This window comes from Microbacterium aurantiacum (assembly GCF_002872075.1).
GTDB lineage: Bacteria > Actinomycetota > Actinomycetes > Actinomycetales > Microbacteriaceae > Microbacterium > Microbacterium aurantiacum_A.
The window spans coordinates 279,534-335,216 of record NZ_PGGU01000005.1 but is presented as its reverse complement, the minus strand read 5'-3'; the positions used below and the strand labels follow the sequence as shown (position 1 = coordinate 335,216).

Here is a 55,683-nt window from a genome sequence, read left to right as displayed (position 1 = left end):
CGGCGCTCCGGATCACGGGAGGGAAACCATGAAGTCGATCCAGAAGCGACTGGGCGCCGGTCTTGGTGCCGCTGTGCTCGCGACGGGCCTGGCGGTCGCCGTACCTGCGACCGCCGACGCGGCAACGTACTCATCGTCCTGCAAGGGAACGTACGTTACGACGAAGAGAGTCACGAACGTCTCGGGAACCGTTCTCGGTCGGGTCGGTGTCTACAGAGACGGCAATTACATGTGCGCTGTGCTGGTGAAGGCAGGACCGGTGTACGGCGTACCCACCTTCACCGAGCTGAAACTGGATTCAGCCCACGACCACGGAGCGGACTCCGGCCGCTTCTCATATCAGACCGACGCCATCCGCGTGTACGCCCCGTACCACCAGATCCACCTGGGCGCGACCGTAGCCGGCAAGAACGGCGCCCTGAACTGGGTTGGCACCGACGTCCGGGGATAACCTGCCCGCTGGCGCGGGCGTCGCTCCCAAGCCGGTCAGGGTCCGCGCACGAGGTGCACCCGCGCAGCGATCGCCGCAAGGGCGCTTGGACTCATCCGTGCTCTCGGGCTCGGCGGGCTTCTCGCACGGCAGCGGAGCAATCTACCCGCCGAGAATACCTGTCAGAGCAGATCTGGCCTGACCAAGTTGGACACTTGTACCGCCTCAACGGTGAAAACCCGTCACCTCGCTACCGCAGCGACCCCAGTTCAAGGGACGGTTTTCGGATAGCGGGGAGTGTTACCCGATTCTTCACGTTTGCGAAAGCGCACATGGAGTGATTACTGAACTGACATAATGTGCATTATCGGGCAACGCTCATTCCTTGGCATAGAGATGCTCGCGGAGCACGCTCATGGCCTCTGACGCCGTGCTCGCGCCGGCGGTCATCTCCCGCCCGGCGACGAAGATCACATCGTCGAGATCGCCGTGGATGGACCACTCAGCCGAGAACACGTCGTTCCCACCGTCGTGCCAGTAGAAACGGCCGAGCTCCGGAACGTCCTGGACGACAAGGCCGTAACCATAGAAGCTCGTGCCCTCCGGGTCTTCGGCCACGTGAGGATGCAGGAGCCGTTCGAGCGAGGTCGAAGACAGGATGTCCCCGCCGGTCACCGCCTGCAGGAACCTGACGAACGTCTCGGCTGTCGTGACCAGGCCGCCGTTGCCGATGAGGTGCCACGACGCGTCATGGCCGCCCCAGCTCGCGTCGAAGATGCTGTCACCGTGTGCTGAACGAAGCGAGAGAGCGTCGTCATACGAGCCCCAGTAGCCGATGCCGTGCAGGCCGGCGGGCGCCAGCACTTCGTCACGGAGGTACTCGCCGTACGATCGGCCGCTGCGGATCTCCAGGATGGCAGCCAGGACCGAGTATCCGACGTTCGAGTAGCCGTAGCGCGCACCTGGGGCGTCGACGAGTGGCGACGCGAATGCTCGCCGGAGAAGTTCGTCGCGAGTGATCTCCTCCGGGTCGTCGCCAACCGCCTCGGTGAACCCGCTGGTGTGCGTGAGGAGCTGCTCGACCGTGATCCCCGCCTTGTCCGCGGGAACCTCGGGAAACACGTCCGCAAGAGTCTCATCGAGACGGACCGCAGACTGATCGACGAGCTTCGAAACCGCCACCGCCGTCACGGTCTTGGTGATCGATCCCATGTCCACGAGTGACTTCTCGGGCGCGATGCCGTCATCCCTGAACGCTCCGAACTCTCGGACGACTGCAGGTCCTCCGTCGTGAGAGAACGCCACGACCACGGGCATCGCGTCCTTCTCGAGGACTTCGAAAGCTGCGGCGAGCCGCTCGTCCATCGTCGACGGCTGCGTCGCGTCGGGTCCGCGTTGACCGGCGCAGCCGATGATCGAAAGCACGACTACGACAGTGGACAGGCTGCACAGCAGTCGACGCATGACTCGACGTCTCCCCTATGCCCCGACGTACTCCGCCAGGTGCTCCCCCGTCAGCGTCGACCTGTCCGCCACCAGTTCGGCCGGCGTTCCCTCGAACACGACGCGTCCGCCGTCGTGCCCGGCGCCCGGCCCGATGTCGATGATCCAGTCGGCGTGCGCCATGACGGCCTGGTGGTGCTCGATGACGATCACCGTCTTTCCGGAGTCGACGAGGTGATCCAGCAGCCCGAGGATCTTCGCCACGTCCGCGAGATGGAGACCCGTCGTCGGCTCGTCGAGCACGTAGACGTCCCCCTTCTCCCCCATCTGGATGGCCAGTTTGATGCGCTGACGCTCCCCGCCGGAGAGCGTCGACAAGGGCTGCCCGAGCGAGAGATAACCGAGCCCGACATCCTCGAGCCGTCCGAGGATCGCTGCGGCGGCGGGGATCTTCGCCTCGCCCTCGGAGAAGAAGCCGCGCGCCTCCGACACCGGTAGATCCAGGACCTGGGTGATGTCGCGACCGGCGAGCTTGTACTCGAGCACGCTCGCCTGGAAGCGCTTGCCGCCGCAGTCCTCACAGGGGGTCTCGATCGTGTCCATGAACCCGAGCTCGGTGATGATGACGCCCGCACCCTTGCAGCTCGGGCAGGCGCCCTCCGAGTTCGCGCTGAACAGAGCCGGCTTCACGCCGTTCGCCTTCGCGAAAGCCTTGCGGATCGGCTCGAGCAGGCCGGTGTACGTGGCGGGATTGCTGCGCCGCGAACCCTTGATCGCACCCTGATCGATCGAGACGACGCCCTCGCGCTTGGAGACGGAGCCGTGGATGAGTGAGCTCTTCCCTGAGCCCGCCACTCCGGTCACGACCGTCAGCACGCCCAGCGGGATGTCGACATCGACGTCCTGGAGATTGTTCGCCGTCGCGCCGCGAACCTCGATCGCACCGTCGCCGGTGCGGACCTCCGTCTTGATCGCCGCGCGGTCGTCGAGATGCTCTCCGGTGAGAGTGCCGCTCGCCTTGAGACCCGCGACATCGCCCTCGTAGCAGATGGTGCCGCCGCGGCTGCCCGCGCCCGGTCCAAGATCGACGACGTGATCCCCGATCGCGATGGTCTCCGGCTTGTGCTCGACGACCAGCACGGTGTTGCCCTTGTCGCGCAGCTTCAGCAGCAGCGAGTTCATCCGCTGGATGTCGTGCGGATGCAGCCCGATCGTCGGTTCGTCGAAGACGTAGGTGATGTCGGTCAGGGAGGAACCGAGGTGGCGGAGCATCTTGATGCGCTGGGCCTCTCCCCCGGACAGTGTGCCCGAGGGCCGATCCAGGCTGAGGTATCCGAGCCCGAGGGTCACGAAGGCGTCGAGGTTCGCGCTCAGAGCATTCAGCAGCGGCGCCGCCTCAGGAAGCTTCAGGCCCCGCACCCAACCGGCCAGGTCGGTCACCTGCATGCGACAGGCATCCGCGATGCTCACGCCGTCGATCTTCGATGAGCGCGCTCCCTCAGTCAGACGCGTCCCCTCGCATTCCGGGCACACCGCGAACGTCGCGACGCGCTGCACGAAAGCGCGGATGTGCGGCTGCAACGCATCGATGTCCTTCGACAGCATCGCTTTCGTGATCTTCGGGATCAGGCCCTCATAGGTCATGTTGATCCCCGAGATCTTGACCTTGGTGACCTCGCCGTACAGGAACAGGTGGCGCTGCTTCTCGGTGAACTCCGCGATCGGCTTGTCGGCAGGGTAGAAACCGGACGCGGAGAAGCCCTTCACCATCCAACCGTCAGCCGTGTATCCGGGCACCATGATGGCTCCATCATCCAGAGACTTCGTCTCGTCGACGATCTGAGCCAGGTCGAGGTCGGAGACCGCTCCCCTGCCCTCGCACCGCGGACACATCCCGCCGAGATAGATCGCATCCTTGACGATCTTCTTCTCGCCACCCGGGCCGGTCATCACTCCGCTCGCCTTCTGAGTGGGGATGTTGAAGGAGAAAGCGGTCGGTCCCCCGATGTACGGCCTTCCGAGCTTGCTGAACAGGATCCGCAGCATGGCGTTCGCATCGGTCACCGTGCCGACCGTCGAGCGCGGGTTGGCGCCGAGGCGTTCCTGATCGACGATGATGGCCGTCGTCAGGCCCTCCAGCACGTCGACGTCAGGGCGCGGCACCGACGGCATGAACCCCTGCACGAACGCGCTGTACGTCTCGTCGATCATGCGACGCGACTCCGCGGCGATGGTGTCGAAGACCAGTGAACTCTTCCCCGACCCGGAGACGCCGGTGAACACGGTGAGCCGCCGCTTCGGGATGTCGACGCTGACGTCCTTCAGATTGTTCTCCCGCGCGCCCTGCACGCGGATCAGGTCGTGGGTGTCGGCGGCGTGGGCGTCAGAGATCATCAGCGTCCTTCGGATTCGAGAGTGGCGGCTTGTGGATCAGGCTGCCTGATTGATACGGAGCAGGTTGCCCGCCGGGTCACGGAATGCGCAGTCACGAACACCATAGGGCTGATCCATCGGCTCCTGCACGACGTCTGCCCCCTTCTCCACGAGTCGTTCGAACAGGGCGTCCAGATCGTCGCTCGCCAGGGTCAACGCCGCGTAGCTCCCCTTCGCGATGAGCTTGAGGATCGTCTGACGCTCTGCATCGGTGATCCCGGGGTCGGTCGCCGGCGGATGAAGGACGATCGAGGTGCCGGGCTGCCCCTCTGGACCGACGGTCAGCCAGCGGAGGCCGTCGTAGCCGACGTCGTTGCGCACCTCGAAGCCGAGGGCGTCTCGATAGAAGGCGAGCGCCGCGTCGGCGTCGGTGTGCGGGAGGAACGCGTAGTGAATGCTGATGTTCATGAGTTCAGGTTATGTTCGCGTCGGTGCGGGGTGCTTCTTGATTCCTGATCGGTCGGATGACGTGCTTGGCCTGGAACGTCGGAATTCCCTCGACATTGGCAGCGCGTTCACGGTACACGCTGGGTGAGACACCGACCAGCTCCGTGAATCTGGTGCTGAAGGTGCCGAGCGAGGAGCATCCGACTTCGAAGCACACGTCCGTGACGCTCCGGTCGCCTCGACGCAGCAGTGCCATCGCTCGCTCGATGCGACGGGTCATGAGGTAGGAGTAGGGCGACTCTCCATAGGCCTCGCGGAACTTGCGGCTGAGGTGCCCGGCCGACATATGCACGCCCTTCGCAAGCGCCTCGACGTCGAGCGGACGTGCGTAGTCCCGGTCGATGCGATCGCGAACCTTCCGCATCACCACGAGTTCGCGGAGTCGGGCATCATCGACGGGCGTCACGGAACGATCCTGCCACGCGGATGCTCCGGCGCATACGACGTGCGCCGCAGGACGAGACCACTCCCCTGTTCGGAACCTGATCGGCGCTACGCTGGGGCCATCCTCACAGGATCCTCTCAGAAAGGGCCCCAGAATGTCTGAATCAGTCACTGAAACGCGGTCGGTGCTCAGGTCGATCCGGATCACGCTCGCGATCTCCGGGGTGCTGGCACTCCTCGCCGGCCTCGTGCTCCTCATCTGGCCGATCAAGTCGGCGGTGATCATCACCGGCATCTTCGCCTCGTACCTGATCATCGCCGGCCTGGTCTACATCGGCATCGGCATCTTCTCCGGCAACAAGGGCTGGGCCCGCATCGGGCACTTCGTGCTCGGACTGCTCTATATCGTCGCCGGCGTCATCGCGTTCACGAATCTGGCTGCGGCGGCCGCGAGCCTCGCGATCATCGTCGTGGTCTTCATCGGCATCAGCTGGATCGTCGACGGCGTCGTCTCGCTGACGCTGCTCGGTCAGGACGGATCCCGCATCTGGACGCTCCTCTACGCGATCCTCAGCGTCCTCGCCGGCGTCGCCGTCCTGACACTCGGGTTCGCCGCCGTGCCGTTCTTCTGGCTCCTCCTCGCTGCCTCCCTGATTGCGCTGGGCATCGTCCAGATCGTCCGGGCGTTCACTCTCGGAAAATCGGTCTGACGACACCCCTCAACAGGATCGGCCCCGTTCTGCATCTCCGCAGGACGGGGCCGATCCTGTTGCCTGTCCGCTCACTCGGCGGCGAATGCGCTCACATCGCCGACAAGGCGCGTGTTGTCGGCCGGGACCGGATCGACAGCGGCGCGCGCGATCTCTGCGGCGAACTCGGAGACGTTGTAGAGCTTGCCGGCCGACTCGCGCCGCTCGGCGATCGCCCCGGGGTTCGCGCGCTCCAGAAGAGTGGCCGTGATGGTGCCCTCGATCATGTCGCCGGAGACGACGGTGAACCCGATGCCCTTCTCGGCGAGCTGCGGGATCAGTTCTCGCAGGGCGTCCTCGCCGGCGCGCTTGGAGAGTGCGACCGGCTCGTACTCCGGCATGGTCGGCGTCGTGCGGATGAAGTGGGCCTGGTGACTGGTCACGAAGACGACCCGCGTTCCCTCGCCGAGCAGAGGCAGCGCCGCGTTCAGCACGTTCAGCTGAGCGTCGCGATTGAGGGTGAGTGCGTAGTCCTCGGCCATGCCGGACTCCATGCCACCGGATGCGTTGAGGACGAGGATGTCGAGGCTCCCGAACTCCTCTCGCACTGCGTCGAACATGCCGGCGACGGATGCGGGATCCGTGAGGTCGGCACCAGCGGTGAGCACGCGCCGCCCGAGAGCGCGCAGCTCGCCGGCGAGCTTCTCGGCGCGCGGCGCCTTGTTGCGGAAGTTGATGACGACATCGGCACCGGCCTCGGCGAGGTATCGCGCCGTGTCGGCGCCGATCCCCCGCGAAGAGCCGGTGACAAGAGCGACCTTGCCGTCGAGAGAACCTGCGGGAAGAACGTCGGTCACGGTGACTCCTTGTGATGCGTGAGACGCCGCGATCACGCGGCATCCACACACTATCAATCCCTGCTTCAGACACCCGATCCGGGCTTGGGCGCGTGATAGGTTGACCGCAAAGGAGGGCGCATGGACAACTTCTCGACATTCGTTCAGTTCATCGACCAGTGGGCGTGGATCGGCTGGCTCGTTCTGATCGCAGCTTTCCTGGTGATCGAGATGCTCACCCTCGACTTCACGTTCCTGATGCTGAGCTTCGGCAGTGCAATCGGCCTCGTGACCGATCTCGTCGGGCTTCCCGTGTGGGTGCAGGTGATCATCGCCGCCGCGGCCGCCGCGGGCTTCATACTCTTCCTGCGTCCCCCCTTGCTCAAGCGTCTTCGCCGCGGCGAGGATCCGACCAAGTCGAACGTCGACGCACTCATCGACCTCCGCGGTATCGCGTTGCACGAGATCACCCAGGTCTCCGGACAGGTCAAGCTGAGCAACGGCGACACTTGGACCGCACGCACTGCCGTCGCCGTACCCATCCCGCAGGGCGCGACGATCGCGATCACCGCCGTCAGCGGCGCAACCGCCATCGTCCGTCCCGTCAACGACTAGGAGAACCTGTGGACGACTCATCGTTCATCCCCGCCGCGATCGGCTGGATCCTCACGATCGCCGTGATCATCTTCGCGGTCGTCACTCTCGCGCGATCGATCCGGATCATCCCGCAGGCGACGGCCGGCGTCGTGGAGCGGCTCGGCCGGTACCACAAGACACTCATGCCGGGTCTGAACATCCTGGTCCCGTTCATCGACCGGCTCCGCCCGCTGATCGACATGCGCGAGCAGGTCGTCTCGTTCCCGCCGCAGCCGGTGATCACCGAGGACAACCTCGTGGTCTCCATCGACACCGTCGTGTACTTCCAGGTGACCGATGCCCGGGCCGCGACATACGAGATCGCCAACTACCTCGGTGCCGTCGAGCAGCTGACGACCACCACACTCCGCAACGTCGTCGGTGGGCTCAACCTCGAAGAGGCGCTCACCAGCCGCGACAACATCAACGGCCAGCTGCGCGTCGTCCTCGATGAGGCCACGGGCAAGTGGGGCATCCGAGTCGGCCGTGTGGAGCTCAAGGCGATCGACCCGCCCATCTCCATCCAGGACTCGATGGAGAAGCAGATGCGCGCCGAGCGCGACCGCCGCGCCGCGATCCTGACGGCCGAGGGAACAAAGCAGTCCGCGATCCTCGAGGCGGAGGGCGCACGTCAGGCGGAGATCCTCCGGGCCGAAGGTGACAAGCAGGCAGCGGTCCTCCGTGCACAGGGTGAGGCGGAGGCGATCCAGAACGTCTTCACCGCGATCCACCAGGGCGCGCCCGACGACAAGCTGCTCGCGTACCAGTACCTGCAGATGCTGCCGAAGATCAGCGAGGGACAGTCGAACAAGCTGTGGATCATCCCGAGCGAACTCACCGAGGCGCTCAAGGGCATCGGCACCGCCTTCACACCGCGCCCCGGATCCGGCGAGCCGCCGGCCAGCACTCCTCCGGGCGTGTGACGCACCCTTATTTCGGCAAGACACGGCATCCCCGAGTCCTCGCCCATCGTGGTCTGGTGACCGCGGCGGGCGGGGACTCAGGCGTCTGGGAGAACACCGCCGCGGCGTTCGCGGCCGCTCACGCGGCGGGTGCCGAGTACATCGAGACCGACTGCCGGGTCACAGCGGACGGCGATGTGGTGCTGTTCCACGATGAGACGCTCGCACGTCTCGCAGGCGATCCGCGGAGGGTCGATGAGGTGGGAACCGGCGAACTCACCCGGCTCTTCTCGGACCACGGCGGCCTGCTGACCGTCGCTGATGCGCTCGACTCGTTCCCGACGGCACGGTTCAACATCGACGTGAAGACCGCGGCCGCTGTGGACCCGCTCGGACCGATCCTCGCCGACCACACCCACCGGGTCCTGGTCACGAGCTTCTCCGATGCGCGCCGTCGAGCCACCGTCGCCGCCGTCCTGCGTGCCGGTGCTTCCATGCGTCCGGCCACTTCGGCGGGAAGCGGCACCATAGCCGCGCTGCGCGGGCTCTCATCGATCAGGGTCTCGCCCGCGCGCCTCCTCCGGGATATCGACGCGCTGCAGATTCCGGATCGACGCGGAGTGCTCCGCGTGCTCACACCGGCGCTTCTGCGTGTCGCGCATCGCCATGGTGTCGAGGTCCACCTCTGGACCGTCAACGATCCGGCCGAGATGCGACGGCTCATCCGGCTCGGTGCGGACGGCATCGTGTCGGATCGGGCGGACGTCGCGCTGAAGGCGCTCGAAGCGATCTAGAACCCCCCTCGTCTCCTGGGCGCTGAGATTCGACTGTGAATCCAGCGGAATGATCCCTGACGTGGATGAAGCGCACAGCCTGAGGCGTTATACCTGACAACGACGAGAGGACCACACAATGGCAGATCGCAGCCTGCGCGGCATCCGACTCGGCGCCCAGAGCCTACAGAGCGAAGAGGGCGTCGTTTTCATGGAACGCCGCGAGACCATTTACACCTGTGACGAGTGCGGACACGTCACCAACCTGATGTTCTCGGCCGAGGCCGAGCCGCCCCAGACCTGGGAGTGCCGCTCATGCGGTGCCGACGCACGTCTGAACATCGACGGACAGGCCGTGACCCTCGAGGTCACCGACGAGAAGGCCGCTCGCACGCACTGGGACATGCTCATGGAGCGTCGTACGCGCGCCGAACTCGAGGAACTGCTCGAGGAGCGCCTCGCGTTCATCCGTGCCCGCCGCGGTGCCGGTGAGGACCCGACCAGGGAGAAGATCGGCGCCTAACGCCGACGAGCGCGCCACCCGCTGAGGACGAGCGCGCCCAGTCCGCCCCACATCAGCAGTTGCTGAATCCAGGGGCCCAGCAGCACACCAGCCGTGAGGCCGGTGCGGAGTTCGACGTCTTCGAGCATCGCGCCGGCCTCATCTGCGTCCAGGGAGTCCACGGTCGTCCCGTCCGGGCGGATGATCTGGCTGGTGCCGACTGTCGAGATGTTCACGACGGACCGCCCGGTCTCGATGGCCCGCATCCGTGCGATCGAGAGTTGCTGCAGGTTCTCGTCCGTGCCGCGGAAATCGGCATTGTTCGTCTGGAAGACGAGCACCTGAGCACCCGCGTTCACGCCGGCAGTGATGACGTCGTCGTAGATCACGTCGAAGCAGATCGCGAGACCGATCTTCACGGAATCCACTTCCACGACCGGCGCGTTCGTGCCCGGCGTGTACTCACGCTGGAGAAGTCCGATCAGATCAGGGGCGAGGGCTGCGTAGAACGGACGATCAGGCACGTACTCGCCGAACGGAACCGGGTGCCGCTTGTCGTGCAGCTGAGCCGCCGAACCATCTCGGGTCCAGAGCAGTGATGTGTTGAAGTAGCGCTCGTCACGTGCCGTCGCCGCGTTGACGAGCAGCGGTGCATCCAGCCTCGTCGCCAGGAGGGTCAGTCGACGGGCCAGGGTCGGGTCCTCCGCCGGATCGCCGTCGAGCGAACCCTCCGGCCACACGACCAGGTCGACGTGTTCACCGACGAGCGGCGCCGTCGCCTCGGCCTGCGCCTGGATGACGGAGTACGGCTCACGGGCATCGAAATACCCGGTCGGGCCGTTGCCCTGCACGGCGCCGATCCGCAGCGAGCCCGACGGTGTCGTCGGGAACAGCGGCGTCAGCACCATCGCCAGGACGAGGGCCGCCGGGAGGGCGAGTCGCACGGGTCGCTGCCAGGCGCGCACGCGGATCAGCTCGATGACCATCGCAACGAGCAGGATCATCAGGAAGCTCACGCCGCTCACCCCGATCCAGGATGAGAGCGGGGCCAGCGGACTCACGGTCTGGCTCATCCCGATGCGCGCCCAGGGGAATCCCCCGTACGGCCACGTGCCGACGAAGAGTTCGCGTCCGACCCACAGGGCCGCGACGACGACGGGAAGCCCCAGAAGGCGTCCTGTCGTCCCGGGGAAGGCGCGCGGCAGCCAGCGATACGCCAGAGCGATGGGGATGATGGCGACGGCCGTCAGCGCGCCTTCGACGACGCTGAGCGCCGCCCATGGGACGGGGCCGAGATAGCGCGATGTCCAGGACACCAGCAGGGCGAAGAACACGATCCCGTAGACCGCGCCGACGAGCAGAGCTCCGCCGGCACGGCGACCGATCAGCGCGAGCAGCAGCAGGGCCGCCGCAGGGAACGCGAGGACCCACGCGGCCACGTCCGGATAGGCGAGATCCATCAATCCACCGGCCGCAGCCGCCGCGATGACGGCGGCCCACAAAGGCAGGAGCGGCCTCAGGCTCGCTGGAGTGTCCGGCATCCGGCTGTCCTCACATCGACGAGTAGGCCACGATGCCGCGGCGTACTCCGTCGAGCGCAGCGCGAGCAGTCCGGGCGAGAGCAGCGTCCTCGGCGACGATCGAGAGCTGATCCAGCAGATCGATCGTCTGCTTCGCCCACCGCACGAAATCGCCCGCGGCCATGTCGGCGTCGATGAGCACCCGGTCGAGCAGCGCACCACGGGCCCAGCTGTGCATCGCACCCGCGAGCCCGGCGGCCAGGGGTTCGCTCCCCGGCAGGTGATGATCCTTCTCGAGGTCGTCCAGTTGCGCCCACAGCGTCGACGTCTTCTCGTACGCCGCACGGAAGGCGCCTCGAGGAAGCCCCCGCTCCCCCGAGTTCGCCTCGTCGCGTCGGGGTTCGTAGACCAGGCAGCACGCCATCGCCGCGAGCGACGGCGCATCCAGCCCGGCCCACAGGCCCTGGCGGAGAGATTCGGCGACGAGCAGATCGCGCTCACCGTAGATGCGGCGCATCGTGCGCCCGGCATCCGTCAGGGCCGTCTCGGCGCCGGTCCCGGTGACGTAGTCGAGGGTGTCGAGCACCTCGACGACGCGATCGAAGACACGTGCGACCGTGCCGGTCCTCGTCTCGATCTGCCGTCGGATGCGGTCGTTCTGCCGTTTGAGCTTCCAGTACCGCTCGGCCCAGCGTGCGTGCGCCTCGCGATCGGGACAGTTGTGGCATCCGTGCCGCTGCATACGCGTGCGCAGAGTCTGGACGCGCTTCACCCGCTTCTCACGCTCGGCACGCGAGCCATGCGATTCCTGACGGTTCTTCTTCTCCAGATCGCTGAGTTCGCGGCGGATCGCGGCGTACTCCAGGAAGTCCCCGTGCTCGCACTCCATGGACTTCCGGTACCCGGCGAGCGACTCCTCCGCCTCGCGCACCTGCCTCGCCAGGCCCACCACGGCGCGATCGGCCTGGAACTGCGCGAACGAGGACTCGAGGATCTGCCTGGCCCTGGTCTTGCCGAACAGGTCGATCAGGTTCACTGCCATGTTGTACGTGGGCCGGAAGCTGGAATTCAGCGGGTAGGTGCGCCTGGATGCGAGGGCGGCGACCGCCTGCGGATCCATGCCCTCGGTCCACTGCACGACGGCATGCCCCTCGACGTCGATGCCGCGACGTCCGGCGCGTCCGGTGAGCTGCGTGTACTCCCCCGACGTGATCGCGACACGCGCCTCGCCGTTGAACTTCTCCATCTTCTCGAGGACCACGGTGCGCGCCGGCATGTTGATTCCCAGCGCGAGCGTCTCGGTGGCGAAGACGACCTTGACGAGTTTGAGGCGGAAGAGCTCCTCGACGACTTCCTTGAAAGCCGGGAGAAGTCCGGCATGGTGGGCCGCGACGCCGCGTTCGAGGTTGTCCAGCCAGTCCCAGTACCCGAGGACTCCGAGGTCCTCCTCCTGCAGCGCACGCGTGCGCTCCTCGACGATGGCGCGGATCTCCGCGCGCTCCTCGACACTCGTCAATCGGATGCCGGAGCGGCGCACCTGCTGGACGGCGGCATCGCAGCCGACGCGACTGAAGATGAAGAAGATCGCGGGCAGCAGATTCGCCCGCTCGAGCAGCCGCACGACATCGGGGCGGTCGACTCGCTCGATCCGCCGCACGTTGGCCGCGCGAGCCGGCTTGTGGCCTCCGCGTGGTCGCTGCGCCTGCCGGCCCGCGTGCCGGTCGCTGCGGTACGCCTGCGCCTCGCGGTTGCTGTCGTACCACGATCCGGTGAACGAGCGGATGCGCATCAGCTCCTGGTTCACCTGGGCTGTCGCGACACCGGCACGGTCGTCGAAGAGCGGGAGCAGGTCGTCGCGGACGAGCACGTGCTGCTCCAGCGGCACCGGCCTGATCTCGGAGACGATCACCTCGGTGTCGCCGCGGACCGTATCGAGCCAGTCGCCGAACTCCTCGGCGTTGGAGACGGTGGCGCTGAGGGACACGAGCCGCACCTGCTGCGGCAGATGGATGATGACCTCTTCCCACACCGCGCCGCGGAAGCGGTCGGCGAGGTAGTGGACCTCGTCCATCACGACATATCGCAGATCACGGAGGGCGGCGGAGTCCGCGTAGATCATGTTCCGCAGCACCTCGGTGGTCATCACCACGATGCGGGCGTTGCCGTTGATGTTGGTGTCACCGGTGAGAAGACCCACCTGGTCGGCACCGTACACCTCGACGAGCTCGCGGAACTTCTGGTTCGACAGCGCCTTCATCGGCGTGGTGTAGAAGGCCTTGTCGCTCGGCGTCTGCATCGCGAGATGGATCGCGAACTCGCCGACGATGGTCTTGCCCGCGCCGGTCGGAGCCGCGACCAGAACGCTGTGGCCGCGTTCCAGCGCGTGGCACCCTTCGACCTGGAACGGGTCCAGCTCGAAGCGCTGACCGGCCGCGAAGGCGGTGGTCTGCGGATGATCGGCAGCGTCCCGCGCGGCGGAATACCGCTCGGACGGTGAACTCATGGGGTGTCCGGGAGGAGCCCGGCAGCCGCATTGCGCTTGTTCTTGCGCCGATCGAAGAGCAAGGAGAGACCGGCAGCGGCGAAGTACAGGACGATGAGGATGCCGGCGAGCATCAGCATGCTCACCACGTCGGCGGCCGGTGTCGCGAGCGCGGCGAAGACCGTCGCGATGATGATGGCGATCCGCCATCCCTTGAGGATCGCGCGTCCTGACATGATGCCCGCGAAGTTCAGCGCCACCAGGAAGACCGGGAGCACGAACGAGACGCCGATCACGATCATCAGCTTGAAGACGAAGTCGTAGTACTCCTGCGCATAGTAGAAGTTCGTCGCGCCGTCGGGCGTGAAGCCCCACATCAGCTCGATGACGTGCGGCATGATCACGACGCCCAGGTAGCAACCGGCGAAGAAGAGCGGCACGGCGGCGGCCACGAAGCCGACGGTGTACTGGATCTCCTTGCGGGTGAGTCCTGGCATGATGAACGCCCAGACCTGCCAGAGCCAGATCGGCGCCGAGAGGAACAGCCCGATCGAGAACGCGATGCGCATTCGCATGTCGAACGCCGACGTGATCGTGCCGAAGTTGAGGGCGCTGAAATCATCACCGCGCTTCTCGGTGATGATGCGGATGGGCTCGGTGATGAAATGGATGATCGGGTCGGCGACGATGAACGCGATCACCATGCCGACGAGCAGCGCGAGCGCTGCCCACATCAGACGCTTGCGCAACTCGACGAGGTGCGCGCCGAGCGACATCCTCCGGTCGCGGTGGGGCGTCTTACCTGTGCCCGCGGTGGATTCTGAGACTTCCACGGGCGGTCAGGCGCGCGGCGGAGTCTCAGGCTCGGAACCGGGGTCCTTGACCGTGCTCTGCTCTGCGGAGGTGGACTCGGCGCGGGCGCCGTCCTCTTCCTTCATCGCCTTCATCTCGCCCTTGAACACGCGAGCCGACTGTCCCATGCTCTTCGCAAGTGCCGGAAGCTTCGCCGCTCCGAACAACAGAAGGATCACAGCGAGGACGATCAGCAGATGCCAGCCTTGCATTCCAGCGAACATTTCTTCTTCCCGTCTTAGGTGGTTTCGATCAGTCTAATGGTCATTCGTCGTGCTGCGGATGCCGATACAGCGCGAGTCCCGCTGCCGCCCACTCTCGCGTCGCCGTCCGGGCGATGCTCGGATCCTTGACCTCGAGCGCGCCTCCGAAGCGTGCGGCGATGCGCTTGATCCCGCGCGGATCGGCCATATGCAGCCGCGCTTCTAGGATGCCGTCGCGGGTGGAGACGTTGTCGGCCGACAGGAATCCGCCGAGCAGCGGCGCGAGCCGCTCCGGCAGGACGACACGGACTTCCCGCTCGTCGTCGACGGCCGAGAACGCCTCCGGCACCGAATCGCCCGCGTGCGTGATCGGGATATCGGTCAGCTTCGGGTCGCTGACACGGTCCAGGTGGAAGGTACGCATCGCCTCTCGCATATGACACCAGCCCTGCAGGTACCACTGCGCATTGGTGATCAGGATCTGCACGGGGTCGACCGTGCGCGTCGTCGGCGCGGCATCCGGCGCCTGATAGGTGAAGGAGACGGCAACGCCGTCCTGCACGCCTCGTGCAACGACCTGGCGGACGTCGTCGACCGCGCTCGGGGCGACGACGACCTCTGCCGGCGCATCCGCGGCACCTCGGGAGAGCTTGGAGATGAGCCCGGCGACGAGGCCGGAATCGGAGACCGCCGGCACGGCTGCGACCATCTGGAGGCCCGCCAGCAGGGCTGCGGCCTCTCTCGCCGTGAACCGCGGCACCCTCCGCAGGGCAACGTCGTTGGTGATCTCGATGACGTCCTCCTCATCGAGGAGGTCCCAGTTGATGTCGAACATCTCCTGGGGCTGCTGCCAGTAACCGGAATCCCCGGGAAGCCCGATGACGGTGAGCTTCTCCACCATGCCGCGCATCTCCTGCGGCGACACCCCGAACTCCTCGGCGGCCTCGGCGAGCGAGACCTGACCGTGCTCGAGAAGGTACGGCACCAGCGTCAGGTAGAGGCGCACGCGGTCCGCCGCGAGCAGCGGCTTCGCCTGGGCGCTCATCGCGCCTCCTCCGCATCCGGATGACTTTCGATGACCGCGCGCAGGCGGGTGATGACCGCGTCCCGCAGCGGCGCGGGCTCCACTACTCTGACCTCCGGGCCGTAGGACGCGATCTCGTCGGCGAGGATGTGCAGGTCGACGAACGGCACCCGGATGCCCTGCGGCGCCGCCGTCGCCCGTCGGCCCAGACGCAACGCGGCCTCGGTGCCCGGCGTGACCTCCAGCAGAGCCGTGTTGCGTGCCGCCACACGGTCGAGACCGGCCAGCGCTCGTTCGCCGGCACCATCCCGCAGCCCCGGTGCGAACGTCTCGGACGTGACGGTGACATCGCCGACGATGCGTCCGAGGAGGAACATCCGATCGGCGTCGGCATCGACGTCGATGCCGAAGACGTGCCACCGAGCCTCGTAGTCGACCAGCGCGAGAGGACGGATTCGGCGCCGGCGCGGAGCATCCTCCCCCGGCTTGAGGTAGTCGAAGACGACCACCCTGCACTTCTCGATCGCTTCCTGCAGAGGCGCGAAGCCGGCGTCGCGTGCGGTGATCCGCGGAGCGAATCCGATGATCGGCTCGTCTCCGTCGATTCCGAGCGCACGGATCTTGCGCACGCCGGCCTGCGCATCCGCCGAAACGGATTCAGAACTCCACACGCTGCCGGCCAGCCGCAGCACCGCCAGCTCGGCCGGGCTGAACTCGATGTCGCCCGGCAGGTCGTATTCCGCCTGCGGTATGCGATAGCGGGCCTCGCGGAGGTCGTTGGGATCCGACGGATCACCGATCGTCTCGATCGGGACGCCGAGGGTCCGCAGTTCGTCCTTGTCGCGCTCGAACATCTTCTCGAGCGCATCCGCGCGCGTGCCGGCGTCGGCGCGCTGCCGGTAGCCGGAGACGTTGTCGAGGATCTGCTGCTTGGTGAGCCCGATCTCCGTGGCCATCAACGCCACGACGAGATTCGTCAGGCGCTCCTCCGCGGGAATCCGGGCGGCCATCATTGCGTCGGAGCCGCGGTGACGCCCAGCACGTCGACGACGACCGCGATCGCGGGGGAACCCTCGCCGGCTGCGGGGAGCACGACCATCACCTGCGAGCCGACCGGCTGGCCGACGAGCGCGTCGGCCACGGGAGCGGCGATGTCGCGAAGCTGTGCGCTCGGCTTGTCACCCCAGGTGGTCTGCAGGATCTGCTTGTCATCCCAGCCGATCGCCGTGAAGTTCACCAGCGGAGTCTGCTCGGCTGTCAGAGGCTCGCCGTCGCCCTTGATGAGCGTCTGCACGGTCTGCTTCTCCGGAGCTGCGGTGTCCGGGATGATGATGCCGGGCGTTCCGTCTGCGGCGCGAACCACGGTCGGCAGGCCACGGGCGTCGTTGAACTGGAGGGCGCCCTCCGCCTTGGGCAGGAAAGCGTCGACGACGTCGATCACGAAGATCGCCGTGTCGTCATCGGCCAGGCCCAGTCCCTCGAGATTGGCCGGTCCGAAATCCTCAGGCGTCAGGGCGGCGAGAACTCGCGACTCGGCCGTGACGCACTTCAGCACGTCGCCCAGACCCGGCGAACGCTCCGCCCAGTCGTCGATGCTCATCGCCGGTGCGGCCGCCTTCGGGTCGTAGCCGGTGGCGAACACCTGCTTCCCGGTCTCGCCGCTGTAGATCGAGAGTTCGAGGTTCATCGCCTGCTGGCCGGTCACGACCGCACGGCCGTCGCCGATGGCCAGGTCGGTGAACGAGGTCTTCTTCACGTGAACCGGCGAGAACACCTCGACCTGGGGCTCCTCGCCCACTTCGCCTTCGACGGTCACAGCCTCGTCGATGCCGCTCGCGGAAGCCGTCCGATCGCAGGACGCTCCGCTGAAGGTCGGCGCCGCAGCGCACCCGGTCAGGGCGAGGACGGCAAGGCTGAGGGTGGCCAGAGCGGCGGACGTTTTACGCACGCGCTCAAGTCTATTCCGTCGTCTGCTCGGTTTCGCGCGATGCCGTCGCAAGACGCGCCCCGTCGGCCGCCTTCGCGGCTTCCCTGGCCCGCTTGCGCAGGTTCTTGTCCGTGATCTCGCGATCGCCGACCGCGCCGGGCGTCCACTGCTCGACGTCGGCGTCGCCGTAGCTGGACTTCGACGCACGGCGCTTGACGGAGGGGGCCACCGCTCCCGGTGCCAGGCGGCGGGCGGTGAGCAGGAATCCCGTGTGCGCGACCATCCGGTGGTCGGGACGGACGGCGAGTCCCTCGACATGCCAGCCGCGGACCATCGTCTCGGAGGCGTCCGGATCGGTGAACAGTCCGGTGCCCCGGATGTACTCGGCGACACGGGAGAGCTGCGTCGCGGTCGCGACGTAGCAGAGCACGACTCCCCCGGGAGTGAGCGCGTCGGCCACCGCATCCATGCACTCCCACGGAGCGAGCATGTCGAGCACGACGCGATCGACGCTCCCCGACGGCTGTTCCACTGGAAGGGCTTCGGTCAGATCGCCGACGACGACGCGCCAGGTGTCGGGGGTGCCGCCGAAGAACGTCGCGACGTTGCCTTTGGCGACCTCGGCGAAGTCCTCTCGGCGCTCGAAGGAGACGAGCTTTCCGACCGGACCCACCGCACGCAGCAGCGAGAGCGAGAGCGCCCCCGAACCCACGCCGGCCTCCACCACGGTGGCGCCGGGGAAGATATCGGCTTGCATCACGATCTGCGCGGCATCCTTCGGATACACGATCGCCGCACCGCGGGGCATCGACATCGCGAAATCCTTGAGCAGCGGACGGAGCGCGAGGTATTCGTGCTCGGAGCTGTTCGCGACCACGGAGCCGTCTGGCAGGCCGATGAGGTCACGATGGCGCAGGACGCCGTGGTGGGTGTGGAGTTCGCCGTCCTCCTTCAGGGTGACGGTGTGCAGACGGCCCTTGGGACCGGTGAGCTGAACGCGATCACCCTCGCGGAACGGTCCACTGGGGCGCTGGGCGCTCGCTTCGGTCATCGGGTGACTCCTGTCATCGCGGTCATCCGGCCGAAGAGATCGACCAGGTCGGCTGCACGACGCTCATGCAGCGTCGGCCAGAGTTCGTGAGCACCGAGGTCGTCGAGCGACACGATGTGCGGCACGCCGAGCGCCACCGCGCCCGACGCGATCCCGGACCGCAGCCCCGTCGGCGAGTCCTCGATGACGACGGCGCGGGCGATCTCGATGCCGAGAAGCTCGGCAGCGCGCAGATACGGCTCCGGGTGCGGCTTCGGCTGCTCGACGTCATCACCGGCGACCACGATGTCGAAGGCGTCGAAATCGATGAGCTCGACGACGCTGAGCGCCATCCGCCGCAGCGACATCGTCACCAATCCCGTGGAGATGTTCGCTTCCTTCAGGTCGCGGAGCAGCTCGCGGGCTCCGGGCCGGAACGGCACTCCGTTGACCCGCAACGACTCCTGCACCTCATCGGTGAGGAAGGAGATGATGGCCGCAGGAGTCATGTCGACTCCCGCGTTCTGCAGGATCACGGCGCTGTCGTGCAGTCCGTTGCCGACCAGCTGAAGCGCGTCCGTGTGGGTCCAGGTCCCGCCGTACGACTCGACCAGTGCCGTCTCCGCCGCCATCCAGTACGGTTCGGTGTCGACGAGTGTTCCGTCCATGTCCCACAGGACTGCCTCGGGCTGTCTGATCACTGAACCATGCTAGTCGCGGTGCACCCCGGTGCCCGCCGACGCCGACTAGCCTGGAGTGATACCCGTCCACGACCTCGAAGGGAGACCCCGATGGATGTTCTCGGTTCGCGCATCATCATCACTGCCTTCGACGGCTGGAACGATGCGGGCGAGGCCGCCAGCGGTGCAATCGAGGCTCTGCGCTCGATGACCGACTACGACCTCGTGCACTCGATCGACCCTGAGCTGTACTTCGACTACCAGTACACGCGCCCGGCGACGAGGATGGACGCGGAGGGACGCAGGCAGCTGCGCTGGCCGGAAGCCGGTCTCTGGCGCCCGCGCGATCCCGGCGACGGTCCCGAGTTCTGGCTGCTGACCGGCGTCGAGCCCGCACGCACCTGGCAGGCGTTCGCCAGCGAGTTCATCGACGTCGCGCTGCGCGACGACGTCAGCGGTCTGGTGACGCTCGGCGCCATGCTGTCCGACGTTCCGCACACCCGCCCGATCTCGATCTTCGCATCCAGTCAGAACGAGCAGGTGCGCGAAGCCCACGGCCTGGAACGCTCCCTCTACGAGGGTCCGGTGGGCATCCTCAGCGTCTTCGAGCACTTCGCCGAGCATGCCGGGATCCCCACGGCCAGCCTCTGGGCGAGTGTCCCCCACTATGTCGCCACGGCCACACCCTCGCCGAAGGTCACTCTCGCGCTGCTCGACCGGCTCGAGGAGCTCGCCGGCGTCGATGTGCCACGGGATCATCTGCGCACCGAAGCGGCGGCATGGGAGGCCTCCATAGACGCAGCAGCCGCCGAGGATGAGGACATGGCCGAGTACATCCGCCAACTCGAGCGCACCCGCGACACGTGGGACTCCCCCGATGCCTCCGGTGACGCGATCGCGCAGGCGTTCGAGCGCTACCTCCGTCGGCGCGGCGACGGACCGGGCGACTTCAAGCGCTGAGACGCTCTGAAGGGCTCGGCGGATCGCCGAGCCCTTCGAGCATCAGGCCGCGATCACTCCCGTGCCGAGCAGGATCAGAAGGACGACGCCGAGCAGGATGCGGTAGATCACGAACGGCAGGAAGCTGTGCTTCGAGATCCAGTTCATGAAGAACGCGATCACGCCGAGCGCGACGACGAACGCGATACCGGTCGCGGCCAGAGTGTCGCCCATCGAGAAGATCGACGGCTCGTCCCAGCTCTTGAACAGCTGATAGAAGCCGCTGCCGAACACGGCCGGGATCGCCAGCAGGAACGCGTAGCGAGCGGCGGCGGCGCGCTCGTAGCCGAGGAACAGCCCGATCGTGATCGTGCCACCTGAGCGGGACACGCCCGGTACCAGGGAGAGCGACTGGGCGAGCCCGAACGCGATGCCGTGCGGGACCGTGAGATCGTCGAGCTTGCGTCGCTTCGCTCCGACGTGGTCCGCGATTCCGAGCAGGATGCCGAAGACGATGAGCATGATCGCAACCAGCCAGAGCGAGCGGAAGACGGTCTCGATCTGGTCCTGGAAGAGCAGTCCGAGCACCACGATCGGGATGCTTCCGATGATGATCAGCCAGCCCATCCGCGCGTCCGGGTCGTTTCGGGGAACCTTCCCAGCGAGGGAGCGGAACCACTGGGAGACGATCCGCACGATGTCGCGCCAGAAGAAGACGACGACCGCAGCCTCGGTGCCGATCTGGGTGATCGCGGTGAATGCGGCCCCCGGGTCCTCGCCGGACGGCAGGAACGTCCCGAGGATGCGCAGATGCGCGCTGGAGGAGATCGGCAGGAACTCGGTGAGTCCCTGGACGATGCCGAGGATGAGCGCTTCGAGCAGGTGCATGGAGGGGCCTTCTGGGGTTCGTGGGGCGGCGCAGGTGCAGTGATGCGCGCTCAGTAGTGGCGCAGCAGATCGGTCAGCACCTGCTGGCCGAAGACAAGCGATTCTACGGGCACGCGCTCGTCGACTCCGTGGAACATCCCGGTGAAGTCGAGATCGGCCGGCAGGCGGAGCGGAGCGAAGCCGTATCCGGTGATGCCGAGATAGGACAGCGCCTTGTTGTCGGTGCCCGCGCCCAGGAGGTACGGGATGACGGGGACGCCGGGGTCGTGCCGGCCCAGGCTCGCGACCATCGCCTCGACCAGGGGACCAGCGAACGGCGTCTCCATGCCGATGTCGCGGACCACCGTCTCGATGGTGATCTCCTCGCCCACGATCTCCTGCAGCTGCGCGAGCACGTCATCCTCGGTACCCGGGATCACGCGCACGTCGATGAGGGCCTCTGCCCGCTCCGGTATGACGTTGTGCTTGTACCCGGCGGTGAGCACGGTCGGATTCGTGGTCGTGCGGAACGTGGAGCGCAGGAAGGCTTCGGCGGGGCCGGCGGCCGCGGCCAGAGCATCCGGATCGTCCACCGGCCGGCCGCTCAAGGCGCTGAGCCCATCCAGCAGCGCCTCTGTGGTGGCAGTGAGCCGGATCGGCCAGCGGGTGCGTCCGATTGCCGCAACGGCCTCGGCGAGCTTGGTGACGGCGTTGTCCTCGTGCAGCCTGCTGCCGTGCCCGGCCCGCCCCCTGGCGACGAGGCGGATCCAGATGAGCGCCTTCTCGCCGACCTGCAGAAGGTACGCGCGCCGGTCATCGACCGTGATCGAGTACCCGCCGACCTCGCTGATCGCCTCGGTCGCCCCGGCGAACCACTCGGGACGGTTCTGCACGACGAGCGCCGAACCCTCGACCCCGCCGTTCTCCTCGTCGGCGAAGAAGGCGAGCACCAGATCGCGCTCCGGCTGCTCTCCGGCGCGGAGGATGTCGGCGACCGAGGTGAGGATCATCGCGTTCATGTTCTTCATGTCGACCGCTCCGCGGCCCCACAGCATGCCGTCCTGCACGATTCCGGCGAAGGGGTCGACGCTCCAGTCCTCCGCCATCGCCGGAACGACGTCGAGGTGGCCGTGCACGACCAGCGCCGGCTTCGACCGGTCACGCCCGGGAACCCGAGCCATGACGTTGGTGCGCCGCGGGATCGGCTCGTAGTATTCCGGCGTCAATCCGAGCGATTCCAGGTAGGCGCCGACGTACTCGGCCGCCTCCCGCTCCCCCTTCGCATTGCCACCTCCGAAGTTCGAGGTGTCGATGCGGATCAGTTCGCTCGCGATGCGGACGACCTCGGGGAGGGATGGATCGATCATGCCTCCCAGGCTATCGAAACGGCGTGCCACGCCCGGGCGCCGGCTCGGTTCGAACAGCCTCACGGATCGTGCTAGTCTCATTCTTCGGTCGGCAACGATCATCCAAAACCTGCGCGGGTGGCGGAATGGTAGACGCGCTGCGTTGAGGTCGCAGTGCCCGCAAGGGCGTGGGGGTTCAAGTCCCCCTCCGCGCACAGAACGAAGATGGCCCCCGAGAGGGGGCCTTCTTCGTATCAGGGTGATCGGAGTCGCCATGTCAGGACCGGAACGCGGGATGCTCTCCCTCCTCGTCGCGTCAGCCGTGCTTCTCGCAGGGTGCGCGCAGCCGGATCCGCCCCGGAACCCGGGATCCTCTGCTGCCCCGGATCCGACCGGGGCGACCACCCCGACCGTCATCGCATCCGGGCTCGACGCGCCGTGGTCCGTCGTCTTCGCCGGCGACGCGACGATCGTGAGCGAACGCGACACGGGGATCGTTCGCGAGCTGCTGCTGGACGGCTCGACACGCGAGCTGGGCGCGGTCGGCGGGGTCCTCGCCCGAGGCGAAGGGGGGCTGCTCGGGCTCGCCGTCGGCGACGCCTTCCTCTACGCGTACTCGACCTCCAGCGACGGCAATCGTATCCAGCGTTTCGAGCTCGAAGGCGAGACCGGATCTTTGGCGCTCGGCGCCGCAGAGAACGTGATCGACGGGCTGCCCTCGGCCGGCAATCACAACGGCGGCAGGATCGCCTTCGGCCCCGACGGGATGCTGTACGCCACCGTCGGCGATGCCGGAGATCCGGCCAGTGCACAGGATCTCGACAGCCTCGGCGGGAAGATCCTGCGACTCATGCCGGACGGCCGCATCCCGGAGGACAACCCCTTCCCCGGCTCGCCGGTGTTCAGCTACGGCCACCGCAATCCGCAGGGCATCGCGTGGTCCGAGGACGGCACGATGTACGCGTCCGAGTTCGGGCAGGACACCTGGGATGAGCTGAACCTCATCAGCGGCGGAGAGAACTACGGCTGGCCGGACGTCGAGGGCATCTCCGGCGACCCCGGCTACGTCGATCCCGTGCAGCAGTGGGCGCCGGCCGATGCCAGCCCGAGCGGCATCGCGATCCGCGACGGGATGCTCTACATCGCGAATCTGCGCGGTGAGCGCCTCCGCGTCGTGCCCCTGGACGATCCGTCGACCTCGTCGGAGACGCTCGTCGGCGCATACGGCCGGCTGCGCGACGTCGCAGTGGCGCCGGACGGCAGCATCCGGATACTGACGAACAACACCGACGGGCGCGGGGATGCCGGTCCGGATGACGACCGGTTGCTGCGACTCGACTGAGCGCGATCAGACCGCGCCGACCCCGAAGACCAGGCCGAGCACATAGGTGACGGCAGCCGCGCCGAACCCGATCGCGAGCTGGCGGAGCGCACGTCGCAACGGCGGACCTCCGGAGAGGATGCCGACCATCGCGCCCGTCGACAGGAGGGCGATCCCGACGAGCACCAGCGCCACGACGACGGCGGTCGTGCCCTGCAATCCGAAAAGCCACGGCAACACCGGAATGATCGCCCCCGAGGCGAACAGCAGGAAGCTGGAGATCGCCGCAGTCCAGTCGCCGCCGACGATCTCATGGTCATCGGACGCGCCGTGGACGCGCACCGGACCGGTGGTCGACCGGCGCACGCCTTCCTGCGCGGCCGTGACGATCCGGCGCGCGCGTGCCAGCGCCTCCTCCTGGGCCATACCCCGCGCGCGGTAGACCAGCGCGAGCTCGTTCTCGTCGATGTCGAGGTCGGCCGCGGCATCCGCTGCGTCCTCGTTCGCCTCCGTCGACGCGAGGAGCTCCCGCTGGGAACGCACCGAGACGAACTCGCCGGCGCCCATCGACAACGCGCCGGCGAGGAGACCGGCGATGCCGCTGAAGAGCACGAAACCCGAACTCACGCCGGTCGCGCCGATGCCGAGCACCAGGGCGAGGTTGCTGACCAGGCCGTCGTTCGCCCCGAAGACGGCGGCGCGGAACGATCCGGACAGTCGTCGCCGACCGCGCGCCGCGAGACCGCGGACGACTTCGTAGTGGACCTTCTCGTCGGCGCGCATCGCCGGAGTCGCATACTGCTCGGAGTCGTAGGGTGAGCGCGCCTCGGCGCTCTGCGCCAGCGCGAGGACGAAGATCGATCCGAAACGTCCGGCCATCCACCCGAGCATCCGCGAGCGCACACCGGCGCGCGGAAGACGAGCGGGTTCGCCGCCGAGAAGATCGAGCCAGTGCTGCTCGTGGCGACGCTCGGCGTCGGCGAGGCTGAGCAGGATCAGCTGTTCCTCGCCGGTGCGGCTCGCGGCGAGCTTCTGATAGACGAGCCCCTCCGCGCGCTCCTCCACGAGGTAGCGGGCCCAGCGTCGACGGTCGGCTGCGGTCGGCTCGGCGGCAGCGGGCGCGGTCATGGAACCTCCAGGTCGATGGGCAACCGTTCCACGCTATCCGCGTGATGGCGCCGAAGAAGGCCCGGCGCCCGGATTGCCAGCATTTCGGGCATCCGAACCCTTCGTGCCCACGCCCACTCCGGACATCGCTGCGCGCTGCCCGGAGTCTCGGGGCGCGTGGGCCCGGCTCAGGGACCACCCGCAGCCCGAAGCGGATGCTACGAACGCACTCGCTTGCGCAGCACGTCGATGCGCGACTGCAACTGCGTCACGGTCGCCTGGGCCACGGCGGGGCCGCCGCAGATGCGCCGCAGTTCGGCATGGACGGCACCGTGCGGTTCGCCGGCCTGGCGCGCATAGAGCCCGACCAGGCTGTTCAGCAGCTGACGCTGCTCCCGCAGAGTACGGTGCAACGGGGCAGGCAGCGTGGTCGTCGCGGTGGGCTCCGTATTCGCCTCGCGTGTTTCGCGCAGCCTCGACTGCCGCGCCTGGCGCTGCATCAGCAGCTCGTGCACATGCTCCGGCTCGAGAAGTCCCGGGAACCCGATGAACTCCTCCTCCTCGGGGGTGCCGGGTTCTGCGAGCTGGCCGAACTCATCGCCGTCGAATACGACGCGGTCGAAGTGCGCGACCGATGAGATCGCCTTGTAGCTGAACTCCTGAGTCAGTGCGTCCGAGACCTCTTCCTCGCGATTCGCACTTTCCAGGAGCGAGTCGTCGAGGCCATCCTCGTCCTTGCTCTGACGGTCCAGCGCGTGATCGCGCTGCTTCTCCATCTCGTTGGCGAGCCCCATCAGCACGGGCACGTTCGGGAGGAAGACGCTCGCGGCCTCACCGCGCCGCCGGGCACGCACGAAACGTCCGATCGCCTGTGCGAAGAACAGCGGCGTCGACGACGACGTCGCGTACACGCCCACGGCGAGGCGTGGCACATCCACGCCCTCCGACACCATCCGCACCGCGACCATCCAGCGATCGGTGCTCGCGCTGAACTTCTCGATGCGTTCCGAGGCCGTCGCATCATCGGAGAGGACGACCGTCGGATGCTGACGGGTGATGCTGTGCAGGATCTTCGCGTAGGCCCGCGCAACGGTCTGATCCGTTGCGAGCACCAGCCCGCCGGCATCCGGCACGTGATGGCGGATCTCGGTGAGGCGCCGGTCGGCGGCCGACAGCACCGCCGGCATCCAGTCGCCCTCCGGATCGAGAGCGGTCCGCCACGCCTGAGAGGTGACGTCCTTCGTGTTGTCCTGGCCGAGATGGGTCTCGAGTTCGTCGCCCGCACTCGTGCGCCAGCGCATCTTGCCCGCGTACATGTGGAACAGCACCGGCCGCACCACTCCGTCGGCGAGAGCGCGCCCGTACCCGTAGCGGTAGTCGGTGCTGGAGACGCGCGCACCGGACTCGTCCGGCAGGTACTCGACGAACGGGATCGGAGCGGTGTCGCTGCGGAACGGCGTTCCGGACAGCAGCAGACGACGCTTTGCCGGGCCGTAGGCGTCGCGGATCGCATCACCCCAGCTCAGCGCGTCGCCGCCGTGATGCACCTCGTCGAGGATCACGAGTGTCTTCGCGTCTTCGGTGAGGTGGCGGTGCACGGATGACTTCGCCGCGACCTGGGCATAGGTGACGACGGCGCCGTGATAGTGCCGTGCCGGCGCCCAGTGGCTGTTCTTGAAGCGCGGATCGAGCCGGATGTGAACGCGTGCCGCAGCATCCGCCCACTGGGTCTTCAGGTGCTCGGTCGGCGCGACGACGATGATCCGGTCGATGTCACCCAGGCGCAGCAGCTCGACGGCGAGAGTCAGAGCGAAGGTGGTCTTGCCTGCGCCCGGGGTCGCCGCGACCAGGAAGTCGCGCTGATCGGCCTGAAAATAGGCGTCCAGGGCTTCCCGCTGCCAGGCGCGGAGCTTGTCGGCCGTCCCCCAGGGGGCGCGCTGGGGAAAGGACGGAGAAAGCATCGACTCCACGATAATCGCTGTCCCTGACATTCCTTGCGCGCACTCCCCCGGCGACGGTGAGAGGTAGGCTCGGTCACTGCGCCGTGGCCACCGCCGGACGGCGTTCGTTCGCGAAGGAGAGCTGGATGACCGACCAGGATTCGACTCGGACCTCACGCCTCGACAACGAGACGGTCCACCCGTGGCGACGTTTCGTCGCCGTCGGCGATTCGTTCACCGAGGGCATCGGCGACCCCGATCCGGCCGCCCCGGGCGGCCACCGCGGGTGGGCCGACCGCGTCGCGGCGGTGCTCGCTCAGCAGGTCGACGACTTCGCATACGCGAACCTCGCGGTGCGCGGCAAGCTGATCGCGCAGATCGTCGCCGATCAGATCGAACCGGCCGTCGCTCTGCGCCCGGACCTCGTGTCGATCTGTGCAGGAGGGAACGACGTCATCCGGCCCGGCACCGATCCGGATGCCATCGCCGCACAGCTGGAGGATGCGGTCAGCCGCCTCGCTTCGACGGGCGCCTCCGTGCTGCTGTTCACCGGTATCGACACGGGGTTCACGCCGGTGTTCCGACCGTTCCGCGGAAAGGTCGCGATCTACAACGAGAACGTGCGCGCGATCGCCGATCGGCACGATTGCATCGTCGCCGATCAGTGGGCGCTCAAGGTCGTGCAGGATCTGCGCTTCTTCGACGACGATCGTCTGCACTACAACGCGCTCGGGCACCACGAGGTGGCGCGGATGGCGCTGCGCGCGCTGAACGTGCCGAACGATCTCACGGCCATGCAGCCGGAGGCGATCCCGATGCGCACCTGGCGCGAGGCCCGTGCCGAAGACCTCGGCTGGGCTCGCGAGCACCTCGTGCCGTGGGTGCTCCGCCGCATCCGCCATCAGTCGTCCGGCGACAACGTCGCCGCCAAGCGCCCCGACCCGGCGCCGATCTTCTGGCCGGAAACCGACTAGAGGTCAGGGCCGCCGGGCGTTGCCGCACCAAACGACATCGTCCGCGTGAAGCGACACGCCACACGTGGTGTCTCGTGCAGAATGCATGGGTTCGTAGTGACGGAGGGCCGCTCAGCGCGAGAGCGCCCACAGGGCGACGGCCGCCGCCGAGGCGACATTGAGGGAGTCCACTCCCCCGGTCATCGGGATCGTGACGATCGTGTCGGCGACCTCCAGGGCACGGGCCGAAAGCCCATGGCCCTCCGACCCCATCACCAGCGCCACACGACGAGGGCGATTCGCTGCATAGGCGTCGAGCGTCACCGCATCGTCGCTCAGCGCGAGCGCCGCGAGTTCAAAACCGGACGCGTGCAGCTCTTCCGCCGCGTCATCCCACTCGCCGAGCCGCGTCCACGGCACCTGGAAGACCGTGCCCATGCTCACGCGCACACTTCGGCGGTACAGCGGATCGCTGCACCGCGGGGTCACCAGGACGGCGTCTGCGCCGAGGCCAGCAGCTGCACGGAAAGCGGCGCCGACGTTCGTGTGATCCGCGAGGTCATCCAGGATCAGGACCAGCGAGGCGTCTTTCACGACCTCGGAGACCGCCGGGAGCACAGGTCGGTGCATGGATGCGATGGCACCGCGGTGCACCGCGAAACCGGTGACGTTCTCCGCCACATCGTCCGGCACCACGTAGACGGGCACCGGTGCGTCCCCCAGGATCTTCCGGATGTCGTCGACCCGGCGCTCCTGCACCAGGACGGACCGCGGGCGATGCCCGGCGGCACACGCACGAGCGATGACCGTAGCCGATTCTGCGATGTACAGTCCGCCCGCGGGTTCCACAATGCGACGCAGAGCGACGTCCGTCAGCGAACGGTAGTCGTCGAGACGCGGGTCGTCCGCGGTGTCGACGTGCACGAGTTCCATAGGGGTCCAGCCTGACACGTCCCGCGGGCATCGTAGAATCAGTCGTGGAGGTTCCGTGAGCGCGATGACAGACGAAGAGCTGCAGGCCGGCCTCGTCGAATCCGCTGATCTGCTCCGCGGGCATCGGGTGGCGCTTCTCACCGGAGCGGGCATCTCGACCGACTCCGGCATCCCCGCCTACCGCGGCGAGGGCGCTCGTCCCGGCAGCGATCCGATGACCATCCAGACGTACCTGGGCGATGAGGCTGCTCGCCGCCGCTACTGGGTCGGCGGGCACCTCGGCTGGCGCGCGTTCGCGGACGCGCATCCCAATCCCGGGCATCTCGCCCTCGCCGAGATGGAGGCGTCCGGTGTCGTCAGCGGCGTCATCACCCAGAACGTCGACGGACTGCACCTTCGCGCCGGCAGTTCGCACGTCATCGAGGTGCACGGCACGATGCGTCGCGTGTTCTGCCTGCACTGCGGTCAGGTCTTCGATCGCCGGGACATCGCTGTGCAGATCGAAGAGCGCAATCCCTGGATCACCGTGCCCGAGAACGTCGCCCTCGCGCCGGACGGCGATGTGCTGCCGGAGACGACCGACGGCTTCATCATTCCAACCTGCACCGTGTGCGACGGCATGCTCAAACCGGACGTCGTCTTCTTCGGGGAGTACGTGCCGCAGGATCGTTTCCGCGCCGCCGAGTCGCTGCTGCGCGCCAGCACGGCCCTGATCGTGGCCGGTTCCTCACTCGTCGTCAACTCGGGCGTGCGTCTCATCGAGCGCGCGCGCCGCCGCGGCATCCCCCTGATCATCGTCAACCGCGAGCCCACTCGCGCGGATCCCTGGGCGAATGTCACCCTCGCCGCGGGCACCAGCGACGTCCTCCCCGCCCTCCAGGAGCTGCTGAAGTGACCCTGCTGACCCTCGTCCGCCACGGCCAGACCGACTGGAACCTCGACCGCCGCATCCAGGGCACCACGGACATCGCCCTCAACGACACCGGCCGAGCCGATGCGCGCGCCGCGGCAGCCCTGCTCGCCGACGGCACGCACCACACGATCTACGCGAGCCCGCTGGTCCGCGCGCATGAGACCGCGCAGATCATCGCAGCCGACCTCGGCCTCGATGCTCCGCTCCTCGTCCCGGACATGCGGGAACGGGAGTTCGGCGACGGCGAGGGGATGCTGGTGGCCGACTACATCCGCACCTACGGCGATTGGCTCTCCGACGTGCCGGGTGCGGAGTCGCTCGCCCAGGTGTGCGAACGCGCGATGTCGGCGCTGCATCGCATCGCCCGCGATGCGCGGCGTCGCTCGGCGCCCCTCGCCGAATCCGTCATCGTCGTCACTCACGGCGGCGTGATCCGCTCCCTACTCGACCATGTCTCCGGCGGCACGCTCCCCCGTGAAGGCGAACTCCTCCGCAACGGGTCGGTGCACCGCTTCGAGGCCTCTCCCGGCTCCTTGCGGCTGCTCGAGCACGCGGTCATCTAGGCGAGCAGCATCGCCCGCCCCGGCTCCTCGAGGATGTCGGCCACGTCTTTGAGGAATCGCGCGCCCTCGGCGCCGTCGACCACGCGATGGTCGAACGAGAGACTCAGGGTCATCATCTGACGCAGCGCGATCTCTCCGCGGTACTCCCACGGCTGACGACGGACCGCACCGACCGCGAGGATCCCTGACTGCCCCGGTGGCAGGATCGGCGTGCCCGCATCGATGCCGAAGACGCCGATGTTCGAGATCGAGAACGTACCGCCGGCGAGTTCGGCCGGTGACGTCTTCCCGGCACGCGCCGTCTCGGCGAGGGCACGCAGCGCATCGGCGATCTCGATGAGGGTGAGGCGTTCCGCATCGCGGATGTTCGGGACGATGAGCCCGCGCTCGGTCGCCGCGGCGATCCCGAGATCGACATAGTGGTGCTGCACGATCTCCGCCGCCGCCTCGTCCCAGCTCGAGTTCAGTCCGGGCGTGCGTCCCAGCGCGAGACAGACCGCCTTCGCGATGACCGCGAGCGGACCGATGCGGTGCGCCGACAGGGCTCGATCCTCGCGGAGGGAGGTGAGCAGATCCATCGTCGCGGTGACGTCGACCGTATGGAAGACCGTCACGTGCGGCGCCGTGAACGCGCTCTGCACCATCGCGGCTGCCGTGTGCTTGCGCACACCGCGGATCGGGATGCGCGTCTCACGGTCGCCCTCACCGAACCCAACGGGCGACCGCGGCACCGAATACTCCGATCTTTGGGCAACGGAGTCCTCGGGAGCAGAAGCTGCGCCGATCCGCTCGGCGTACGCGTCGACATCGGCGCGGGTGATGACGCGATCCCCGACTTCTGCAGCGACGAGAACGAGGTCGATCCCCCGTCGCTTGGCGTGTGCACGTACGGGTGGCGTCGAGCGAGGCCGCTCGATCACCGTCTCCACGCTCGCCGTGGGACGGGCATCGTGCGGCGCCGCTTCCATCACCGCGGTGTCGGTCGCTGCAGGGACGGCCGATGCGCGGCGGGCGCGACGCGCCGGACGGCCCGTCGACGACGGTGCCGCACCGTACCCGACGAGATTCGGCTGTGCCTTCTCCTGAGGAGGTTTCTCCGAAGCCTTCTCGTCGGCGGACCCCGTGGGCTTGGCCGGCTCGTCGCCGACGACGTCGAACTCGATCAGAGGGGCGCCGACGGCCACGGTGTCGCCTGCCTCCGCATGCAGCGTCGACACGGTGCCGGCATACGGTGACGGGAGCTCGACCACGGCCTTCGCGGTCTCCACCTCGGCGAGGGTCTGGTTCAGGGCGACGGCATCGCCGGGAGCGACCAGCCATTGCACCACTTCCGCCTCGGTGAGTCCTTCACCGAGGTCGGGCAGGCGGAACTCCGCGATCATGCGTCCGCTCCCGTCAGGCTGTTCGGCCGGTCCAGGACACGGTCGACGGCGTCGAGGAGACGGTCAAGGTCCGGAAGGTGGTACTTCTCGAGCTTTGCGGGTGGGTACGGGATGTCGTGACCGGTGACTCTCAGAGGGGCGGATTCCAGGTACTCGAAGCAGCGCTCCGTGATGCTGGCGATCACCTCGGCGGCGACGCCGGCCTCGCGAGACGCCTCGTGGGCGACGACGACGCGGCCGGTCTTGCGGACGGATGCCGCGACCGAGTCGTAGTCCACCGGCGACAGCGAGCGCAGGTCGATGACCTCCAGCGAGATGCCGTCGTCCTCCGCCGCGTCCGCGGCCTGCAGTGCGGTGGAGACCATGGCGCCGTATGTGATGAGCGTGGCATCGGTGCCTTCGCGCAGCACACGGGCGAGACCCATCGGCGGCGCATCGGCGAGCGACGCGTCGAGGTCGACCTCTCCCTTGTGGTGGTAGAGGCGCTTGGGTTCGAAGAAGATCACCGGGTCGTCGGAGGCGATGGCCTGGCGGAGGCTCCGGTAGGCGTCCTCCGGATTGGACACGGCGATGACGCGGAGACCGGCCGTGTGCACGAAGTACGCCTCCGGTGATTCCGAGTGATGCTCGGCAGCCCCGATCCCGCCCGCCCAGGGAATGCGGATGGTGATCGGCATCCTCACACGCCCCTGCGTGCGGTAGTGCAGCTTGGCGACCTGCGCGACGATCTGATCGAAGGCCGGGTAGACGAATCCGTCGAACTGGATCTCCACCACGGGACGGTAGCCACGGAAGGCCAGGCCGACCGCGGTGCCGACGATGCCGGATTCGGCGAGAGGGGTGTCGATGACCCTCTTGGCCCCGAACTCGTCGAGCAGGCCGTCGGTGATCCGGAAGACCCCGCCCAGCTTGCCGATGTCCTCGCCGAGGAGCACGACTTTGTCGTCGTCGCGCATCGCCTGTCGCAGGCCGGCGCCGAGAGCCTTGCCCAGCGTGAGCTCGGTCACGATCACACCTCCCCGTCGAACGTCGCGAGGTAGGCAGCGTATTCGTCGCGCTGACGGGCGAGACCGGTGTGCGGCTCGGCATAGACGCCGTCGAACACCGCGAGGGGCGGGCGCGTCGTCATGCCGAGACACGCGGCGCGCATCTCGCGCGCGACGTCGTCGGCCGCGGCCTGCGTCTCGGCAAGCTGCTCGTCGCTGAGCTCATCGGCGGCGCGCAGATGGGCCTCGAGACGGGTGATGGGGTCGCGACGGCGCCACTGCTCCAGTTCGGCATTGTCCCGGTAACGGGTCGGGTCGTCCGCCGTGGTGTGCGGGCCCATCCGGTAGGTGACCGCTTCGATGTACGCGGGGCCCTTGCCTGAGCGGGCGTGGGCGAGCGCCCAGCGCATCGCCGCCATGCATGCGAGCACGTCGTTGCCGTCTACCCGGAGGCTGGGGATGCCGAACCCCGGTGCGCGGCCGGCGATCGGATACTGGGACTGCAGAGCGACGGGTTCGGAGATCGCCCAGTGGTTGTTCTGACAGACGAAGACGACCGGGGCCTGGTAGGACGAGGCGAAGATCATCGCCTCATTGACATCGCCCTGGCTGGTCGCGCCGTCGCCGAAGTAGGTCACTGCCACCTCGTCGGCACCGTCGTGCTTGATGCCGAGGGCGTAGCCGACGGCATGCAACGTCTGCGCGCCGATGATGATCTGCAGCGGTGCCACACGGAGGGCGGCCGGGTCGTGGCCCGCACCCTCCTCACCACGCCACATCCTGACGTAGTCGCCGGGGGCGGCGCCTCGCGCGTAGATCACGCCGGTCTCCCGATAACTGGGGAAGACGTAGTCCTGCGGAGCGATCGCGCGGGCGGTTCCGATCTGAGTCGCCTCCTGGCCCTGGCACGGCGCCCACAGGCCGAGTTGCCCCTGGCGCTGCAGAGCGACGCCCTCGGCGTCGATGCGGCGGAGGATGACCATGTCGCGATGCAGTGCACGCAGTTGTGCGGCATCGACGTCGTCGATGTAGGCATCCAGCTGCGGATTCGGGATGCGGATGCCGTCCGGGCCCAGGATGCGCTCGGTGAGCTCCAGATCCTGCGCGGTGTCGGCGATCGGTGTGATCTGCGGTGACATCATCGTCCTCCCAAGTCTCAGCGGGCCCTTTTGGGACTCTGTTCGCTGCCGCCGGCGTCATCACTGGCTTGCTCTGAGGGTACGTCCGTTGAACACCTCGCTCAAGCAATGGAAGGGCGCTTGAGCATGTTGCTCAATTCCAGGGGGTACCGCCCTGCTAAGGTTTGGCACTATGCCCGGAATAGACCGCATCGATCTGGAGCTGCTCGCAGCTCTCGCCGACGATCCACGGATCACCATCGTCGCTCTCGCCGAGAATCTCGGCCTGTCCCGCAACACCATCCAGGCGCGGATGGCACGGCTCGAGCAGAGCGGCGTGTTCCTCTCCTACGAACGCTCTTTCTCCACCGACGTGCTCGGCTTCCCGCTGCAGGCTTTCGTGAGCATCGGCGTGCGGCAGACCGAGCTGCCCCGCATCATCAGCGAACTCGCCCGCATCCCCGAGATCGTCCAGGCGCACGGCCTCAGCGGATCGGTCGATCTGCTGGCCAGAGTCGCGTGCCGGGATGCGAGGCATCTGTTCGACACCGACGCGCGCATCCTCTCGATCGAAGGCGTGGAGCGCACCGAGACCTCCCTCGCGATGGGCGAGGTGATTCCGTTCCGGGTGGCCGGGCTCATCGGCCTCGCTCGACGGGAATCCTGAGGAATCGGCGGATCGCTCCGGCCGCCTCGGCGGGCGTCTCGTAGTGGATGAGATGTCCGACGTCGGCGATCTCCACGAGTGAGGCATCGTCGAACAGCGTCGCCAGAGTGCGCTCCGCCTCGATCGGGGTGATGTCGTCACGCTGCGCGGCGACGAGCAGGGTCGGAACCGGAATGGCGGGGGCGAACGCGCGGACGTCGTGGGAGACACTCGCGACGAACGCGTCGCGCAGCACGTCACGGTCGGCGAAGCGCGAGAAGTACGTGTCGTGCTGATCGTGGATGAAGCGTCGGAGCGCTGCATCCTTCGTCTTGGCCATGGTGATGCTCATCACCCGGACGATCAGACGATTGCGCAGCAGCGCCGTTCCGAGGCGCTCAGGGAGCCACGCGCCGAGGTCGTAGTAGAGCACGGCGAGCCTCGTCATGAGGCCCTTCGGCCCCTCGAGAGCCGGTGCTCCGATCGGGTTCAGCAGGATCAGCCGCGGTGTCGCGAGCCCTGTGGCGACCGCGGCGGACGTCACGATCGATCCGAACGAGTGGCCGAGGATGATCGCGCCGGGCGCCACCTGGGCCGCGAACTCGGTCAGCCAGGCCGCGTACTCGTCAAGATCGTGCGTGCGCCCCGGGATCGGCGCGCTCTCCCCGAACCCGGGCAGATCCGGCGCGATCACGCGGACCTCGGGAAGGTAGGCGAGCACCGGTTCCAGCCCGTGGTGTTCCCCACGGAAACCGTGAACGGCGATCACCGTGGTCTCGGCGTTGACCGGACCGTACACCCAGTACGCGGTGATGCCGCCGCGCACGGTCGCCTCGCGCCGCTGCACCGGAAGTCGGCTCAGACGGTCGGCGTACGGCGATGGCGCGGGCATCCTCCGAGTCTACGGAGTGACCGTGCGCCTTCCTGGCAATGTCCGGGGCCGGCTCTACCGTGAGTCCATGTCCCGCGCGTCCCCACTCCCGGCCTGGCTCACCCGCGTCGGCGTCTTCGATCTGGAGACCACGGGAGTCGATGTGGCCAGGGACCGGATCGTCACCGCCTACGTCGGCGTCCTGGACGCGAAGGGCAGTGAGATCGCAGCGCGGTCCTGGCTCGCCGATCCCGGTGTCCCGATCCCCGAGGGCGCGGCAGCGATCCACGGCGTCACGACGGAGCACGCCCGGCGGGAGGGCCGTCCGGCACGTGACGTGGTCGCCGAGATCACCTCGTCCTTGCGCGCCCTGTTCGCACGGGGGGTTCCGGTCGTCGCCTACAACGCCTCCTACGACTTCTCCCTGCTCGCCCACGAGGCGCTTCGTCACGGGGTCGCACCGCTGGCCGATCCGACGCCCGTCATCGACCCGCTCGTGATCGACAAGGCATTCGACCGGTACCGTCGGGGCAAACGCACGCTCGAGGTCGTCGCCGCCCATTACGCCGTACCGCTGGACAGCGCCCACGAGGCATCTGCTGACGCCATCGCCGCCGGCCGCGTCGCACAGGCGCTCGGTCGGCAGTTCGAGATGCCCGACACCCCGCACGAACTGCACACCCGTCAGATCGGCTGGGCGCGGTCCCAGGCCGCGAGCCTCACCGACTACTTCATCGGCATCGGCCGCCTCGATCCCGAGGACGCGATCGACGGCACCTGGCCGGTCCGCAGTTAGGACCGGGCGGCGGTCAGGACCGGGCCGCGGTCAGCTCTGCGCGCCTTCGTCTTCTCCCTCGCGAAGACGCCGAGCTTCGGCGCGTTCGTCCCGGTCGCGCCGCGCGGTCTGCCTGATCCGATCGGCGTCGCGCAGCGGCAGCTGAACCCGCGCTTCCGCCGGTGCCCCGGCGCGCAGCTCCCGTGCGCGCTCCACCTCGGCATCGATCTCCACCCCGATCATCAGAGACACGTTCGCGAGCCAGAGCCAGAGCAGGAAGACGATGACCGCGGTGAGTGATCCGTAGATGACTTCGTAGTGCGCGAAGTTGGAGACGTAGAGCATGAACAGGAGCGTCGCAGCGACGAGCACGAGGAGCGCTGCGGCCGCTCCGATGCTCATCCACCGGAAGCGCGGATGCTTCACATTGGGTGCGGAGTAGGAGAGAAAGGCGACGACGAAGACGACGATGACCGCCAGCACCGGCCACCGGAGCACGCTCCACAGGGTCAGCGCGGACTCCCCGAGTCCCAGCGACTCCCCGATGGCCTCGGCCAGCGGCCCCGATACGGCGAAGAGCACCGTCGCAGCAGCCACGGCGACCATCACCACCGAGAACACCCAGACCTGTGTGAGCTTCAGCCGCCACAGCGGGCGCCCTTCCTCCACTCCGTAGATCCTGTTCATGCCGCGTCCGTAGGCGGCGACGTACCGCGCCCCGGCCCACACCGTGATGGCGAGTCCCGCCGCCAGGGCGACGGGCGCAACGGAGGACGATGCGAGTTCCTCGAGCGCATCGCTGATCCCATGGGCCGCTTCAGGCGCGACAGCTCGCGTGACATCCTCGACGAGACGGAGGGTCTCTCTCCCCTGACCGAGGATCCCGACGAGCGACACCAACACCACGACGGCCGGGATCAGAGCGAGAACGGCGTAGAACGTGAGAGTCGCGGCGATATCGGGGCAACCGTCGGACACGAAGCCGTGAACGACCTTGCGGACGACGAACTTCCATGACCGGGAATCCAGGTCTGCGGGAGAGCGGGTTGCGCGGGCCGAAGTAGGCTCAGCGCCCCCGCCCTCCCCCATCTCGACCTCAGACGACGTCGTCGTTGCTCGAGGTCACCGTGCGACGAGACGTCGGCTGGCCCGTCGCCGGATCGACGCTGGTGTGCGTCACCGCTTCAGAACGGCGGCGACGCGCGAGCAGCACGATTCCGACGAGGAACACGACGACGCCGGCTCCCATGAGGATGTACCCGATCATGTCGAGGTTCACGTATTCGACCTCCACGTTGACGGCGAACACGAGGATCGCGCCGATCACGAAGAGTACGACTCCGGTGCCAATGCTCATGATGTCCTCCCTTTTCGCGGCGAGGTGCCGCAGCCCCTCACGGTCCTCTGGAAGGGTCCGGTGAGGAAGGGGGTTGACAGCGCGGGGTACGCGACGGGCGGCTTGCTGTCCCCGTGGGGAGGAGATCTGGTGGGGCGGGCGGGACTTGAACCCGCGATCGTCGAGTTATGAGCTCACTGCCTTGACCAGCTTGGCCACCGCCCCGTAGACCTCAAGCCTAGCGGTGAGTCACAGCACGACCGAAGTCAGACGGGCACCGCGGCGCTGTGCGTCCGAAGGTGGGCGAGATAGATGTCGGCGTTGGCGAGGAGTCCCGCTCGCTCCTCGCCGCTGAGTGCGCGCCGCACCTTCGCCGGGACGCCGGCCACCAGCGATCCGTCCGGAATCAGGGTGCCGCTCAACACCACGGCTCCGCCGGCGATCAGGCATCCGTCGCCGATCACCGCTCCGCTGAGCACGACCGCTCCCATCCCGATCAGCGACCCGTCGCCGATGGTGCAGCCGTGCACGACGGCGTTGTGCCCGATCGACACCCGCTCCCCGACCACGACCGGGTGCCCGGCATCGACGTGCACCGAGACGTTGTCCTGCACATTGCTGCCGGCGCCGATCACGATGGGCGCGGAGTCGCCACGCAGGACGGCGTTGTACCAGATGCTCGCGTCCTGCCCGATCGAGACCTCACCCACGATCCTCGCTCCTTCGGCGATGAACGCGCCGTCGGCGATCGAGGGGGTGCGGTCGGGCAGGGCGAGAACGGATGCTCCTGGTGCGATGCTCATGAGGCGAGACTACCCTCAGCATCCCGGAAAACCGCGAGATTCCGGGGCAGTAAGCGGAGCCTCAGCTTGCTTGCGGAATGTCTGAGGCTGAGTAGCGTTGTCTTCATCAGGTACGAAGAAGCCATGTCAAGGAGCGCACAATGAGCAAGGCACAGACTGTTTCCACCACCGCAAGCGACCCGACCGTGGCGGCTGCCGCAGCGCAGTTCCTCTCGCCCGTGGTGCTGGGTCTCGAGGCTCTCACCGTGAACGGCAAGCAGGCCCATTGGCACGTCCGCGGTGCCAACTTCGTCGGCGTGCACGAGCTGCTCGACACGATCGTCGCCCACGCCGGCGACTTCGCGGACACCGCCGCAGAGCGCATCGTCGCCCTCGGCCTCCCGATCGACGCACGGCTGAGCACCGTCGCCGAGAAGGCGGGCGCCACCTCCGTCCCCGCGGGCTTCACGCAGTCCGACGAACTCGTCCGCGCGGTCATCTCGGACATCGACGCCATCCTCGTCGACGTCAAGGCCGCGATCGACGGCCTCGACGAGGTCGATCTCACCAGCCAGGATGTCGCGATCGAGATCATGCGGGGCCTCGAGAAGGACCGCTGGTTCCTCGTCTCGCACATCGCCGCCTGAGGCACAGACGGAGAGAAGGGCACCGGGTGATCCCGGTGCCCTTCTCTCGTTGCCGGCCGGCGACCTGCTGGGATCAGCCTGCGTGGTTCGCCATCGCGTCACGTAGAGCGGCCGTGAACTGCGGCGCCAGGGTGTCGGCGAACGTCACCGTCAGGTGGTCCTGGTCACGGTAGACGTTCGCCCCGCCGACGACCGGGTAGCAGGTGTCGTCGTCGCAGAACGCGTCCGTGAAGTCCAGGAGCGTGACCTCCGGCGTTCCGTCGGCTGCGTCGCGAAGGGGATCGTCCGCGACGAGCACATCCGCACGCGCCCCCGCGCATTCCGCGGTATCGCGCGTGCGCAGGCACTTGTTGGGATCGGTCTCCCAGACCGGGTTGTCCACCACGGTGACCACCGGGATACCGCGGTCGGTCATGGTCGCCCAGGCCTCCTGATATCCGGCGACAGCGGCATCGTGGACCGAATCGAACCCGGCAGCGGAGTAGGGCGTGTTCGCGATCGCCGCGGTGAAGACGACGTCGAACTCCCTGTCGGCCAGTTCATCTGCCACTCCCGCGCGCCAATCCGAGCAGGCGGCGCCGAACGAGCCGGCGGTGGCGAGCGGCGTCGTGCTCCACGGGCAGGCGCCCTTGAAGTATGTGGTGAGGTGCCATCCCTCGCGGTCGGCGATCGCCTGGAACGTCGTCAGCAGCTGGAAGGCATGACTGTCACCGATCAGTGCGACCTGAGGAGCATCCGCATCGTCCGAGCCGAACTCGCACGAGACCGGACGCGCGTCGTTCAGCTGCACGAAGCACTGCTCGTCCTTCGGCTTGTCGATGCCCGCGAATCCCGGCGCCGGGAGGATGGTGTCCGCCGACTCACCCGCACACGAGGGGTCGAGGACCGATGCCGCCCCGAAGCACGCGGGCGGGTTCTCGCGCAGGTCCTGGATCGCCTGCACGCCCTGCTGATATGACGGAGCGTTCACGACCCATCCGCCGGCAGCGGTACCGGCGACGAGCACCATCGCCGCGAGCGAGGCCCACAGCGTCACGCGGGGACGCCGCGTCGTGAGCGGCTTCCACGAGCGGACGGGATCCTCGACGAAACGCTTGGTCAGCCACGCGAGTAGGAAGCAGATCCCGAGCAGCGCCACACGGTGATAGATCGTCAGCCCCCAGAACGGCACCGACGGCGCGATGATGATCAACGGCCAATGCCAGAGGTAGAGGCTGTAGGAGATGTCACCGATGAAGCGCATCGGACGCACCGCAAGGATGCGGGTCGGGTACCACCAGCGGTCGGTGTTGGATGCGGCGATGACGGCGGCCGCCCCCAGCGTCGGCAGCAGCGCCATGTAACCGGGGAACGGCGTCTGCCCGTCGAACCGGAATGCGGTGTAGAGAAGCGCGAGGACACCGGCCCAGCCGATGAAGAAGCTGAGCCAGGCGTTGCGGACGCGAAGCACCGGCACGAGGGCGATGAGAGCCCCCACCCCGAACTGCCACATCCGCCCGAAGGTGACGAAGTACGCCGGAGCCGGATCGGTGACGGTGAAGATGACGCAGAAGACGAACGATGCCACGGAGACCGCAGCGATCGCGATCGCTGCGGCGCGCAGCCGGGCACCCCGGAACCACTTCACGGCGACCCACGCCGCGAGCAGCATGATGAGGGGCCAGAGCACGTAGAACTGCTCTTCGAGCGACAGCGACCAGTAGTGCTGGACCGTGGTCGGATCGCCGGCGTGCGCGAGATAGTCCGCGGAGTTGAGCGCGAGGTACCAGTTCTCGACGTAGAACGTCGAGGCGATGATCTCCTTGATCTCCGCAGGCAGCGCAGACGTCGGCATCAGCTGCGGCGAGGCGGCGACCAGCGCGCAGAACAGCAGCACGAGAAGCGACGCGGGCAGCAGACGGCGCGCTCGCCGTGCCCAGAACTGTCCGAGCTTCACGGTTCCCGTCGAGACGAGTTCACGTGCCAGGTGGGAGGTGATCAGGAATCCGGAGATGACGAAGAAGACGTCGACGCCCACATAGCCGCCGCTGAGCCGTGCCGGCCAGAAGTGGTAGAGCACGACGAAGAGGACCGCGATCGCGCGGAGTCCCTGGACGTGCGGGATGAACCGAGACTGCGCGGCGTGCTCCGGTGAACGCTCACGGCGAAGACGGGCACGGGTGGGCGTGGTGGTATCGGCTTGCACCATACGACGATAGCGCGGATGCTCGGAGGTTCCCGCGACCGGCAGGGGTTCGCCGGATGTGGGAACCGGCGCTCAGGAGAGGTGCGTGATGCGTCCGGCGAGGACCGTCGCCGACACTCCCATCCCGCGAAGCGCGGTGGCGGGGGCAGTGTGCGGGTCGGCATCGCAGAGGACGATATCCGCCGGTTCTCCCGGACGCACCGACGATCGCACGCTCGCCTTCAGGGCATCATCGACGCTGAGCCTCTCCTCGGGATGCCACGGCTCACGAACGTCGTCGGTACGCGTCACCGCTGCGGCGATGGCCTGCCACGGGTCCAGTGGCGCGACCGGCGCATCCGAGCCGAATCGCAGCTCGACCCCGGCGCTGCGGAGAGAGGCGAGCGGGTATCCCACCGCCGTCTGCCGGGCCCAGTAGCCGTCCACCAGGTCGCGGTCGTCCAGCGCATGCTGCGGCTGGACGCTCGCGATCACCCCGAGACGGGCGAAGCGTGCGAGGTCGGCGTGCCGCACCAGCTGGGCGTGCTCGATCGTGCCGCTCGCTCCGGAAAGGGTGAATGCGTCGAGTGCCGTCGTCGTGGCACGGTCGCCGATCGCGTGCACCGCAGCGGACAGCCCCGCCCCCGTCGCACGGAGCAGTAGTTCGACGAGTTCCTCCGGCGCGACGTTGAGCACGCCGAAGTTGGCCTCCTGGCCGGCGTATGGATGCGAGCACGCCGCCGTGCGGGTTCCGAGCGAGCCGTCCGTGATGACCTTCAGCGGTCCCACCCGCACCAGTCCGGCACCGTCGACCGGGGCATCCGATGATTGATGGAACTCGCCGGTGCGGAGTCCTGCTGCGATGGCGCGATCGAGGTCGAAGGGGTACACGGCGAACTCCACGCGATGCGCCGCGAACCCGGCGGCGACGCGCCGAGGCCACGCGTCGGCGTTCCATGCCATGTCGAAGTCGACCAGGCCGGTGACGCCACGAGCTGCGGCCTGCTCCCCCGCGCGATGCACCGCGCGATCGCCCCGGTCGGGGTCCGCGGCGTTCAGCCGTCGAGAGATCTCGAAGGCGTCCTCCTCCCGGAGCATCCCGTCGGGGCTGGAGAATCCCTCTCGGCGGAGCGCCGCCGAGTTCAGCCACACGCTGTGCACATCCGCATTGATCAGGTAGGTCGGCACTTCGCCCGTCCGGGAGTCGAGCAGGTCGAGCGTCGGAGCATCCGCCCACAGCGCGTCGCGAAAACCGCTGCCGACGCGGCGCCCATCGGGAAGCGGAGCGACCGATGACATCCGCTCGGCGGCTTGGGCCGCCGATCCCACGTCGCCCAGCGGCTCTCGCTCGGCGGCGAGGGCCCACTGCACGGTGTGCACGTGGTTGTCCCAGAGTCCTGGTACGACCCAGCCTCCGCCGGCATCGAGAACATCACCGCGCGCCGGCAGGGCACCCGTCGGTGCGATGTCGGAGATCACTTCACCGTCGATGTGGATGTCGACCGGCTCGTCCGAGAGAAGGAACTCGCGACCCGGCCCGGCGATGCGGGCACCTCGGATCATTCCGATGCGTGTGCCGCGTGCTGTCACCGCTGCGCCTCGATCCGAGCGTCCTGAGCGCGCCGCATCTCGGCGGCCAGCGCCGGGTTCGCGTAGGGCCCGTCAGAGGAGAGTTCTCTGATCACCGTCTCGATGGTCTCGGCCGGTTTGTTCTGGCTCAGCTTGCGCTTGGCCACCACTCGGGTGGGCGTCAGCCGGAAGCCGACGGTGCCGGCGGCCATCCGGTTCACGAATGCCTCGTCATTGGGCCGTTCCCACATGCGCCTCGGCTCCGGCATCCCGCCCTCGAACCGGTCCACCAGTCGGTCGAGCACGGCGAGGTTCTCGTCGGCGCTGAGGATCTCGGGGATGCCGGCGAGATGAACCGCGGTGTAGTTCCACGTCGGCACCGCCTGGGCGCCGTCGTACCAGCCGGGCGAGATGTAGCCATGGGGACCCTGGAAGATCACGAGCAGCTCGCGCTCCCCCATGCCGTGGATCAGGTCGTCGGGACGACCGACGTGCCCCACGACGGTGAGGTCGTCGCGTTCCTCGTCGAGCAGCACGACGTAGTGCGAGGCGACCATCCCGTCGGGGCCCGCGCTGACGATCGTCGCCCAGGGGTTCCCGTCGATCACACGGCGGATCTCCGCGACATCGGCAAGGGTGAAACTGGGGTTCTGGCGCATGCTCTCAGCCTATGGGCCGGAGCGGCGGCAGAGCAGTCAGCGCTTGCCTGCCACGGGGATCGCCTGCGTCTTCCACTCCTCCCAACCGGGAGTGCCCTGCATGAAGGACTCGACCTCGCCGCGGCTCGCCCGCAGCTTGGGATCGTTGTCGAGGTATTTCTTCGTCTCGCGGGCCACCAGTCCCGAGAGGATCAGCAGGCCGATGAGGTTCGGCAGGGCCATGAGCCCGTTCATCACATCGGAGAAGGCCCAGACGACCCCCAGCTGAACCGTGCAGCCGATGAAGACGACGAGCGAGAACACCATCCGGAACGGCATCACGGCGCGACGGCCGAGCAGCCGCTCGATGTTGCGCTCGCCGTAGTATGACCACCCCAGAATCGTCGAGGCGGCGAACATGACCAGGCCGATCGTCACGATGATGTGGCCCCAGTCCCCGGGAAGACCGTGCGAGAAAGCGGCTCCGGTCATCAGTGCCGGGCTGATCTGCTCGCCCGTCGCCGGGTCGATCTCCTTCCAGGTGCCGGTCGCCACGATCACGAGACCCGTGCACGTCACCACGATGATCGTGTCGATGAACGTCTGTGTCATCGACACGAGCCCCTGGCGCACCGGATGACTCGTCTTCGCCGCCGCGGCCGCGATGGCCGCCGACCCCATGCCGGACTCGTTCGAGAAGATGCCGCGGGCGACGCCGAACTGGACCGCGATGATGATCGCGGAGCCGGCGAAGCCGCCGACGGCGCTCGTGCCGGTGAAGGCCTCGCTGAAGATCTGCGCGAAGGCCGCGGGAAGCGCGCCGACGTTCGCGATCAGGATGTACAGCGCGCCGAGCACGTAGAAGATGATCATGATCGGCACGAACCCTGCCGTCACGCGTCCGATGGACTTGATCCCGCCGACGAGCACCACCATCGCGAACACGGTCAGCACGATGCCAGTCACCCAGGTGGGAACCTCGAAGCTGGACTGGAGGTTCTGGGCGATCGAATTCCCCTGCGTCATGTTGCCGATGCCGAAGCAGGCGATGACGGCGAACACGGCGAAAGAGAGGGCGAGGACCTTTCCAAAAGGACCCGGGATCCCGCGCTCGAGGTAGTACTGCGGCCCGCCGGATTTCTCGCCCGCGGCATCGGTGGTGCGGAACCGCACGCCGAGGAAGGCCTCCGAATACTTCGAAGCCATGCCCAGCAGGCCGGTCACCCACATCCAGAACAGAGCGCCGGGGCCGCCGATGCCGATCGCGGTCGCCACGCCGACGATGTTCCCCGTTCCGACGGTGGCGGCCAGCGCCGTCGTCAGTGCCTGGAACTGGGAGATGTCACCATCGGAGCCCGGGTCCTTGCGCGTGAGCAGGCCGAGACGAAGTGCGGAACCCAGGCGGATGAACTGCAGCCCACCCAGCCGGATCGTCAGATACAGCCCCGTTCCCAGGAGCAGCGGGATGAGGACGAACGGCCCCCAGATGACTCCGCTGATCGTCTCGAGGATGGTCTGCAATCCGGTGAGGTCCATGTCGACTCCTGTCTGCGCTGCGGGGCGAAAGCGTTCTCACCCTATTCACAGACATCACGGGTCAGCCCGCCATGCCACCGCGTGTTCGCAGACGGATGCTCAGGCCTGGCAGCGCGGGCACCAGTACAGCTTGCGCGCGCCGATCTCCTCGAGCGCGATCTCGGTGCCGCAGACGCGGCAGGGCAGACCCGCCCGGTGATAGACCCAGTGGCGATCATCGCGACTCGCCATGGCCGCACGGTACTGCGAGGGATCCAGATCGTCCATGGTCATCATCTGGCCGGTCTCGACGCCGATCGCAAGGAGACGCACCCAGTCCCGCCACAGCGCACGGACTGTCTCCTCCGGAACGTCGCGACCCGGCGTGTGCGGGTTGAGCCGCTCCCGGAACAGCATCTCCGCACGATAGACATTGCCGATGCCGCTGACCACCGACTGATCCATCAGCAGCAGCGCGATGACGGTCTGCTTCTTCCGCACGGCACGGACGAAACGCTCCTCGTTCTCGACAGGATCGCCGACGAGCGGGTCGGGACCGAGCCTGGCGACGGTGGCGAGCATCTCTTCCGGCGTCTGCAGAACACACGCCGTGGGTCCGCGCAGATCCGCAGCCGTGATGTCGGTCATGAGTCGCAGCCGCACCTGCCCGACGATGGGCGGCGGCCATTCGGCTCCCTCGTCGGCGAGGCCCTTCGTCTGCTCGGACATGCGCACGCGCACCCGCGTGCGCCGGGGCGCACCGATGGACGAGAGGGAGTTCTCTCCCGCGTCATCCAGGATCGGCGCCTCGTCGTCGATCAGCGCGTCGAGGTCGGTGCCACGCTGGTTCGTCTGGCCCATCCGCCCGTTCGCCGATGCGATCGTCGCGTCGGCCTCGATCTCGCCCGCGAAGTCCCAAGCGCCGTACAGGCCGAGGTGCACCCGCAGCCACACGTCGCCCTCTGTCTCAAGGAACATCTGCTTGCCGACGGCCTGGACGCTCACCGCCTCACGTCTGTCGAGGACGGCGGCTCCTTCGGCGAAACGGCCCTGCGGGCTCGACGCCAGAAGGGTCTTGCCGATGAAGTTGCGATCGAACTGACGCGCGATCCGGTGGACGGAATGCCCCTCGGGCATGTCAGGCCCGGGGATCCGGGAGCAGTGAGCCGTCGCGCTCGTAGGCAGCGATCTGCGCGATGCGGCGGACGTGCCGCTCCTCGTCGCTGAACGGCGTCGAGACGAACCGGTCGATGAAGCTCGTCACCTCGTCGAAGGAGTGCTGACGAGCCCCGATCGCGATCACGTTCGCATCGTTGTGCTCGCGGGCGAGCTCGGCTGTGGAGAGGTTCCAGACGAGGGCGGCCCGGATGCCCTGCACCTTGTTCGCCGCGATCTGCTCGCCATTGCCGGATCCCCCGAAGACCACGCCCAGGGCCTCGACGCCGGCGCTCTGGTCCGATACGACCGCCTGAGCGGCGCGGATGCAGAAAGCGGGATAGTCGTCCACCGCGTCGTACTCGATCGGACCGTGGTCGATGACGTCGTGTCCGGCGGAGCGCAGGTGATCCTGCAGCTGGGTGGAGAAATCGAGACCGGCGTGATCGGTGGCGATATGGATGCGCATGGGATCCATCCTAGAAGTCCGCAGGCTCTGCCCGTGGGTTCAGGGAGCGAGACCGGCGGCGGCCGGCTTGAATCCGGCGCGCACGTTCTCGCAGCAACCCGGCCGGCAGATGTCGAAGCTCGGTCCGAGGTCCGTCACGTGCGAGCGCTCGGATGCCGCTCGTCCTTCGAGTCGCTCCTGGATGAGGTCGACGATCCCGGTGACGAACGACGCGGAGACACCCGGCGTCGGCGTACGGATGAAAGAGAGTCCGGCGTCCGCGGCTGCCTCCGCCGCCTCGGTGTCCAGATCCCACAGCACTTCCATGTGGTCGCTCATGAAGCCCACCGGCACCACGACCACGGCCGTCCGGCCGCGCGCCGGAAGCTCGCCGATCACGTCGCAGACATCCGGCTCGAGCCAGGGCTGCGTCGCGGGACCCGAGCGCGACTGGTAGACCAGCTCCCAGGCGACGTCGGTCGCGGCCGGGACGGCCTGCCCGACACGGTCCATGACCCAGCCGGCGACGGCCTCGTGCTGCGCCGCGTAGGCCCCGCCTGGTCCGAAGTCCACATCGCGGGGTCCGGAGCGCTGCGCGTCGGCGGTGGGGATGCTGTGCGTGGAGAACAGCACCTGGATCGCGTCGGCAGGGATGCCGTCGGCGAGGAAGCCCTCGACCGCGGTGCGCACGCCGGTCTCGAAGGCGGCGACGAAGCCGGGGTGATCGTAGAAGGGGCGGATCTTGTCGATCGTGACCGTGCCGCCGAGGCCGGTCTCCTCCAGGACCTGGGCGAAATCCTCCCGGTACTGCCGGCAACTGGAGAACGAGCTGTAGGCGCTGGTGGCGAAGGCGAGAAGAGTGGTGTCCCCCTGCGCCGCGGCCTCGGTGACGGCATCGCTCAGATAGGGCGTCCAGTTGCGGTTGCCCCAGTAGACAGGGAGCTCGATGCGGCGCTCCGCCAGTTCGGCCTCCAGCGCCTGCTTGAGCGCGCGGTTCTGTCCGTTGATCGGACTCACCCCGCCGAAATGACGGTAGTGATGCGCGACCTCTTCGAGACGCTCATCGGGGATGCCTCGCCCACGGGTCACGTTACGCAGGAAGGGGATCACGTCGTCCTGCCCCTCAGGCCCTCCGAAGCCGGCGAGGAGCACACCGTCGTACGCGACGGGAGTGGTCACATAGGGGGCGCCGTCAGCGGCAGCGGGAGAAGCATGGGGAACGGCATCCGAATCGATCGCGGTCACCGTTCCATCCTTCCACCCGAAACCTATGGGTATCCCCTCAGCGCTCGCCCGGCGCGGCTCCTGGCGTAGGCTGTCATGGTTGCCGTCGACGCCAGCCGCGTCTCATTGCGGTGACATCCCCTCACCCCTGGGAGTACAGCTGTGCCTGGAGAGAACCTCACCCGCATCGAAGCGCAGGAGCGCCGCGACGTCATCGACACGCAGTCGTACGAAGTCGCACTCGATCTGACGAAGGGTGCTGAGGTCTTCGGCTCCCGGAGCGTCGTGCGCTTCACCGCGACGCCGGAGAGCTTCACGTTCATCGATCTCATCGCCCGTGAGGTGCGCGAAGTCTCGCTCAACGGCGAACTGCTGGACCCGGACGAGGTGTTCGGGGACTCCCGGATCGCGCTCGCGGGCCTGAAGGCCGAGAACGTGCTCGTCGTCGACGCCGACTGCGAGTACACGAACACCGGTGAGGGCCTCCACCGCTTCGTCGACCCGGTCGACCAGGAGGTCTATCTCTACTCGCAGTTCGAGGTGCCGGATTCGCGGCGCGTGTTCGCCGTGTTCGAGCAGCCCGATCTGAAGGCCACCTTCCAGTTCACGATCACCGCCCCCGCCGCGTGGAAGGTCGTCTCCAACTCACCCACCCCCGAGCCCATCGTCCACGACGCTTCGGCCGGTGCCGAGAGCATCGCCACCTGGGGTTTCGAACCCACGCCGCGCATCTCGTCGTACATCACCGCCCTGGTCGCCGGCCCTTACGAGTCCACCTTCTCGGAGCTGACCAGCGCCTCCGGCAAGGTCATCCCACTCGGCGTCTACGGACGCAAGAGCCTGTGGCAGCACCTCGACGCCGACTACATCTTCGACAAGACGCGCCAGGGCTTCGAGTACTTCGAGTCAAAGTTCGGGGTTCCGTACCCGTTCGCCAAATACGACCAGCTCTTCGTCCCGGAGTTCAACGCCGGTGCGATGGAGAACGCGGGTGCGGTGACGTTCACCGAGTCCTACGTCTTCCGCAGCAAGGTCACCGACGCGGTCAAGGAGCGTCGAGTCGTCACGATCCTGCACGAGCTCGCCCACATGTGGTTCGGCGACCTGGTCACCATGAAATGGTGGAACGACCTCTGGCTGAACGAGTCGTTCGCCGAGTGGGCGTCGACCATCGCGACCGCGGAGGCCACCGAGTGGACCGAGGCGTGGACCACCTTCAACGCGATGGAGAAGACCTGGGCCTACCGCCAGGACCAGCTTCCGTCGACGCATCCGATCGTCGCCGAGATCAACGATCTCGAAGACGTGCAGGTCAACTTCGACGGCATCACGTACGCCAAGGGCGGGTCGGTGCTCAAGCAGCTCGCGGCCTGGGTGGGCATCGAGGCGTTCTTCGCCGGCGTATCCCAGTACTTCCAGAAGCACTCGTGGGGGAACACCGAATTGAGCGACCTGCTGGTCGAGCTGGAGGCCACCAGCGGCCGCGAGCTCAGCACCTGGTCGAAGAAGTGGCTCGAGACCGCCGGGGTCAACACCCTCGAGCCGGTCATCGCCGATGACGCCGACGGCACGATCACTCGTTTCGCCGTGACGCAGACGGCCCCGGCCGACTACCCGACCATCCGTCCGCACCGCCTGGGCATCGGCTTCTACACGCTCCAGGACGGCGCGCTCGTCCGCAGCCACTACATCGAGGTCGACGTCGACGGCGACCGCACCGAGGTCCCCGAGCTGCACGGGCTGAAGCGGCCCGACCTGGTGCTGCTCAATGACGACGACCTCGCCTACGCGAAGATCCGTCTCGATGAGCGCTCGCTCGCCACCGCGATCGCCCACCTGGCCGATATCAGCGCTCCGCTGGCACGGTCGCTCGTCTGGGGTGCGGCGTGGGATCAGACCCGCGACGCCGAGAGCGCGGCATCCGACTACATCGACCTCGTCCTCGGCAACATCGGCCGCGAGACCGAATCGACCACGGTTCGCACGACGCTCGCGCAACTGCGGACCGCCGCCAACCTCTACGTCGCACCCGCGGAGCGCACCGCCGCCCGCCAGAAGATCGCCGACGGCCTGTGGGCCCTCGCCGAATCGGCAGAAGCGGGCAGCGACAGCCAGCTGCAGTTCGTGACCGCGTTCGCGAACGCGCTGGTAACCCCGGAGCACGCCGGCATCGTCGGACGCCTCCGCTCCGGCGAGGAGACGCTCCCCGGCCTCGAGATCGACGCCGACCTCAACTGGCAGCTGCTCGTGGGCCTCGCCACCATCGGCGCGACGGATGCGGCATCCATCGACGCCGCGCTCGCCGCGGACAACACCTCCAAGGGCGGCGAATTCGCGGCGCAGGCGCGTGCTGCTCTTCCGGACGCGGAGTCCAAGAGGGCCGCGTGGGCCTCGCTCATCGAGCGCGATGACGCACCCAACACGATCGTCCGCGCTGCCGCACTCGGCTTCGTGCACCCGGCCGGCGTGGGCGTGCTCGGTGAGTTCGTTCCCGCCTACTTCGACATGCTCGTGCCCATCTGGGAGTCCCGCAGCTACCAGATCGCCCAGTACCTCATCACCGGGCTCTACCCGACGGCACTCGGGAACGTCGAGCTCCGCGATGCCACCCGCGCCTGGCTCTCGGCCAACCAGGACGCCGCTCCGGCGCTGCGCCGTCTGGTCCTGGAGAACCTGGCGGATGTGGAGCGGGCGCTGGCCGCTCAGGCACGCGACGCCGACGACTGATCCCCCGCCTCTCGATCGGGCCTCTGCCGCAGCGCTTCCAGCCTGCGCAGAGGCCCGATCAGTAGGATCAGAGGTGATGATGATCCCCTTCGACACCACTGAGCCACCCGCTGATATCGTGCCCGCCTGGTGGGAGTCGGCGCTCGCCATCCTCACTGGTGTCGGGTGGAGGGCGCTCCACGTCGCACTGATCATCATCAGCTGCATCGTCATCGCCCTCGTCCTGCGCTTGGTGATCCGCCGCGTCGTCCATCGCATCGTCGACACCGCGAAGAGCAAGGCCGCGGTCGACGACACTCAGGCGCTCGAGCGGTCGCCCCTCGCGGACATGCGGCTGGTGCAGCGCACCCGCACGCTCGGCAGCATCCTGCAGAACATCGTCAACGTGATGCTCGTCGTGATCGCGCTCGTGCTGACCGTCAACGCTCTCGACCAGAGTCTGCTCGGCTCGCTCACCCTCCTCACGGCCGCGGTGGGCGCAGGCCTCGGCTTCGGTGCGCAGAACATCGTCAAGGACGTGCTCAACGGCATCTTCCTCGTCGCTGAAGATCAGATCGGCATCGGCGACGTGGTCGACCTCGGCCTGGCCAGCGGTGTCGTCGAATACGTCAGTGTGCGGATCACCCAGGTCCGCGATGTGAACGGCACGCTCTGGTATGTGCGAAACGGCGAGGTGCTGCGCATCGGCAACATGTCCCAGGGGTGGGCGCGCGCCATCATCGACCTCGGCGTGCCCGCCGACGCAGATCTAGACCTCGTCGAGCAGACCATGCTCGAAACAGCACAGGGGCTCGCGAAGGACCCGAAGTGGCGCACGCGAATCGTGGAGAAGCCGGAGATCTGGGGGCTGGAGTCCATCGGCGGCGAGGCTCTCGTCGTACGCGTCGTGATCAAGGCTCGCGCGAACGCGAAGGATGACGTCTCGCAGGAGCTGCGCAAGCGACTGCGCGCCGCTCTCGCCGACAAGGAGATCGCCGTCCCGAGCATGGCTGCTGTCGTCCCGTCGGGGCTGGAGGGCGCCCAGCGCGTCCGCGGCGCCAACCCGCCGAAGACGCGCCCGACCGCCGTCACCGGGGTACCACAGGTCTCGCGCGGCATCTGGCGCAAGAAGGACACACCGAAAGACTCACCGGAGCCGAAGGACACGAAATGACGTTCTACGACGAGGTCGGCGGCCGTGAGACCTTCGCGAAGATCGTCTCCGCGTTCTACCGGGGCGTCGCCGATGACCCGGTGCTGAAGCCCATGTATCCCGAGGAGGATCTGGGTCCTGCCGAGGAGCGGCTCCTGCTGTTCCTCGAGCAGTACTGGGGTGGGCCGACCACGTACGGCGAGACACGCGGACATCCGCGCCTGCGGATGCGGCACATGCCGTTCCACGTCGACCCCGATGCGCGCGATCGTTGGCTCCGGCACATGCGCAGCGCTGTCGAAGAGGCGAAGTTGTCACCTCTGCACGAAGCCACGCTTTGGGACTACCTTGAGCGAGCCGCCTATGCCATGGTGAACACATTCGAGCCGTCTGGCATCGGTCCGGTTTCGGGCGGTCGCCAGACGCTCGAGACCCGAGCAAGTCAGGATTCAACGGAGACATCATGACGCACCACCCCGCCTCCCTGTCCACAGACGTCCTCGTCATCGGATGGGGACTGGCGGGTCTCGTCGCCGCCTGCGAAGCGCTCGACGCCGGCCGTCGCGTGATCATCGCCGATCAGGAGTCCCGTGCGAACCTGGGCGGCCAGGCCTGGTGGTCCTTCGGAGGGCTGTTCTTCGTCGACTCCCCCGAACAGCGCCGGATGGGGATCAGGGATTCCCTCGAACTCGCGTCGCAGGACTGGTTCGGGAACGCCGCCTTCGACCGACCGGAGGACAAGTGGCCGCGCCGCTGGGCGCAGGCCTATCTCGAGTTCGCCTCGGGCGAGAAGCGAGCTTGGCTTCGCGAGCGTGGGGTGTCGTTCTTCCCCGTCGTCGGCTGGGCCGAACGCGGTGGTTACGGTGCACTCGGCCCCGGCAACTCCGTCCCCCGGTTCCACATCACCTGGGGCACCGGTCCCGGGATCGTCGCCCCGTTCATCGTGCGCGTCGAACAGGCCGAGGCGGAAGGGCGCCTCGTCGTGCTTCCACGCCACCGCGTGACGGGACTGATCGTGACCGACGGTGTGGTCACGGGTGCGCGAGGCAATCTCCTCGCACTCGATGACGCTGTCCGCGGCGCCGCCTCCTCTCGCGACATCGCCGCGGACTTCGAGGTCACCGCCGCCGCGACGATCGTGTCGTCCGGGGGCATCGGCGGCAACCACGACCTCGTCCGCGCCGCCTGGCCGGACCGACTCGGCACACCGCCGGAGCACATGCTCACCGGTGTTCCCGCCTACGTCGACGGCTCGATGCACGAGGTGAGTGCAGCCGCCGGCGCCCGTCTCATCAACGGGGACCGGATGTGGCACTACGTCGAGGGGATCACCAACTGGGATCCGGTGTGGCCCGCGCACGGCATCCGCATCCTCCCCGGACCGTCTTCTCTCTGGCTCGATGCGACCGGCGCGCGGTTGCCGGTACCGCTGTTCCCCGGCTTCGACACGCTCGGCACGTTGGCGCATCTCCGGCGCACAGGCCACGACCACTCCTGGTTCGTGACCTCCCGGCAGATCGTCGAGAAGGAATTCGCGTTGTCCGGCAGTGAGCAGAACCCCGACCTCACGGGCAAGGACGTGAAGCTGCTGCTGAAGTCGAGGCTCGCGAAGGGACCCACCGGGCCCGTACAGGCCTTCCTCGACGAGGGCGAGGACTTCATCGTCGAGAACGACCTGGAGACCCTGCTCGAGCAGATGCGCCGTCATCCCGGTGGCGATGCGCTCGACATCGACCGTGTGCGTCAGGAGGTGACAGCCCGCGACCGCGAGATGGAGAACGACTTCACGAAGGATGCGCAGATCGGGATGCTCCGCTCGATGCGCGCCTACCGGGGTGACAAGCTCATTCGCACTGCGGCGCCGCACCGCCTGCAGGATCCCGCCGCCGGACCGCTCGTCGCTGTGAAGCTGCACGTCCTGACCCGAAAGTCGCTCGGCGGAATCGAGACCGACCTGGACGGTCGTGCGCTCGGGGCTGACGGCACGCCGATCCCGGGACTGTTCGCCGCGGGCGAGGCGAGCGGCTTCGGCGGCGGCGGGGTGCACGGCTACCGTGCGCTGGAGGGGACCTTCCTCGGCGGGTGCCTGTTCTCGGGTCGCCAGGCCGGCCGCGCAGCCACACGTTGAGACAGAGGACGCTCGATCAGGCGGCGGAACCGGTGCCGCGTACGGCGGTGAGCCCCGTCGAGACGGGCCCTCTGGCCAGAACGTGACCGCGCCGGAAGGCGAGGCGCGTCCAGCGGCCGGACTGCGTCACCTGGACCTGTTCCTCACCGGAGATGAATCCGAAGGCGTCGGCGGCGAAGGCGACCCCGCGCGGGAGACCGCCGAGATCCTCGTCGGGCTCACCCCAGATGGCCGCGCGCAATGCTCGAACCGCCTCCTCGCCGGCGCCGGGGGTCGCTCCGCGTGCGACCGCGGAGATGCCCCACTGAGCGCGCTGCGCGATCACGGACGCCGGAAGCGTCGTGGACGCCGCCCACCCGCCGCGTGGCGGCGCGATGCCCGCCCAGGCCGGCGAGAGACCCGTCTCCGGAAGCTCGAGTGCATGCGCATCATCGGATTCGGCGAGCGAGTCCACGACGATGTCGCACTCGAGTTCGGGGTCGACGTGGACGATGCGCATCGAGAGCACCGTCGGAGTCTGGTCGAAGAGACCGTGGGGTGCGAGAGCGGCAGCCGTCAGGGCGAGCACGCCATTCGCGGCCTGCAGCCGAACCCCTTCATCTGAGATCCGTTTCGCCCGGCCGACGAAGGTCAGCACGTCGCGGGACGTCTCCGGATCAGCGAGAAGGAGATGATGGGGCACGCCCTCTAAACTAGCAACGACAGGCGATGCCTGCGGTCGCGGAGAGGAACACATGAGCGCGGACACGCACGCGAGGAACACCGTCGATCGCCTGCTGGACGTGCTCGATCTGGACTTCTCGCAGGCACGGACGACCGAGGACATCTTCACCGGCACGTCGCATCCGATGCCGACCGGCCGCATCTACGGCGGCCAGGTGCTCGCGCAGAGCCTCATCGCCGCGGAGCGCACCCTTCCCGAGAATCGGACCGTGCACTCGATGCACGGCTACTTCCTGAGACCGGGCGACTCCTCGCAGGGCATCACGATCGCCGTGGACCGCATCCACGACGGCCGTTCCTTCTCGACGCGACGCTCGCAGGCGTATCAGAACGGGGTGCCGATCTTCTCGATGATCGCGTCCTTCCAGGACGACGATCCCGGCCTCGAGCATGCCGTGCCGATGCCGGAGGGCGTTCCCGCCCCTGACACGCTCTCCCCCGACGAGGACCGTGTCGTCGGCCTTCCGGATGCCGTGGTGCGGATGCTGAGCGAGCGTGCCGCCGACATCCGCCACGTCGATTCGCCGCTGTACCTTCCGAGCGACGACGAGCGCGTCCCTCATCAGGGAGTCTGGATGCGGATGCGGGCCTCTCTTCCGGATGATCCGGTGCTGCACCGGGCGGCGCTCGCGTACCTGAGCGACATGACCATCCAGGAGTCGATCCTGCGCGCCCACGGGGCGTATTGGTCGCTTCCTGGGCTCAAAGTGGCCAGCCTCGACCATGCGATGTGGTGGCACCGTCCGGCACGTGTCGATGAGTGGCTCCTGTACGTGCAGGAGTCGCCCAACGCCCGCGGCGGACGCGGACTCGCGACGGGCCGGATCTACACCGAGGGCGGCACCCTGGTCGCGAATGTCGCGCAGGAGATCATGGTGCGGGTGCCGGAAGCACCTTGACCCGTACGGTGATCAGCGGCGGTTGTACTCGATCGGCGGGCCGATGAACGGCTCCCAGGCGTCACGCATCTCGTCGCTGAGCCGAGTCGGCCGACCGGTGCCGGCATCCACGAGGACGATGATCGCCGTGGAACGCGCATAGATCACACGCTCCGGGAACGACGGGTCGTTGTGAACTTCGTAGCAGACCTCGATGCTGGAACCGCCGAGCTTGCCGAACCACATCTGCACCTCGAGCGGATGCCGCTGGTACGGCACCGGAGCGAGGTACTCGATCTCCTGGCGGGCGATGAGGGTGAGGATGCCCTCGTCGATGCCGGAGTCCAGCACCGCCGTGGACGGCGCCTCCTCCCCCGGTCCTGCCCGCCAGAATGCGCGCACCCGCGCCTCCTCGAGCAGCTTGAGCATCGAGGTGTTGTTGACGTGATTGAACGCGTCGAGATCGCCCCAGCGCAGGTGGATGGGGATGTGCAGCCTGCCCTCAGCCGGCGAGGCTGCACCTGGCCGAAGGTCAGTCACGAGTCAGCTTGCGGTGAGTCGAGCGATGCGGCTTGGCGGCATCCGCACCGAGACGCTCGATCTTGTTCTGCTCGTACGCATCGAAGTTGCCCTCGAACCAGTACCACTGGTCGGGGTTCTCGTCGGTGCCCTCGTAGGCGAGGATGTGAGTCGCGATGCGGTCGAGGAACCACCGGTCGTGGGTGATGACCACGGCGCAGCCGGGGAACTCGAGCAGCGCGTTC

At 67.7% G+C, this 55,683-nt stretch carries 55 protein-coding genes and 2 tRNA genes (1 of these 57 cut by a window edge); 20 read left to right on the top strand and 37 right to left on the bottom strand.

The features are described from left to right. Positions 1–28 precede the first annotated feature (28 nt). Positions 29–451, top strand: a complete 423-nt coding sequence (locus tag CUR96_RS04635) for a hypothetical protein (protein WP_102192095.1) — start codon at positions 29–31, stop codon at positions 449–451. Positions 452–808: 357 nt separating this feature from the next. Here the strand turns inward: CUR96_RS04635 and CUR96_RS04630 are convergent, their stop codons facing one another. From CUR96_RS04630 to CUR96_RS04615, 4 genes are read right to left on the bottom strand one after another with little or no spacing between them, the layout of a single operon-like run. Continuing rightward, the gene (locus CUR96_RS04630; protein WP_180968934.1) at positions 809–1,855 is read right to left on the bottom strand and encodes a serine hydrolase domain-containing protein; all 1,047 of its coding nucleotides are present in this window, start codon (positions 1,853–1,855) and stop codon (positions 809–811) included. A gap of 54 nt (positions 1,856–1,909) precedes the next feature. Next, the gene (locus tag CUR96_RS04625) at positions 1,910–4,267 is read right to left on the bottom strand and encodes an ATP-binding cassette domain-containing protein (protein ID WP_102192093.1); all 2,358 of its coding nucleotides are present in this window, start codon (positions 4,265–4,267) and stop codon (positions 1,910–1,912) included. 36 nt (positions 4,268–4,303) lie between these two features. Continuing rightward, positions 4,304–4,714: a VOC family protein gene (locus CUR96_RS04620; RefSeq protein ID WP_102192092.1), complete on the bottom strand. Its 411-nt coding sequence runs from the start codon at positions 4,712–4,714 to the stop codon at positions 4,304–4,306. Positions 4,715–4,718: 4 nt separating this feature from the next. After that, the gene (locus CUR96_RS04615; RefSeq protein WP_102192274.1) at positions 4,719–5,117 is read right to left on the bottom strand and encodes a helix-turn-helix transcriptional regulator; all 399 of its coding nucleotides are present in this window, start codon (positions 5,115–5,117) and stop codon (positions 4,719–4,721) included. 205 nt (positions 5,118–5,322) lie between these two features. On the opposite strand from CUR96_RS04615, the gene CUR96_RS04610 reads away from it, so the two are divergent. Then, positions 5,323–5,847, top strand: a complete 525-nt coding sequence (locus CUR96_RS04610) for a DUF308 domain-containing protein (RefSeq protein WP_245861081.1) — start codon at positions 5,323–5,325, stop codon at positions 5,845–5,847. A 71-nt stretch (positions 5,848–5,918) separates the two neighbouring features. Here CUR96_RS04610 and CUR96_RS04605 read toward each other — a convergent pair whose 3' ends face one another. Beyond that, positions 5,919–6,683, bottom strand: coding sequence for an SDR family oxidoreductase (locus tag CUR96_RS04605; protein ID WP_102192273.1), 765 nt, complete (start codon positions 6,681–6,683; stop codon positions 5,919–5,921). Positions 6,684–6,803: 120 nt separating this feature from the next. Between CUR96_RS04605 and CUR96_RS04600 the strand changes: the two genes are divergently transcribed. The 4 genes from CUR96_RS04600 to CUR96_RS04585 all read left to right on the top strand — a co-directional run bounded on the left by CUR96_RS04600 (position 6,804) and on the right by CUR96_RS04585 (position 9,496). Further along, positions 6,804–7,277: an NfeD family protein gene (locus tag CUR96_RS04600; protein WP_102192090.1), complete on the top strand. Its 474-nt coding sequence runs from the start codon at positions 6,804–6,806 to the stop codon at positions 7,275–7,277. An 8-nt stretch (positions 7,278–7,285) separates the two neighbouring features. Then, positions 7,286–8,221 (top strand): SPFH domain-containing protein, encoded by a 936-nt coding sequence (locus tag CUR96_RS04595; RefSeq protein ID WP_102192089.1) that lies wholly within the window; start codon positions 7,286–7,288, stop codon positions 8,219–8,221. Beyond that, positions 8,218–8,994 carry a glycerophosphodiester phosphodiesterase family protein gene (locus tag CUR96_RS04590; RefSeq protein WP_102192088.1) on the top strand — a complete coding sequence of 259 codons (777 nt, stop codon included), beginning with the start codon at positions 8,218–8,220 and terminating at the stop codon, positions 8,992–8,994. The genes CUR96_RS04595 and CUR96_RS04590 overlap by 4 nt, the downstream gene beginning before the upstream one ends. A gap of 118 nt (positions 8,995–9,112) precedes the next feature. Further along, positions 9,113–9,496, top strand: a complete 384-nt coding sequence (locus CUR96_RS04585; protein WP_102192087.1) for an RNA polymerase-binding protein RbpA — start codon at positions 9,113–9,115, stop codon at positions 9,494–9,496. Here CUR96_RS04585 and lnt read toward each other — a convergent pair. The 9 genes from lnt to CUR96_RS04540 all read right to left on the bottom strand — a co-directional run bounded on the left by lnt (position 9,493) and on the right by CUR96_RS04540 (position 19,214). Continuing rightward, positions 9,493–11,016, bottom strand: coding sequence for an apolipoprotein N-acyltransferase (lnt, locus tag CUR96_RS04580; RefSeq protein WP_102192086.1), 1,524 nt, complete (start codon positions 11,014–11,016; stop codon positions 9,493–9,495). The two genes, CUR96_RS04585 and lnt, sit on opposite strands and share 4 nt — an antisense overlap. A gap of 10 nt (positions 11,017–11,026) precedes the next feature. Next, a complete protein-coding gene (locus CUR96_RS04575) occupies positions 11,027–13,498 on the bottom strand; it encodes a DEAD/DEAH box helicase (protein ID WP_102192085.1) in 2,472 nt (823 codons plus the stop codon). Then, a complete protein-coding gene (gene tatC, locus CUR96_RS04570) occupies positions 13,495–14,253 on the bottom strand; it encodes a twin-arginine translocase subunit TatC (protein WP_102192084.1) in 759 nt (252 codons plus the stop codon). Before tatC ends, CUR96_RS04575 begins: the two co-directional genes overlap by 4 nt. 63 nt (positions 14,254–14,316) lie before the next feature. Beyond that, on the bottom strand, positions 14,317–14,553 hold the full coding sequence (gene tatA / locus CUR96_RS04565; protein ID WP_102192083.1) for a Sec-independent protein translocase subunit TatA: 237 nt from the start codon (positions 14,551–14,553) through the stop codon (positions 14,317–14,319). A 40-nt stretch (positions 14,554–14,593) separates the two neighbouring features. After that, a complete protein-coding gene (locus CUR96_RS04560; RefSeq protein WP_102192082.1) occupies positions 14,594–15,577 on the bottom strand; it encodes a helix-turn-helix transcriptional regulator in 984 nt (327 codons plus the stop codon). Beyond that, entirely contained in the window at positions 15,574–16,566 is a 993-nt protein-coding gene (locus tag CUR96_RS04555) for a helix-turn-helix transcriptional regulator (protein WP_102192081.1), read from the bottom strand. The genes CUR96_RS04560 and CUR96_RS04555 overlap by 4 nt, the downstream gene beginning before the upstream one ends. Then, the gene (locus tag CUR96_RS04550; RefSeq protein WP_102192080.1) at positions 16,566–17,504 is read right to left on the bottom strand and encodes a hypothetical protein; all 939 of its coding nucleotides are present in this window, start codon (positions 17,502–17,504) and stop codon (positions 16,566–16,568) included. Before CUR96_RS04550 ends, CUR96_RS04555 begins: the two co-directional genes overlap by 1 nt. A 10-nt stretch (positions 17,505–17,514) precedes the next feature. After that, entirely contained in the window at positions 17,515–18,534 is a 1,020-nt protein-coding gene (locus CUR96_RS04545) for a tRNA (adenine-N1)-methyltransferase (RefSeq protein ID WP_102192079.1), read from the bottom strand. Further along, the gene (locus CUR96_RS04540) at positions 18,531–19,214 is read right to left on the bottom strand and encodes an HAD family hydrolase (RefSeq protein WP_281255043.1); all 684 of its coding nucleotides are present in this window, start codon (positions 19,212–19,214) and stop codon (positions 18,531–18,533) included. Before CUR96_RS04540 ends, CUR96_RS04545 begins: the two co-directional genes overlap by 4 nt. A gap of 90 nt (positions 19,215–19,304) precedes the next feature. Between CUR96_RS04540 and CUR96_RS04535 the strand changes: the two genes are divergently transcribed. After that, positions 19,305–20,153 carry a PAC2 family protein gene (locus CUR96_RS04535; RefSeq protein ID WP_102192077.1) on the top strand — a complete coding sequence of 283 codons (849 nt, stop codon included), beginning with the start codon at positions 19,305–19,307 and terminating at the stop codon, positions 20,151–20,153. Positions 20,154–20,195: 42 nt separating this feature from the next. Here CUR96_RS04535 and CUR96_RS04530 read toward each other — a convergent pair whose 3' ends face one another. Then, entirely contained in the window at positions 20,196–21,020 is an 825-nt protein-coding gene (locus CUR96_RS04530) for an undecaprenyl-diphosphate phosphatase (protein ID WP_102192076.1), read from the bottom strand. A 50-nt stretch (positions 21,021–21,070) separates the two neighbouring features. After that, complete coding sequence (locus CUR96_RS04525) at positions 21,071–22,366, bottom strand: M20/M25/M40 family metallo-hydrolase (RefSeq protein ID WP_180968933.1); 1,296 nt, start codon at positions 22,364–22,366, stop codon at positions 21,071–21,073. Positions 22,367–22,477: 111 nt separating this feature from the next. On the opposite strand from CUR96_RS04525, the gene CUR96_RS04520 reads away from it, so the two are divergent. Beyond that, a tRNA-Leu gene (locus CUR96_RS04520) sits at positions 22,478–22,560 on the top strand. A 59-nt stretch (positions 22,561–22,619) separates the two neighbouring features. Then, entirely contained in the window at positions 22,620–23,687 is a 1,068-nt protein-coding gene (locus CUR96_RS04515; RefSeq protein WP_102192272.1) for a PQQ-dependent sugar dehydrogenase, read from the top strand. Positions 23,688–23,693: 6 nt separating this feature from the next. Here CUR96_RS04515 and CUR96_RS04510 read toward each other — a convergent pair whose 3' ends face one another. Beyond that, positions 23,694–24,794, bottom strand: coding sequence for a VIT1/CCC1 transporter family protein (locus CUR96_RS04510; RefSeq protein WP_102192074.1), 1,101 nt, complete (start codon positions 24,792–24,794; stop codon positions 23,694–23,696). Between the two features lie 197 nt (positions 24,795–24,991). Further along, positions 24,992–26,734: a DEAD/DEAH box helicase gene (locus CUR96_RS04505; RefSeq protein WP_180968932.1), complete on the bottom strand. Its 1,743-nt coding sequence runs from the start codon at positions 26,732–26,734 to the stop codon at positions 24,992–24,994. 125 nt (positions 26,735–26,859) lie between these two features. On the opposite strand from CUR96_RS04505, the gene CUR96_RS04500 reads away from it, so the two are divergent. Continuing rightward, positions 26,860–27,687, top strand: coding sequence for an SGNH/GDSL hydrolase family protein (locus tag CUR96_RS04500; protein ID WP_102192072.1), 828 nt, complete (start codon positions 26,860–26,862; stop codon positions 27,685–27,687). A gap of 111 nt (positions 27,688–27,798) precedes the next feature. Here CUR96_RS04500 and CUR96_RS04495 read toward each other — a convergent pair whose 3' ends face one another. Then, a complete protein-coding gene (locus tag CUR96_RS04495; RefSeq protein ID WP_102192071.1) occupies positions 27,799–28,599 on the bottom strand; it encodes a TrmH family RNA methyltransferase in 801 nt (266 codons plus the stop codon). A gap of 64 nt (positions 28,600–28,663) precedes the next feature. On the opposite strand from CUR96_RS04495, the gene CUR96_RS04490 reads away from it, so the two are divergent. After that, the gene (locus CUR96_RS04490) at positions 28,664–29,494 is read left to right on the top strand and encodes a Sir2 family NAD-dependent protein deacetylase (protein WP_102192271.1); all 831 of its coding nucleotides are present in this window, start codon (positions 28,664–28,666) and stop codon (positions 29,492–29,494) included. Further along, entirely contained in the window at positions 29,491–30,075 is a 585-nt protein-coding gene (locus CUR96_RS04485) for a histidine phosphatase family protein (RefSeq protein ID WP_102192070.1), read from the top strand. The genes CUR96_RS04490 and CUR96_RS04485 overlap by 4 nt, the downstream gene beginning before the upstream one ends. Here the strand turns inward: CUR96_RS04485 and CUR96_RS04480 are convergent. Genes CUR96_RS04480 through pdhA form a run of 3 tightly spaced genes read right to left on the bottom strand, consistent with a single transcriptional unit; the run spans position 30,072 to position 33,582 of the window. Next, positions 30,072–31,457 (bottom strand): dihydrolipoamide acetyltransferase family protein, encoded by a 1,386-nt coding sequence (locus tag CUR96_RS04480; RefSeq protein ID WP_102192069.1) that lies wholly within the window; start codon positions 31,455–31,457, stop codon positions 30,072–30,074. The genes CUR96_RS04485 and CUR96_RS04480 overlap by 4 nt on opposite strands. Beyond that, positions 31,454–32,464 carry an alpha-ketoacid dehydrogenase subunit beta gene (locus CUR96_RS04475; RefSeq protein WP_102192270.1) on the bottom strand — a complete coding sequence of 337 codons (1,011 nt, stop codon included), beginning with the start codon at positions 32,462–32,464 and terminating at the stop codon, positions 31,454–31,456. The genes CUR96_RS04480 and CUR96_RS04475 overlap by 4 nt, the downstream gene beginning before the upstream one ends. 2 nt (positions 32,465–32,466) lie before the next feature. Beyond that, a complete protein-coding gene (pdhA, locus tag CUR96_RS04470; protein ID WP_102192068.1) occupies positions 32,467–33,582 on the bottom strand; it encodes a pyruvate dehydrogenase (acetyl-transferring) E1 component subunit alpha in 1,116 nt (371 codons plus the stop codon). A gap of 172 nt (positions 33,583–33,754) precedes the next feature. Between pdhA and CUR96_RS04465 the strand changes: the two genes are divergently transcribed. Next, positions 33,755–34,228 (top strand): Lrp/AsnC family transcriptional regulator, encoded by a 474-nt coding sequence (locus CUR96_RS04465; RefSeq protein WP_102192067.1) that lies wholly within the window; start codon positions 33,755–33,757, stop codon positions 34,226–34,228. Here CUR96_RS04465 and CUR96_RS04460 read toward each other — a convergent pair. Further along, positions 34,200–35,099 (bottom strand): alpha/beta fold hydrolase, encoded by a 900-nt coding sequence (locus CUR96_RS04460; RefSeq protein WP_102192066.1) that lies wholly within the window; start codon positions 35,097–35,099, stop codon positions 34,200–34,202. The two genes, CUR96_RS04465 and CUR96_RS04460, sit on opposite strands and share 29 nt — an antisense overlap. A gap of 67 nt (positions 35,100–35,166) precedes the next feature. On the opposite strand from CUR96_RS04460, the gene CUR96_RS04455 reads away from it, so the two are divergent. After that, entirely contained in the window at positions 35,167–35,874 is a 708-nt protein-coding gene (locus CUR96_RS04455; protein ID WP_102192065.1) for a 3'-5' exonuclease, read from the top strand. Between the two features lie 30 nt (positions 35,875–35,904). Here the strand turns inward: CUR96_RS04455 and CUR96_RS04450 are convergent, their stop codons facing one another. From CUR96_RS04450 to CUR96_RS04435, 4 genes are all read right to left on the bottom strand, one after another. Then, on the bottom strand, positions 35,905–36,942 hold the full coding sequence (locus CUR96_RS04450) for a YihY/virulence factor BrkB family protein (protein ID WP_102192064.1): 1,038 nt from the start codon (positions 36,940–36,942) through the stop codon (positions 35,905–35,907). A gap of 7 nt (positions 36,943–36,949) precedes the next feature. Further along, positions 36,950–37,210: a DUF6458 family protein gene (locus tag CUR96_RS04445; protein ID WP_102192063.1), complete on the bottom strand. Its 261-nt coding sequence runs from the start codon at positions 37,208–37,210 to the stop codon at positions 36,950–36,952. 127 nt (positions 37,211–37,337) lie between these two features. Further along, positions 37,338–37,414 (bottom strand) — tRNA-Ile (locus CUR96_RS04440). Positions 37,415–37,455: 41 nt separating this feature from the next. Then, entirely contained in the window at positions 37,456–37,992 is a 537-nt protein-coding gene (locus tag CUR96_RS04435; RefSeq protein ID WP_102192062.1) for a gamma carbonic anhydrase family protein, read from the bottom strand. A 140-nt stretch (positions 37,993–38,132) separates the two neighbouring features. On the opposite strand from CUR96_RS04435, the gene CUR96_RS04430 reads away from it, so the two are divergent. Next, complete coding sequence (locus CUR96_RS04430) at positions 38,133–38,618, top strand: Dps family protein (protein ID WP_102192061.1); 486 nt, start codon at positions 38,133–38,135, stop codon at positions 38,616–38,618. Between the two features lie 73 nt (positions 38,619–38,691). Here the strand turns inward: CUR96_RS04430 and CUR96_RS04425 are convergent, their stop codons facing one another. The 7 genes from CUR96_RS04425 to CUR96_RS04395 form a co-directional block, all read right to left on the bottom strand. After that, the gene (locus CUR96_RS04425; RefSeq protein WP_245861080.1) at positions 38,692–40,803 is read right to left on the bottom strand and encodes an acyltransferase family protein; all 2,112 of its coding nucleotides are present in this window, start codon (positions 40,801–40,803) and stop codon (positions 38,692–38,694) included. Between the two features lie 72 nt (positions 40,804–40,875). After that, the gene (locus CUR96_RS04420) at positions 40,876–42,345 is read right to left on the bottom strand and encodes an amidohydrolase (protein ID WP_102192269.1); all 1,470 of its coding nucleotides are present in this window, start codon (positions 42,343–42,345) and stop codon (positions 40,876–40,878) included. Between the two features lie 23 nt (positions 42,346–42,368). Then, entirely contained in the window at positions 42,369–43,010 is a 642-nt protein-coding gene (locus CUR96_RS04415) for an FMN-binding negative transcriptional regulator (protein WP_102192059.1), read from the bottom strand. A 36-nt stretch (positions 43,011–43,046) separates the two neighbouring features. Continuing rightward, entirely contained in the window at positions 43,047–44,525 is a 1,479-nt protein-coding gene (locus CUR96_RS04410; RefSeq protein ID WP_102192058.1) for an alanine/glycine:cation symporter family protein, read from the bottom strand. A gap of 99 nt (positions 44,526–44,624) precedes the next feature. Next, complete coding sequence (locus CUR96_RS04405) at positions 44,625–45,641, bottom strand: Fpg/Nei family DNA glycosylase (RefSeq protein ID WP_102192057.1); 1,017 nt, start codon at positions 45,639–45,641, stop codon at positions 44,625–44,627. A gap of 1 nt (position 45,642) precedes the next feature. Continuing rightward, on the bottom strand, positions 45,643–46,128 hold the full coding sequence (locus tag CUR96_RS04400; RefSeq protein ID WP_102192056.1) for a ribose-5-phosphate isomerase: 486 nt from the start codon (positions 46,126–46,128) through the stop codon (positions 45,643–45,645). Positions 46,129–46,167: 39 nt separating this feature from the next. Further along, on the bottom strand, positions 46,168–47,352 hold the full coding sequence (locus CUR96_RS04395) for a ferrochelatase (RefSeq protein ID WP_102192055.1): 1,185 nt from the start codon (positions 47,350–47,352) through the stop codon (positions 46,168–46,170). Between the two features lie 141 nt (positions 47,353–47,493). On the opposite strand from CUR96_RS04395, the gene pepN reads away from it, so the two are divergent. The 4 genes from pepN (at position 47,494) to CUR96_RS04375 (ending at position 53,318) form a co-directional block, all read left to right on the top strand. Next, positions 47,494–50,058 (top strand): aminopeptidase N, encoded by a 2,565-nt coding sequence (gene pepN, locus CUR96_RS04390; protein ID WP_102192054.1) that lies wholly within the window; start codon positions 47,494–47,496, stop codon positions 50,056–50,058. 76 nt (positions 50,059–50,134) lie between these two features. Then, complete coding sequence (locus tag CUR96_RS04385) at positions 50,135–51,211, top strand: mechanosensitive ion channel family protein (protein ID WP_102192053.1); 1,077 nt, start codon at positions 50,135–50,137, stop codon at positions 51,209–51,211. Then, positions 51,208–51,657, top strand: a complete 450-nt coding sequence (locus tag CUR96_RS04380; RefSeq protein WP_102192052.1) for a globin — start codon at positions 51,208–51,210, stop codon at positions 51,655–51,657. The genes CUR96_RS04385 and CUR96_RS04380 overlap by 4 nt, the downstream gene beginning before the upstream one ends. Next, the gene (locus CUR96_RS04375; RefSeq protein WP_102192051.1) at positions 51,654–53,318 is read left to right on the top strand and encodes an FAD-binding dehydrogenase; all 1,665 of its coding nucleotides are present in this window, start codon (positions 51,654–51,656) and stop codon (positions 53,316–53,318) included. The genes CUR96_RS04380 and CUR96_RS04375 overlap by 4 nt, the downstream gene beginning before the upstream one ends. A 16-nt stretch (positions 53,319–53,334) precedes the next feature. Here CUR96_RS04375 and CUR96_RS04370 read toward each other — a convergent pair whose 3' ends face one another. After that, on the bottom strand, positions 53,335–54,000 hold the full coding sequence (locus CUR96_RS04370) for a hypothetical protein (protein WP_102192050.1): 666 nt from the start codon (positions 53,998–54,000) through the stop codon (positions 53,335–53,337). Between the two features lie 52 nt (positions 54,001–54,052). Here CUR96_RS04370 and CUR96_RS04365 point away from each other — a divergent pair, with 52 nt between their 5' ends. Continuing rightward, on the top strand, positions 54,053–54,940 hold the full coding sequence (locus tag CUR96_RS04365) for an acyl-CoA thioesterase (RefSeq protein WP_102192049.1): 888 nt from the start codon (positions 54,053–54,055) through the stop codon (positions 54,938–54,940). 12 nt (positions 54,941–54,952) lie between these two features. On the opposite strand, the gene CUR96_RS04360 is transcribed toward CUR96_RS04365, so the two are convergent. Beyond that, positions 54,953–55,459 (bottom strand): acyl-CoA thioesterase, encoded by a 507-nt coding sequence (locus CUR96_RS04360; protein ID WP_102192048.1) that lies wholly within the window; start codon positions 55,457–55,459, stop codon positions 54,953–54,955. Beyond that, positions 55,452–55,683 carry the 3' end of an energy-dependent translational throttle protein EttA gene (gene ettA, locus CUR96_RS04355; RefSeq protein ID WP_102192268.1) on the bottom strand. 1,448 nt of this gene lie beyond the right edge of the window, so only the last 232 of its 1,680 coding nucleotides appear in the window; its start codon lies beyond the right edge, outside the window — the gene reads right to left on this strand; its stop codon occupies positions 55,452–55,454. The genes CUR96_RS04360 and ettA overlap by 8 nt, the downstream gene beginning before the upstream one ends.

What these genes read in the sequence shown, in the direction of transcription:
- CUR96_RS04635 (WP_102192095.1), top strand. Translation starts at nt 29, where the DNA reads ATGAAGTCGATCCAGAAGCGACTGGGCGCCGGTCTTGGTGCCGCTGTG.
- CUR96_RS04625 (WP_102192093.1), bottom strand. Translation starts at nt 4,267, where the DNA reads ATGATCTCTGACGCCCACGCCGCCGACACCCACGACCTGATCCGCGTG.
- CUR96_RS04620 (WP_102192092.1), bottom strand. Translation starts at nt 4,714, where the DNA reads ATGAACATCAGCATTCACTACGCGTTCCTCCCGCACACCGACGCCGAC.
- CUR96_RS04615 (WP_102192274.1), bottom strand. Translation starts at nt 5,117, where the DNA reads ATGCGGAAGGTTCGCGATCGCATCGACCGGGACTACGCACGTCCGCTC.
- CUR96_RS04600 (WP_102192090.1), top strand. Translation starts at nt 6,804, where the DNA reads ATGGACAACTTCTCGACATTCGTTCAGTTCATCGACCAGTGGGCGTGG.
- CUR96_RS04585 (WP_102192087.1), top strand. Translation starts at nt 9,113, where the DNA reads ATGGCAGATCGCAGCCTGCGCGGCATCCGACTCGGCGCCCAGAGCCTA.
- lnt (WP_102192086.1), bottom strand. Translation starts at nt 11,016, where the DNA reads ATGCCGGACACTCCAGCGAGCCTGAGGCCGCTCCTGCCTTTGTGGGCC.
- CUR96_RS04575 (WP_102192085.1), bottom strand. Translation starts at nt 13,498, where the DNA reads ATGAGTTCACCGTCCGAGCGGTATTCCGCCGCGCGGGACGCTGCCGAT.
- tatC (WP_102192084.1), bottom strand. Translation starts at nt 14,253, where the DNA reads ATGTCGCTCGGCGCGCACCTCGTCGAGTTGCGCAAGCGTCTGATGTGG.
- tatA (WP_102192083.1), bottom strand. Translation starts at nt 14,553, where the DNA reads ATGTTCGCTGGAATGCAAGGCTGGCATCTGCTGATCGTCCTCGCTGTG.
- CUR96_RS04560 (WP_102192082.1), bottom strand. Translation starts at nt 15,577, where the DNA reads ATGAGCGCCCAGGCGAAGCCGCTGCTCGCGGCGGACCGCGTGCGCCTC.
- CUR96_RS04555 (WP_102192081.1), bottom strand. Translation starts at nt 16,566, where the DNA reads ATGGCCGCCCGGATTCCCGCGGAGGAGCGCCTGACGAATCTCGTCGTG.
- CUR96_RS04545 (WP_102192079.1), bottom strand. Translation starts at nt 18,534, where the DNA reads ATGACCGAAGCGAGCGCCCAGCGCCCCAGTGGACCGTTCCGCGAGGGT.
- CUR96_RS04535 (WP_102192077.1), top strand. Translation starts at nt 19,305, where the DNA reads ATGGATGTTCTCGGTTCGCGCATCATCATCACTGCCTTCGACGGCTGG.
- CUR96_RS04530 (WP_102192076.1), bottom strand. Translation starts at nt 21,020, where the DNA reads ATGCACCTGCTCGAAGCGCTCATCCTCGGCATCGTCCAGGGACTCACC.
- CUR96_RS04525 (WP_180968933.1), bottom strand. Translation starts at nt 22,366, where the DNA reads ATGATCGATCCATCCCTCCCCGAGGTCGTCCGCATCGCGAGCGAACTG.
- CUR96_RS04515 (WP_102192272.1), top strand. Translation starts at nt 22,620, where the DNA reads ATGTCAGGACCGGAACGCGGGATGCTCTCCCTCCTCGTCGCGTCAGCC.
- CUR96_RS04510 (WP_102192074.1), bottom strand. Translation starts at nt 24,794, where the DNA reads ATGACCGCGCCCGCTGCCGCCGAGCCGACCGCAGCCGACCGTCGACGC.
- CUR96_RS04505 (WP_180968932.1), bottom strand. Translation starts at nt 26,734, where the DNA reads ATGCTTTCTCCGTCCTTTCCCCAGCGCGCCCCCTGGGGGACGGCCGAC.
- CUR96_RS04500 (WP_102192072.1), top strand. Translation starts at nt 26,860, where the DNA reads ATGACCGACCAGGATTCGACTCGGACCTCACGCCTCGACAACGAGACG.
- CUR96_RS04495 (WP_102192071.1), bottom strand. Translation starts at nt 28,599, where the DNA reads ATGGAACTCGTGCACGTCGACACCGCGGACGACCCGCGTCTCGACGAC.
- CUR96_RS04490 (WP_102192271.1), top strand. Translation starts at nt 28,664, where the DNA reads ATGACAGACGAAGAGCTGCAGGCCGGCCTCGTCGAATCCGCTGATCTG.
- CUR96_RS04480 (WP_102192069.1), bottom strand. Translation starts at nt 31,457, where the DNA reads ATGATCGCGGAGTTCCGCCTGCCCGACCTCGGTGAAGGACTCACCGAG.
- pdhA (WP_102192068.1), bottom strand. Translation starts at nt 33,582, where the DNA reads ATGTCACCGCAGATCACACCGATCGCCGACACCGCGCAGGATCTGGAG.
- CUR96_RS04465 (WP_102192067.1), top strand. Translation starts at nt 33,755, where the DNA reads ATGCCCGGAATAGACCGCATCGATCTGGAGCTGCTCGCAGCTCTCGCC.
- CUR96_RS04460 (WP_102192066.1), bottom strand. Translation starts at nt 35,099, where the DNA reads ATGCCCGCGCCATCGCCGTACGCCGACCGTCTGAGCCGACTTCCGGTG.
- CUR96_RS04455 (WP_102192065.1), top strand. Translation starts at nt 35,167, where the DNA reads ATGTCCCGCGCGTCCCCACTCCCGGCCTGGCTCACCCGCGTCGGCGTC.
- CUR96_RS04450 (WP_102192064.1), bottom strand. Translation starts at nt 36,942, where the DNA reads ATGGGGGAGGGCGGGGGCGCTGAGCCTACTTCGGCCCGCGCAACCCGC.
- CUR96_RS04445 (WP_102192063.1), bottom strand. Translation starts at nt 37,210, where the DNA reads ATGAGCATTGGCACCGGAGTCGTACTCTTCGTGATCGGCGCGATCCTC.
- CUR96_RS04435 (WP_102192062.1), bottom strand. Translation starts at nt 37,992, where the DNA reads ATGAGCATCGCACCAGGAGCATCCGTTCTCGCCCTGCCCGACCGCACC.
- CUR96_RS04430 (WP_102192061.1), top strand. Translation starts at nt 38,133, where the DNA reads ATGAGCAAGGCACAGACTGTTTCCACCACCGCAAGCGACCCGACCGTG.
- CUR96_RS04420 (WP_102192269.1), bottom strand. Translation starts at nt 42,345, where the DNA reads ATGATCCGAGGTGCCCGCATCGCCGGGCCGGGTCGCGAGTTCCTTCTC.
- CUR96_RS04415 (WP_102192059.1), bottom strand. Translation starts at nt 43,010, where the DNA reads ATGCGCCAGAACCCCAGTTTCACCCTTGCCGATGTCGCGGAGATCCGC.
- CUR96_RS04410 (WP_102192058.1), bottom strand. Translation starts at nt 44,525, where the DNA reads ATGGACCTCACCGGATTGCAGACCATCCTCGAGACGATCAGCGGAGTC.
- CUR96_RS04405 (WP_102192057.1), bottom strand. Translation starts at nt 45,641, where the DNA reads ATGCCCGAGGGGCATTCCGTCCACCGGATCGCGCGTCAGTTCGATCGC.
- CUR96_RS04400 (WP_102192056.1), bottom strand. Translation starts at nt 46,128, where the DNA reads ATGCGCATCCATATCGCCACCGATCACGCCGGTCTCGATTTCTCCACC.
- CUR96_RS04385 (WP_102192053.1), top strand. Translation starts at nt 50,135, where the DNA reads ATGATGATCCCCTTCGACACCACTGAGCCACCCGCTGATATCGTGCCC.
- CUR96_RS04380 (WP_102192052.1), top strand. Translation starts at nt 51,208, where the DNA reads ATGACGTTCTACGACGAGGTCGGCGGCCGTGAGACCTTCGCGAAGATC.
- CUR96_RS04375 (WP_102192051.1), top strand. Translation starts at nt 51,654, where the DNA reads ATGACGCACCACCCCGCCTCCCTGTCCACAGACGTCCTCGTCATCGGA.
- CUR96_RS04365 (WP_102192049.1), top strand. Translation starts at nt 54,053, where the DNA reads ATGAGCGCGGACACGCACGCGAGGAACACCGTCGATCGCCTGCTGGAC.